Below are 57,671 nucleotides of genomic sequence, written 5' to 3'. Positions count from 1 at the left end.
GCGATCCTTCGCCTGATTAAGATGGTCATTGATGCTTCTCATAAAGAAGGTAAGTGGACTGGTATGTGTGGAGAAATGGCTGGGGATGAAATTGCGATTCCAATCCTGCTTGGACTTGGACTAGATGAATTCTCTATGAGCGCAACCTCTATTCTTCCGGCACGTACTCAAATTAAGCAGCTTTCAGATGATAAAATGAAAACCTTAGCTGAGCACGTATTAACACTTTCAACGAATGAAGAAGTAATCGAAGCTGTAAAAAAAGAAATAAACTTGTAACATAAATGTTAATAAAAGCGGGATTAAATGAATGAACATGGGGGAAGTATATTAGTAGTACAAGCATACTTTTTCATTCTGATTTCCCTTTTTTGAACCGGATTCCCCCCATAATCCGGTTCTTTTTTATGTTAAAAACGGGTTATGCCAAGTCATTAAGACAGCGCAGTCTCCTGATTCCTCATCTTCTAAGTAATTCTTCATCAAACGTTCCGGCACTCTTCCTGCCTTTAATAAAAAGGTGACCACCGGATCGGAGAGCTCACCATAAAGTATTTTTTCATAATACTGCTCCACAGTGAGTTTATCCTGCAGATTTTTATATCCGGGCATTCTGCTTCCCCCGGCAAGTTTTGTTATCCCAAGATAAATAACAGTTTCATACATAGCTCTCATCAATTCTTTACCAAGTCCCAAACCTCTGAATTCAGGATCCACACAAATATCAACAATATATAGAACATCTCCATCGGGAACATGATTAGTTATATACCCGTCTGAGGTGATCTGTTCCCACGTATGTTTTTCATTCGCATATGTCGTCCTTAAAGCAGTTATTGAACCGGCAGTTTTCCCATCAACCTGGATACACAGCGCACCTTCCGGAAAACGTGTAATATGTGAAGTCAGCTGTTCTTCATTCCAAAGAAGATCATCAGGAAATGGTGGAGGAAATGCTTTACGCTGAAGTGCAATTAAATCATTAAAATCCTCTTTGTTATAATTGCGTATTGAAACTTCATATCTTTTATCATTTTTGAAAACAAATAATTTCTTTTTCATATAAACCTCCTTTTTGACAATCTTATCAACAGATTCTAACATTTGCAATTTTCGAAAAGTAAGTCACAATCATATTAAAGGAGTGATTAAGTTGAATATCGGCTTTATTGGCACTGGCGTAATGGGCGCTTCTATCGTGACTCGCCTGAAAAAAAAACACACACTACATATTTACACACGTACTAAGCAGAAAGCTGAGGAATTAATCCAAAATGGAGCAATATGGGAAGGCTCCCCTTCGGCATTAGCAGCTCAATGCGATATTATTTTCACAATGGTTGGTTATCCTGAGGATGTTAATGAAGTATATTCAGGTGAAGAGGGCATTTTTAAAACTGCTGCAGAAGGAACGATTTGTGTAGATTTAACAACTTCAAAACCTGAACTGGCAAAACAATTATTTGATATAGGTAAATCCAAAGGTATTCATATGATTGATGCACCGGTATCAGGTGGGGACCTGGGAGCGAAAAATGGGATCTTGTCTATTATGGCAGGTGGTGAAGAAAGTATTTTTAATGAAATCTTACCAGTATTAAAGGAGTTTGGTTCGAATATTGTTTACCATGGCAAAGCGGGTAGTGGACAGCATACGAAAATGAGCAACCAGATTGTCATTGGATCAACGATGACAGGCGTCTGCGAAGCATTGACATATGCAATAAAAGCCGGTCTTAATCCTGAAAAGGTACTTGCAAGTATTTCTCAGGGAGCTGCAGGTAGCTGGAGTCTTAGTCATTTGGCGCCACGGGTATTAAATGAAGACTATGAACCTGGCTTTTATATTCATCATTTTATTAAAGATCTTAAAATCGCACTTGATGAGTCAAAAAAAATGGGGTTGTCACTTCCGGGACTTGAGCTTGCCTTAAAGTCATATGAACAGGCAAGCGATATCGGATTATCCGATAAAGGAACGCAGGCGTTGTTTAAAGTATATGAAGATCAGATTTGAAATGAAAAGTCCGGAATTTAGTTCCGGACTTTTCATTTATTTTGTTTAAAACATTTGTCATGTGTTAAAAAATTACACTATTGGCTGGTAAGGTCCTTCTTTGCTTATGTTAAGTATTGTTCCATTCGTTTGAAAGCTTCAGTCAATTGCTGTTCTGAGCATGCATAGGAAACCCGGATATAGCCTTCACCTTCAGGTCCGAATGCTGTGCCGGGCACAACACCAACTTTGGCCTGTTCAGCGAGCTCAATAGCAAATTGTTCTGAGCTTGCAGCTCCTGAGGGGATACCTGCAAAGAAATAAAAAGCTCCATCCGGTTTTACTACATCAAATCCAAGTTCTAATAATTTTTTTTCAGTAAAAGCTCTTCTTCTTCTATACTCTTTTTTCATTGGTTCCGCATCATTTATACCGGCTGTATACGCTGCGAGAGCAGCATATTGAGAGATAGAGGATGCGCAGGACACGGTATATTGGTGAACTTTTAAACATTGTTCGGCAATATGTGATGGAGCCATTAAAACACCTATGCGCCATCCGGTCATTGAATGCGATTTTGAGAGTCCATTTATCGTGATTGTTCGTTCCCTTGCAAGAGTACCCATTGATGTATGTTTCTCATCATAAGTAAGCTCACTGTATATTTCGTCAGCAATAATGATTAGGTTATATTTTTCGGAGAGCTCTGCAATATCCTTTAATTCTGCTTCAGTCAGGCTGACACCAGTAGGATTAGAAGGATAAGGAAGTATAAGACATACTGTCTGATCTGTTATATGGGGTTCAATCATTTCGGCTGTCAGTTTGAATTCATTCTCAGTGGTGTCTACAAAAACCGGTATTGCCCCGCACTGTTTGATAACAGGTGTATAACCGGGGTAGACTGGAGCAGGTAAAATCACTTCCTGTCCAATAGAAAGAACAGTTCTAAGAGCAGTATCGATAGCCTGTGAAGCACCGCTTGTAACGATGATTTCACTATCAGCCTGATAATAAAGGTTATATTTCTGTTCCATATACTGTGAAATTGCAATTCTTAGATCTGGAATACCTGCATTATGTGTATAGTTTGTGTGATTTTGGTCTATTGCCTTTTTGGCGGCTGCTTTAATATGAGTAGGAGTAGGGAAATCAGGCTGTCCAATCGTAAGCGAGATCATTCCGTCAATATGCTGAATTTTATTAAAAAATTTTCTGATTCCGGAGATTTCAATATCTTTTACCGCAGCGTTAAACATCATCTTCACGTCCTTTTAAATTACATTTATAACTGCTATTGTACAATAAAATTTACTGTTGATGAAATTTGTGAAGTCAATAAAGGTTAAATGTGATCGATTAAGGTTAAATAACCATTATGAAAGCAGCAGGAGGTGACATAGATGATCCGAGTAATGGGGATGACAATTGGTGGGACTCTAAACCAATATGAAACAATTAAGGATGCAAGAAAAGCAAAGCTCCATTGGATGTGGGTGGACTTTTCAAAACCTACTGAGCGTGAAGGGAAAGAATTAAGTAGGACATTTTCATTTCATCCGCTGGCAATTGAAGATTGTGTTGAAAAAGGCTATCAGCGCCCCAAATTTGATAGCTATCAACAGTATATATTTCTCGTTTTACATCATCTGACGAAAGATACATATGAAGCTGAAGAAATTGATGTTTTTGTAAATGAGAAATTGATTGTTACGTGGCACTATGATCAGTTAAGTTTGATAGATGACATCTGGGACAGACAATTATCTGGAAATGCGTTATCAGGAGAGCAGAGTCCTGTTGGTCTGCTTCATTCAATATTAGATGTTACAGTAGATGATTACTTCCCATCTGTTTATGGAATTGAGGATGTCCTGAACAGAATTGAAGAAAAAACAGATGAAAATTCTTCACGTGACCTGATGGATGGTCTCTTCGATGTCAGGCATGACATGCAGAAACTCAGGAGATCGCTGGTGCCGACAAGAGATTTACTATACAGGCTGCTAAATGGCACAAATGTTGCTTTGACAAAAGATCAGCAGCTCTATTTCTCGGATGTTTATGACCATGTCATTAAGTTGACGGAAATGCTGGAATCCTACCGTGAATTTTCTTCAGATATTCGTGATAATTATATTTCAGTCAGCTCAGATAAAATGAATAATATTATGATGACATTAACTGTCATCACTACTATATTCATGCCGCTGTCTTTTTTAGCAGGTTTATACGGAATGAACTTTGTATACATACCTGAACTTGAATTCCAGTATGGTTATTTTGTTCTTCTTGGTGTAATGCTGTTTATTGCAACCGTCATGTTTATGATTTTCCGTAAAATCGGCTGGCTGCAATTTTCAAAGTCTAAAAAGAAGAAAAGAAAACGAATATTTAAACGTTAATTTATACTGTAATAACTTACAGGTCATTCTTATAGAGTGACCTGTATTTTTTTATCAAAGAATTCCGGAAACTGCTTAATGCTGTTAAAAACTATGGTTGGACTTTGAGAATTTGAAGAACATTTACATCAAATTAAAATCGTAATAAAGGGTTTTTATCGGCGTTTATGGAAATGTGTAGGAAAGAAGAGGGGGGATGGAAATGAACAGGTCTGAACAAACACCTAGAAGCGGTATGAAGCTGTTTTTCACTTTGCCGATCTTATCGTGGGCACTCTATGATTTTGCTAATACGATTTTTTCATCTAATATCAATACAGTATTTTTTCCTTTTTATCTGGACGCTCAAATTGGCGGCAGTGCGGAAATGGAGCAGGTTGCCAGTACATTTATATCTTATGCAAATGCATTTGCAAGTTTTCTTTTGGTTATATTTTCACCTCTGTACGGTGTTTGGATAGATCGTACCGGCCAAAAAAAGAAATATATCGTTTGGCTCGCACTTTTTTCAATTATAGGCACATTTCTGATGGGAATTTTTGCACAAACTGAAATGGCTGGAGAATGGTTTAACCTGCCGATTAATTTGTTTTTTGTTATTCTTGCATTTGTAGCAGCGAAATTCTTTTTTAACAGCAGTCTTGTTTTCTATGACACAATGCTTGGTGATCTTGGGACGAAAGAAGAAATACCGCTCATTTCAGGGTTTGGTGTGGCAGTTGGTTATTTGGGAACGATCGTCGGTTTGACCGTATACCTATTTGTTCAGGAGGGAAATCCTGAGCAGGCATTTATTCCAACAGCTGTTATGTATCTGCTTTTTTCTTTGCCATTATTCTTCTTCTTAAAAGATACACCTGCAAAAAAAGTAAAAAAGGAACATTTCCTGACAGGCTATAAAGAAATTTATGCGACCTTTAAAGAGATGAAGTCATATAAAAATACATTTACATTCATGCTTTCTTACTTCTTTTTAAATGATGCAATTGCGACTACCATTGCGATCATGGCGATCTATGCAACGGCTGTTGTAGGTTTTTCAAGCGGTCAATTTATTATCTTATATTTAGGCTCAACTGTATTTGCAGTTATAGGTTCATTTATATTCGGGTATATTACGAAAAAAACAGGTGCGAAAATTGGTGTTTTGCTGGTATCCATCATTTTAATTATCGCATTAACGGTTGCAGCACTGGCAACAGCACAATGGATGTTCTGGATCGCTGGCGCATTAATCGGCATAGCACTTGGATCAATGTGGGTAACATCAAGAACATTAATTATTGATTTAACACCACATGAAAAAAGAGGCCAGTTTTTTGGTTTGTTTGCGTTTTCGGGGAAAGTATCTTCGATCATAGGACCTGCTGTTTACGGTACGATCACATTGAACTTGAGAGAGTACGGGGAACTTGCCAGTCGAATTGCACTCTCATCGCTGATTGTGATGGCAGTGATCGGAATGCTGTTGCTAATTAAAGTCAAACAGCCTGATACGAGTTATAAAGCTTGACTGAGGGAGACGACATTTTTATAATGGGAATTGTGTTTTTTTAAAATCATTTCAAAAAAGATTAGTTCGATCTTTTATAACTTAGGTTCAGAAAGACGTCAGGAGGAATTCAAATGAAACTGAGAGCACCTATGCCGGAGCTTGATGGTGCGGTTAAATGGTTAAACGGTGAAGTTAGCAGAGAAGATTTGGTTGGAGAGAAACCAACACTCATTCATTTCTGGTCAGTAAGCTGCCACTTATGTAAAGAAGCGATGCCTGATATTAACGAGCTGCGGGATGAATATAAAGGCCAGTTAAATGTTATGGCTGTTCATATGCCTCGTTCAGAGGATGATCTTGATATGCAGGTCATCGAACAGGTTGCGAAGGACCATGATATTACACAGCCAGTTTTCGTGGATAGTGAACACAAATTGACTGAAGCATTTGAAAATCAGTACGTACCTGCGTATTATGTTTTTGATCACGAAGGACAACTTCGCCACTTTCAGGCTGGCGGCAGCGGGATGAAAATGCTGCGTAAGCGTCTGAATAGAGTACTTGGAACAGAAGAAAAATAATTACACACTCAATAACAACTTCCTTTGCCCGATATATAGGGTGAAGGAAGTTTTTTTGTTTGATCAAGATAATGTCTAAACAAAAGATGTGTGCAAATATGATTCGATTTGCTAAGGCTGCTTTAGCCGGCAAATGATGAATGAATGTTGAATTCGAATATTAAGGAGAGAAAGATATGGCAGATCAGAATGGAATTTTGCTGGAAAGTGGAACAAACGAGCTTGAAATTGTTGAGTTCGAAGTAAATGGCAGTAAATATGGAATTAATGTAATAAAGGTAAAAGAGATTATACAGCCTGCAGCTGTTATCCCGATTCCGCATGCTCATCAGTACATAAAAGGAATTATTCAGCTGAGAGGTGAAGTGCTGCCGGTAATCGATATGAGACAGGTCTTAGGCAGTCAACCGGTTGAAAAGAACGCTCAGGAAAAATATATCGTTTCAGAATTCAATCAGCAGAAAGTTGTTTTTCATGTTGACAATGTTTCTATGATTCATAGAGTTTCATGGGATCAGATCGAAAAACCTTCTGATATGTATCAAAGCACTGATACGAAAGTAATTGGTGTCATTAAAAGAAATGATGAAATGCTGCTGCTGTTGGATTTTGAAAGTATCATTCTTGAGATTAATCCTGAATCGGGTATCAATGTCGGCATGGTTAAAAAATTGGGCGAAAGAGAACGTTCAGTGAAAAAGCTGGTAGTAGCTGAGGATTCTCCTCTTCTAAGGCAATTACTTGCAGATACACTAAAAGAAGCGGGCTATGACCATGCGGAATTTTTTGAGAATGGACAGGATGCTCTACAATATTTAGAGTCATTAACTGCTGGCGGTAAGTTGATTGAAGAACATGTACAGCTTGTTATTACAGATATTGAAATGCCTCAGATGGATGGACATCATTTAACAAGAAGAATTAAAGAGCACGAAAGCCTTAAAAAGCTGCCGGTAGTCATTTTTTCATCACTGATTACAAATGACCTGAAACACAAAGGAAACAAAGTAGGTGCTGACGATCAGATCAGTAAACCTGAGATTAATCAACTGATAAACGCCATAGATCGATTAATTCTTTGATCAATCCCCAATCAAGCTTGCGGTTGATCTTCTTTTCACCTGTACCTGTCGTCATATAAGTCTTTAACATAGCCTTCATAAAAGATTAAGATGATGTACATTGATAATAAATGTATGTCGTTGAGATAATAGAAAACCGGAGCAGTTGTATAATTTAACTGCTCCGGTTTTCTGTACATGTGGTTGAGGGAAGTAATAAGTATTGGCTATTCACCGAGACGCTTGAAGACTGGCCGCTGATAAGTTTTTTGTGCAGAACTGGTTTCTGCTTTTAATCCTGTATAAGTCTGCAGAATTGATTTTGCTTCTCTGAGATTCATTCTGGTTTTTGGATTTCGTACATTGTCTGAAAGCTTACCAAGATGCGGAAGTTCTTTGAAGTCATTCTTTTGCGGAGGGATGTGAAACATATAGTTTGCGCATTCTACCAGTAAATCTGAACGTTGCTGGCTTAATCCGGGATTTCTGGAATATTGGAGACCTACTTTTTTGGCTTTTCCTTCTTTTAGCATCTGATCAATTGCAGCTTTTTTTATCTGATACAGGAATTTGGAATCCGGAGCGGTTTTTGCATGTTTATTCACAGTGAATATCGCCTGTGCAATTTTCTCTGATGAAAGTTCTGAGGGATCACTCATTATGTCACTCACCTTTTTTTGGGATTTGGACAAGTATACCGTAAGTTCTTTGAAATTTAAAGCTGGAGCGTGATGTAGGTTGAAAAATAAAACTGCTGTGATCGATATAGGATCAAATACGATCAGATTAGTAATTTATGAATACGACCCTGAAAAAGGGATGAAAGAAATTGAGAACATTAAAACTGTTGCCCGTTTAAAGATGTATCTGGATCAAAATAATATGCTTACTGAGGAAGGCGCACAAATTCTTGAAGAAGCGCTTTTGGCTTTTAATGAGATTATCGCATTTCATGAAATTAAAGATATTAGAGCAGCTGCCACTGCTGCAGTCCGACAGGCTGAGAACAGCATAGAGATTGTAAAGGAAATGAAGGTGAAGACAGGGGTCAGTATTAAAATACTGTCTGAAGAAGAAGAGGCGTATTTCGGTTACCTGGCAGTTGTTCATTCAACACCGGTGATGTCAGCGGTTACGATTGATATTGGAGGAGGAAGTACTGAATTAACTTATTATGAACATAAGCAGCTCCTGCACTCTCACAGTTTTCCTTTCGGAGCTGTATCATTGAAAAATGACTTCATGGAAGGGGATCAACTCACTAAAAATGAGAGAAAAAAACTGATCAATTTTATAAGGGAATCGTTTTTGTCACTTGGTTGGCTTCCAAATAAAAAGGTACCGATTGTTGGCATCGGGGGAAGTGCAAGAAATATTGCACAGATTCATCAGCAATCAAAAAATTATCCAATTGCAGGTGTACATCAATACTGGATGTCAGAAGAAGATATTCAGGAAGTGAACAATCAGCTTGTGCACATGACAAAGGAAGAACTTGAAAAGCTTGATGGTCTTTCCAGCGACCGAATTGATATTATTGCGCCGACTTCTCAGGTATTTAACGAACTGTATGAAATTGTGAATGCAGATGGATTTATGTTCAGCAGGAAAGGCCTGAGAGACGGCATTGTTTTCAAAGAATTAATGAAAAAATACGCTGCACCACTGGATAAGGAAAAAGTCTTTCTCGAAAGCATGAAAGAACTCGCATTTGATTATGCAATTGAAAAATCAGAAGCTGAACAGATGATTGCACTGTCCACCGAAATTTATTCCCATCTGGGGGCGCTGGGAGAAATTGAAGAGACGGAGAGAGCCTTACAGCTACTTAAAAGAGGAGCCTTTTTATATTATCTTGGTGAATACATTGATTCAGATTCGAGCAGTCAACATACGTTTTATATCATTGCAAACCGTTCAATTGATGGTGTGCTTCACAAAGACCGTATTGCGCTCGCGCTCGCCGCATCTTTTAAAAGTAAATCAATGTTTTATCAATTCCTGGAGCCTTTTAACGATTGGTTCAGTAATGAAGAGATACAGGAAATCAGGATGATTGGTGCATTAATCAAACTTGCATACAGCTTAAACGGCTCGAAAAGAAACCTGATCAGTCAAATTGAAATGAGAAAAAAAGATAATGAACTGCATATGAGCCTTTACGCTGAAGGGCGTACATTGGCTGAAGAATACCAGGCTGGCAAACAGAAAAAACACCTGGAAAAAGCGCTGAAAAAATCTATTGTACTTAATTTCATACCTATAAAACAGAAAGTATAGGAGAGATATGAATGAGACAATCACATAAAAAATTTAGTAACCCCGAATATTTTAACAATCGGGAACTGAGTTGGCTCGGATTCAACCAGAGAGTGCTAGAGGAGTCTTTTGATTTTGCGAATCCGCTACTGGAACGTCTCAGATTCCTTTCAATCTTCAGTTCAAATCTTGATGAATTTTTTATGGTTCGTGTAGCAGGATTGAAGGATCAGGTGAAAGCTCATTTTACTAAACCTGAGAATAAAGCCGGCATGACTCCAAAACAACAGCTCAGTGCGATTTCTGAGCACACACATCGCCTGGTGAAGCAGCAATACCAGACCCTGTCTTCTCTAGAGAAAGAACTGAAGGAAGAAGATATTACTTTTAAGCAAATGGAAGATTTATCTTCCAGGCAGTTTACTTTTATTGATCAGTTTTTTAAAGAGCAGGTGTTTCCGGTACTGACTCCTCTTGCAGTAGATGCATATCGTCCATTTCCTATTCTGTTGAATAAAAGTTTAAATATGATTGTGGAACTTTCGAATCAGCAGAAGGAAAAAAAGATAGCCATTGTGCAAGTGCCGTCTGTATTACCACGCTATATCAGACTACCGTCTGTAACGGGTTATCAGTTTGTTTTACTTGAAGATGTCATTAATCATTTTCTTCAAAAACTTTTTGTTGGGTATACGGTCACTTCAGACTTACTTTTCAGAATTACTAGAAATGCAGATTTAACGATTCATGAAGAAGGTGCCCGTGACCTCCTGCTGGAAATTGAAAAAGAATTGAAAAAGAGGAAGTGGGGAGCGGCTGTCAGACTGGAAATAGGACATTCAGATTCGCAAAATAAGCTGTTACCTATATTAACAGAAGAATTAGAAATAGAAGAGAATGATATCTATTCAATTCACGGCCCGCTTGATCTCACTTTTTTGTTTGGATTTATAAAAACATGCTCTAAAGATAAAGATCATTTAATATTTGAGTCCTTTATTCCTCAACCGCCGGGGGATTTACAGCCTGGAGAAAATCTTTTTGATAAAGCATTAAAGCAGGATTTGTTTTTTCATCATCCTTACGAATCTTTTAACCCGATTGTAGATTTTGTAGATGAGGCGGCAGAAGATCCCGATGTTTTAGCGATCAAGCAGACATTATATCGTGTCAGCGGTGGATCTCCTATAATCAGTGCCCTTAAGAAAGCTGCTGAAAATGGTAAACAGGTAACCGTACTGGTGGAGTTAAAAGCCAGATTTGACGAAGAAAATAATGTTCAGTGGGCAAAAGAACTGGAAATGGCAGGATGTCATGTGATATATGGTATGACCTTTTTAAAAACTCACAGTAAAATTACGCTGGTGGTACGCAAAAAAGATCAAAAAATTGAACGATTTGTACATCTTGGCACAGGAAATTACAACGACCAGACTGCAAAAGTTTATACAGATATGGGCATGATCACAACGAAAAGAAAATTTGGTACGGATGCGACTAACTTCTTTAATTATTTGAGTGGATACACAGAAAAGCCTTCTTATCATCATTTAATTGTCGCGCCGTTTTCAATTCGCGATGCATTTATTGATTTGATTGATAAGGAGATTTCGCATCATAAAAAACATAAAAATGGGCATATTATCGCTAAAATGAATTCTCTTACGGATAAACCTTTGATTATGAAGCTTTATGAAGCGTCCGCTGCAGGTGTGAAAATCGACTTGATTATTCGAGGGATATGCTGTCTTCGTCCCGGGATTGAAGGGGTTAGCGAGAATATCCATGTAAGAAGTATTGTTGGCAGGTTTCTTGAGCACAGCAGGATTTATTATTTTTATCAGAATGGTGAAGAAAAGTGCATGCTTTCTTCAGCTGATATGATGACCAGAAATATGGATAAACGTATTGAACTTCTTTTTCCCATAACAGAAATTTTTCATAAGAAAAGAATTAAAAAGTTTCTGGACCTGCAGCTTGCAGATAATATGAAGTCTAGAGTTCAGGATCAATATGGAGTTTATTCATATGCTCAAAAAGATGGAAAACCCGAAGTACATGCTCAAAACCAATGTCTGATGGAGGCATATAGAATTACTGAGGGAGAAGAGTGATAAGTATAAATAACCATATGTGCATGATTCGAAAGTTTCATAAAGTGATTGACATAAAAATCAAAGTTTGGAATGATTAAATCAGCTCGATCGACTATTGGAAGGATGGACCTATGGATACCCCACGATTACGATCAATTGAAGATGGACATGTCTTTTCTAATGAAATACTTGATGTGTTGACTGTCATCATTACCAAACACATTACAGATGCAGTATTTATTATGGAGGAAGTGGCAGATGAATTCACATACAGATACACGAATCAGGCTGCACTTCATTTAATCAGAAAAAGTACAGAGGAAGTGCTAGGTAAAACGTTGCCGGAAGTTATGGGCAAAGATGGTTTCAGGCTGGTTGACAGGTACAGGAATACCAAAGCTGATTACGAACATCTGCGTTACCGTGATTCAGTCAATACTGATCATGGGATTAAGCATTTTGAAACAAACCTGACACCGATTTCTGATCAGCTTACTAATTCTCACTACGTTGTTGCAGTAGTCCGCGATGTAACTGATCAGGAAAATGAGAAAATTAAACTTGAACATCTTCAGCAGCAATACCAGTCAATTATTCATCATAACCTTGATGCGGTTTTGACGTTATCTGACCAGGGGATTATTAGGTCTGTAAATCAGGCAGCAACGAAAACTTTTTCTGTCTCAGAAGAAAAAATGATCGGTCAGAAGATCACAGACCTGTTTTCCGGAGGATCTTCATTTAACATGACAGTTGGTATAGAAAAAGCCTTGAAAGAAGGACCGCATGAATTTCACTTTGTTCCCGCAACGACTGCAGAAGGTGCTGCCATTGTGGTTCATACGAAATTTGTTCCGATTATTGCGAATGGCCGTTCACAGGGTGTATATCTAATCGTAAGAGATGCAACAAGTGAGAAAGAAACAAAAGAGAAAATAAACTTTCTGTATCTTCATGACAGTCTGACAGGTCTTTATAATCGACAGGCATTGAATGATCACATTGATGAATTATCTGAACTGACGAAAGACACACATGCTGTTTTATGTCTTGATCTTGATAATTTTAAAAAGCTCAACAAGACTCTCGGTTTCAATGCAGGTGATGAGCTCCTTAAGAAAGTTGCAGGTCGGTTAAGATCTCTCGTACAGGAAGATGATACCCTTTACAGATTAAATGCAGACGAATTTGTATTTTTGCTGAAACATACTTCTCATAGTGCATTAAAGGGCTTTGCTGAGGAAATTCTCACTATTTTTCAACAGCCTTTTGAAATTAATCATCAGGAATACTTCGTTTCAGCAAGTATAGGCATCAGTGTTTTTCCAGCAGATGGGATTCACAGTGACGTATTAATCAATCATGCAGCTCAGGCGTTACATACGGTGAAAAAAGCAGGTATTACTGGATACGGTTTTTATCATAATCAAATGAATCAGGCATTCCCTGATAAAATGATTATGGAAACACATCTGCGCAGAGCGATTGAGCTTGATGAATTAAGTCTGCACTATCAGCCTCAGGTTGACCTGAATAATGGGACGATTACAAGTATTGAGGCACTGCTTAGGTGGAACAATAGAAAATTTGGGTCTGTTCCACCTTCTGAATTTATATCAATTGCTGAAGAAAATGGTCTCATCCATCCAATCGGTGCCTGGGTAATTGATCAGGCATGCCTTCAGCTTCAGAGGTGGGCATTGCAGGGAATCGGCAATATAAGAGTCGCTGTTAATATCTCCCCAAAGCAATTTTCACAGCCAGACTTCGATCGAGTCGTGTCAAGTGCACTTGAAAAATATGGAGTCGACGCAAGTCTATTAGAAATTGAGATTACTGAAAGTGCAATGAGCAATATGAACACTACGCTCAATATGTTAAAAAAGTTAAAGAAAATAGGAGTGAAAATCTCTGTCGATGATTTTGGAACCGGATACTCATCATTAAACTACCTGAGGCTTTTTCCAATCGATATTCTGAAGATTGATCAGTCGTTTGTAAGAGAAATTCAGTCGGAGTGTAAAGACGCAGCCATTACAAAAACAATCATACATCTCGCTCACAGTCTTGGTCTTGAAGTAGTGGCGGAAGGTGTGGAAGAACTGGCTCAGGTTTCTTTTTTAAGAAAAGAACACTGTCAAAAAGGCCAGGGATATTTTTTCAGCAAGCCGCTTCCTTCCCGCGAAATGGAAAAGAAACTGCTTAATATTGGGTGAAAACCAGATTGACATTCTCCTTATAGTAGTATACTGTAAAGCTGTTGTGCAGAATTTAAGTATTTTACTAAAGGAGCTTTTTTAATTGAAAAAAGGACTGACACTGAATATTCTTCGTATTCCAGTTAATACAGGTGTGATTACGGCTTATATAGAAGGTTTCAATGAAAACCATACTAAAGGAACAGTATATGCAGAACTAAATGGTGAGCATGTAGCTGCCACAGGATTCAATAAGAAAAAAACCATAGTACGTGCAATTGCGAAACTTCACCAAAAAAGCTCAATTCATCAGGATAACCATCAATAAGCTGATCTGGCCTTCAGGCTGGATCGGTTTTTATTTTTGCTGGATATCAGAATATTTCTTTAGGAAAAAATTGAATGTTGAAAACATTTAGTAGTATAATGAATGAATAATCATTCATTACATTGGAGGGATTCAGATGGGAAAAGTGTATATTGTGACAGGCGGTTCAAATGGTATGGGGAAATATATGGCGAAGAGGCTGGCTGATGATGGGAACTCAGTTTTAATAACAGGGCGAGATGAAGCGAAATTGAAAGCAGCTGTTGAAGAAATCGGCACTTCAGGGAATGTATCTGTTTTTCAAATGGACGTACGTGAGCCTGAAATGGCCGTAAAAATGGTTGAAGCCGCCGTTAAGCAGTTTGGTACTGTAGATGGACTGATTAATAATGCCGCAGGAAACTTTATTTGTCCTGTGGAAAAGATGTCTGCGAATGCATGGCGATCAGTGATTGATATCGTTCTGAATGGTACATTTAACTGTACGAAAGCTGTTGGTGACTATTGGATCGAACATAAGGTTAAAGGGGTTATCATCAATATGGTCGCTACATATGCCTGGAATGCTGGTGCTGGCGTTGCGCATTCAGCAGCTGCTAAAGCGGGTGTACTATCGTTAACCAGAACAATCGCAGTTGAATGGGGACATAAGTACGGAATCAGAGCGAACGCAATTGCGCCGGGACCGATTGAAAGAACAGGTGGGGCAGATAAGCTCTGGGAATCTGAAGAAGCTGCAAAACGAACGCTTCAGAGTGTTCCGATGAAAAGACTCGGTAAGCCTGAAGAAATTGCGGGACTTGCTGCATACATGCTGTCCGATGAGGCAACTTATATGAATGGTGAATGTGTGACAATGGACGGTGGCCAGTGGCTGAATGCTTTTCCGTTCTAAAAAGCTTTGTTGAAGTTTATAGTTTTTAATGCACAGCTGCTGAAGCGGAGATTAACTGCCAACTTTAGCAGAGCTTTCTAAACGAATGTTCAGATCTTCGGTTTAATCTGAATCTCTATTGATCGTACAGCATTTAACACCTTCAGCGCATAATCACTGCTGTTTATGACCATCTTATATTAAAAGAGAACTAAAAGGTGGCGTTTGTATGACAGTAGTGATCACGCTGATAGCGGTTGTAATGATATGCGGGATTGGACTTGCAGTTACCTTACAGGCAGGGCATAAAAAAGATGAAAAGGATGAGGTATCAGAGACAGTAAAGAACCATCCGGTGCTTTTTAACCCAGTTATCATTATTTATAGTCTGGCAGGTATAGCCGGAGTAAGTATTGTTTTATTTTATATGCTTTAAACAGTCTGGAATGAATCGTTTATTCAAATTGAAAAAACCGGCGCAGGCCGGTTTAATCACATGAAATATTCAGCTTTTCAGCCAGTGCTTCCAGGTTAAAGCCTCTGACTATTTCACGATCGTCTATCAATACCGTTGGGGTTGAATATGACTCCAGCGTTTTTATCATGTATTGCTGAGATGTCAGGTCTTCTTTAATATTTACTTCACTGAACTGTATGTGGTTAGCTTTAAAAAAACGTTTAACAACTTCACATGGGGGGCACTGAGGCTGTGTGTACAAAATAACTTTTTGCACGCTGCTCACTTCCTTTTAGCGATTTTAAATCTGCTAACAGTTTCGCTTAAATAAAGAGCTGTGTCAAAGGATTTGCAAGCAGCTGCCTGTGAACTTCAAATTGCATTGTTCAGAGTTGATATTGTGTGTTATAGTATTCTTTGTTTTGTTACGGCCGAATCAGGGAAATGTGATGAAGGAGATTTCATTAAATCGATTCAATACTATCTGCCTTTCCCGATCGAATGTTATAATGAAATGATTAACAAACAAGAAGGGAGAATACCGCATGTCTCAACTTATGGGTATTATTCAAAGACTTAAAACTTTGCAGGAGCAGGATCAGTCAGGTGATGTTCCTTCCCGCTTTTTCGAATTGAACGGTATAAGAGTATGCCAGGTGAAATATTTTGGCACAAACGACACGTTCGAGCTTGAAGTGTACGATAAAGATCAAAAACCGCAAAAATATCCTTTTGACAACATTGATATGACTGCAATTGAGATCTATGAACTGCTTCAGGAAGAAAATAATAATCAGGCTTAATAAAAAAACCGGTGTAACCGGTTTTTTTTTGCGTTTTTTTTAAGCCTTTTGTTAAAGTACAATGTTGTTTTAGCACAGCTGTGATTGAAGCGTAAGGCGGCGACTTCAGCATGAAAAGACGGTTAGGTGAGACCCCGCAGTGCGAAGCACGAAAAGGCTCACTGCCGTCCGTGCGTGTCCGCCTGAAGCGGAAATCAACAGCCAATTTTAACATAGCTTTTTCTAAAGTGGAGGAGTATTCTTCTATTATGTTATGATTAATATAGAGAGATTTTGTAAAAGGGGTTTGACTAATGTTAACAACAGAACATAAAGAATTTCTGGAAACACCTATCAGTCAATATATTATACCTTCTGAAAAAATTGCCCACGTTCAGGAAATGAATACTGCCGAACACGCGCTACTCGTATTAACAAAAAGCGGTTATTCCTCCATTCCCGTTCTGGACGCAACTTACCATCTGAAAGGCTTAATCAGTGTGCAGATGATCACTGATTCAATGCTCGGACTTGAAGAAATAGAATTTAGCAGGTTAAACGAAAAAAAAGTGAAAGATGTCATGCGGTCAGATCTGCCTTCATTGAAAAAGGAAGATCAATTTCAGTATGCGCTTAATCTGCTTGTAGATCACCCATTCGTGTGTGTGATGAGTCCGCAAGGGTATTTTGAAGGACTCTTAACAAGAAGAGTGATGTTAAAACAATTACAAAGGCATATTCACAAACAAATTCAGCGTTCTTAACGTCAAGGGAGCTTCTATATGGATTATGCAGATCATGAGCGCCGAGAAATAAAATATCGTCCTTTTATTCTGGCAGCCGTGATGCTGGCTATGTTTGTCGGAGCGATTGAAGCGACGATTGTTTCGACCGCCATGCCGGCCATAACAGCTGACCTGGGCGGTTTCCAGCTGTATAGCTGGGTTTTTTCATCGTATTTATTGATGAGTACAGTAACTGTTTTATTATATGGGAAACTGTCCGATTTGTTCGGCAGAAAACCTGTACTGACTTTTGGTATGTCACTTTTCTTAATAGGATCGATCCTGTGCGGATTTGCTGAATCAATGGAATGGCTGATCGCTTTCCGTTTTATTCAAGGGCTTGGTGCAGGGGCTGTTATGCCAATTGCATCAACGATTGTTGGAGATATTTATTCAAAAGAAGAACGTGCGAAGATCCAGGGTTATCTGTCCAGCGTATGGGGAATTTCTGCCGTTATGGGTCCAGCCATTGGAGGTCTTCTTGTAGAGACAATTGGCTGGCAATATGTTTTTTGGATTAACGTACCTCTTGGTGTCCTTTCATTAACCGTCCTTTGGATTTTCCTGAAAGAAAATGTAGAGAAGAATACTTCACCTATTGATTACAAAGGGGCGGCTCTTCTTTCTGCTTCATTGACAGTTCTGTTATATCTGCTGGTGGAAGGCGGAATCTCAATACCCTGGTTATCTGGGGCTGCATTGGGTATGTTCACAGTGTCAGTTCTACTGTTAATTCTGTTCGTCAGGCATGAATTAAGATCGCCTGATCCAATGATGCCATTTTCGATCTGGAAGAATCGTGCCATATTTATTGCAAACATCGTTTCACTCACGACAGGCGTTCTGTTGATAGGCATCTCAAGTTACCTGCCGGCCTTTGTCACGGGTGTGATGGAGGAAAGTGCAAGTGTGGCCGGTTTCACGTTAACCGCCATGTCAATAGGATGGCCAATTGCTGCAACCGTCGCAGGCAGTCTTCTGATCAGAATCGGCTATTATCGAACCAGCCTGATTGGCGGGATATCCTTAATCATAGGGACACTGCTTTTTGTATTGATGGAACCGGAATACGGTCCGTTATGGCCTGCAATTTCCTCATTTTTTGTTGGTATTGGCATGGGTCTGACAACGACATCCTTTATTGTTTCAATTCAAAGCTCCGTGCCCTGGAAATTACGCGGAGCAGCTACCGCAGCAAATATGTTTATGAGAAATTTGGGAAGTACAGTAGGCGTGGCACTGCTTGGTGGTGTTCTGAATTCCTCCATCAGGTCTTCATTTGAAAATAATGAAAATCAGGAGGTAAAGTCTTTAGGCGTGGATGCTGTTAACCGTCTGCTCGAGGCTGAACAGAGGAGCCAATTAGAGCCTGGTGTACTTGAGCAGCTGCAAATAGCGATGACGAACGGTTTAAATATTGTCTATTATATTGTATTTGCATTTGCTTTAATCAGCTTGTTTTTCATTCTGTTTCTACCTAGAAAAGAATAGGGTGTATGATACATGAACCATTCAGATTACCGTATGCTTGATGTTTTAGCAGAAGAGATGAATATGAGAAAGGCAGCTGAAAGACTGTTTGTATCCCAGCCTGCACTATCCCAGCGGCTTCAGTCGATCGAAAAAGACTGGGAACAATCCTTTTTTATCCGTTCCAGAAAAGGACTGACCTTAACACCCGCCGGGGAAATGATTGTCTCTATGGCAAGAGAGATTATCAAAAAAGAAGAAGCGGTAAAAGAACAAATTCTCGCAATGGATTCAAAAATTTACGGCACACTGAAAATTGCCTGCGCATCAATCGTAGGTCAGAATTGGCTGCCTAAAGTGCTCAAGGATTTTGTTGATACTAATGCCCATGCGAGAATTTCTCTCATGACAGGCTGGAGCAGTGAAATTTTACAGGCAGTATATAATGGGGAAGTACACGTTGGCATCATAAGAGGAACGCCTGATTGGAAAGGCCCCAAAATGCACCTGTTCCAGGATCAGCTGTTTCTGGTTGATAAGGAAATCAGGCGAGTGGAAGATCTGCATTTAACAGACAGACCCTTCATCCAGTTTAAAAGCGATTCTACTTATTATCAGGAAATACAGGAGTGGTGGAGCAGGCAATTTCACATTTCACCGAGACAAAATATTCTCGTGGATCAGATAGAAACGTGCAAGCAGATGGCCCTTAACGGAATAGGTTATGCAATTCTGCCTTCTATTACGTTAACCGGCAATGAACATGTATACTGTACGCCGCTACATACTGAAGAACAGACGTTAAAGAGGGATACCTGGCTGATCGGCTATCAATCAGCATTTGAACTCCCACAGGTTCAGGCTTTTATAGAATCAGTCAAAAAGCACCTGGATGATTGAATCGTATGATTGAAACGAATGGAAGACTCATCCAATTAATAAAATGAAATTTTCTAACATTGATCACTTGTCTTGTGGTACGGTGATCTGATAAAGTAAAAGTCAGTTAAATGTTTAAAAGATTGAGAGGGGAATATAAATGAATACAATGGATGCAAATGAAATTATTTCTTATATACAAAATGCGAAGAAATCTACGCCTGTAAAGGTATATGTGAAAGGTGCAGACCTTCACAAAATTAATTTCGGGGACAATTCTCAAACATTTCTTTCTGAAGGTTCAGGTGTTGTTTTTGGAGAGTGGGCTGATATTCAACCATCTCTTGAAAAACATACGGACCAGATCTGGGATTATGTCGTAGAAAATGACCGTAGAAACTCAGCAATCCCGATGCTTGATCTTAAAAATATCAAAGCGCGTATTGAGCCGGGTGCCATTATTCGTGACCAGGTTGAAATAGGCGACAATGCAGTGATCATGATGGGTGCTTCAATTAACATTGGATCTGTAGTTGGTGCTGGAACAATGATTGATATGAACGTAGTTTTAGGCGGACGCGCGACTGTCGGTAAAAACTGTCATATTGGTGCAGGAGCTGTCCTGGCAGGTGTAATTGAGCCGCCTTCAGCTAAACCGGTTATCATAGAAGATGATGTTGTTGTTGGTGCCAACGCAGTTGTTCTTGAAGGAGTAACCGTTGGTAAAGGAGCAGTAGTAGCTGCCGGAGCAATTGTAGTGGAAGACGTAGAGCCGTATACGGTAGTAGCTGGAACACCTGCGAAACTTCTTAAGAAAATCGATGAGAAGACTAAATCCAAAACTGAAATTAAGCAGGAACTACGCCAGCTATAAAAGCTGCTGAAAAAAACGCAGATTTGATTCTGCGTTTTTTTTTCTTGATCTAAAATCATTTGTCAGGAGGAAATTCGTTCGCATGGAGACATTTGTAAACATTCGCAGGGATCTTCATAAAATTCCTGAAGTCGGTTATAAAGAATTTAAAACTCAGGAATACTTATTGAACTATATTGAAAAGCTTCCCCAGGAAAGCCTGTCAGTTAAAAAGTGGGAAACCGGGATTTTTGTTTTAGTAAAAGGTCAAGGGGTTGCCCCAAAAACGCTAGGCTACCGGACAGATATCGATGGACTGCCAATTAAAGAGCAGACAGAATTGCCATTTTCTTCAGAGCATCCCGGTTTCATGCATGCATGCGGTCATGATTTTCATATGAGTATTGCGCTCGGTGTTTTAACATCGATGGCTGCAAAACCATTAGAAGATAACGTATTATTTATATTCCAGCCTGCTGAAGAAGGGCCGGGCGGTGCTGAGCGTATGCTTCAATCAGAAGAGATGAAGCAGTGGATGCCTGATGAAATGATGGGGCTTCATATTGCACCGGAATATACAGCTGGCGAAATTGCTGTAAAAAAAGGACTGCTTTTTGCCAATACTTCTGAGTTGAAGATTGTATTAACAGGCAAAGGTGGACATGCAGCTTATCCTCATAAAACGAAGGATATGATCGTGGCAGGTGCACATTTGATTACACAACTGCAATCTGTTGTGTCACGATCTATAGATCCGTTAAATAGTGCTGTGGTGACGGTCGGCAAACTTGAATCGGGAACGGTTGGCAATATTATTGCGGAAACTGCACAGCTGGATGGCACGATGAGAAGTCTTGATCCCGAGGTCATGGAAACCTTAAAAACGAGAGTGAAAGCAATTTGCGATGGTATTGCACTTTCCTTTGATTGTAAAGTCCATGTTGAGTTTAATCAGCCTTATTATATGGTTTACAATGATCATGAACTGACAGAACAATTTATGAGATTCGCCGCTCACTACGATGGAATTCAGTGTATTGAATGTGAGAAGGCGATGACCGGAGAGGACTTTGGCTATTTCCTTAAAGAAATTCCAGGTTTTATGTTCTGGCTTGGGGTCGGTTCCGACTATGGCCTTCATCATGCAAAACTGAACCCCGATGAAAATGCTATTGGGCCTGCTATTCAATTCATTATTGATTATTTAAGAAGCAAATAAGTGGTACAAGTAGCGCTGCTGAATAGTAAACAAAAAAGGCGGCTCACTGGCCGCCTTTTCTTATGCTTCTTTCTGCACATATACCTGATGCGGAAATGGGATTTCAATTCCGTTGCGATCAAGTGCTTCTTTCATCTCTTTTCTTAATTCTCTTTCAACACTCCATTGTTCCATATTCTGAGTCTTCCCGATTACACGAATCACTACATCAGATGAACCTAATTCCTGAACACCTACTACATTTGGTCCTTCAACAATGTTGCTATTAGATTCAGCAACTTTATCACACACTTCCTGCAGCACTGTGATCGCTTTATCAATATCATCATCATAGGAAATACCAATATCAATCATGGCACGCATATTACCGCGTGAGTGATTACTCATGCTCGTGATTTCACGGTTAGGTACGTAATGAAGGGTACCATCAAATCCTCTGATTTTAGTCTGTCTTAAACCAACTTCTTCACAGATTCCTGAAAAACTGCCCGTTGTAATATAGTCACCAATATCAATTTGTTTTTCTAAAAGAATAAAGAATCCTGTCACAACATCACTGACAAGTCCCTGTGCTCCGAAACCAATAGCAAGGCCAATAATACCGGCACCCGCAATCAATGCTGTAACATCAATATTTACTACTTGAAGAATAGTTACGATTAAAATAAAGATCAGTACATATCCCAACACATTTTTGGTTAGACTCTCTAAAGTACGGGCTCTTCCGACTGAAATATTTTCTTTGTGCTCATACTTTGCAAACACCCGTGAGAGTATTCTGTTTCCGATCGCTTTAGCAATCATGAATATGATTATTACCCCTATGATCTTCAAGGCGGCTATTCCGATGGAAATAAATAAAGCCCCCCATTCATACTCTGCAAGTCTTGCGCTTAGCGCATTAAAGTTTAATAAAGCTTCCAAAGACTGTCATCCTTTCTGTCAGTACAAATTCATATATCGTCCTACTATACCCTTATAACAAATCTGAAAACGGGATTCAAGGAATCGTCACGTTTCTTTCGGATAACATCAATACTTTTTTATTAAAATTGACTATTCAAAAGCCGTATATTATCATGTAAATCGTGAGTAAATTGAGAAGCAGGAATCCTGTTCTCATTTAGAATTTTTTTGGAGGGATTTTTAATGGCAGAACGCATGGTAGGCAAGCAGGCGCCAAGATTTGAAATGGACGCTGTACTTGCGAATAAAGAATTCGGGAAAGTTAATCTGGAACAAAATATGAAAGAAGATAAATGGACAGTGTTATTCTTTTATCCAATGGACTTTACTTTCGTATGTCCAACAGAAATCACTGCAATGTCTGACCGTTACGATGAATTTGAAGATCTTGACGCAGAAGTAATTGGCGTTTCTACCGATACAATCCACACTCATCTTGCATGGATCAATACGGAGCGCAAGGACAATGGCCTTGGAGATTTGAACTTTCCACTTGCAGCTGACACAAACCATCAGGTATCACGTGAGTATGGCGTGCTGATTGAAGATGAAGGTGTGGCACTTCGCGGACTTTACATTATCAGCCCTGAAGGCGAATTGATGTACCAGACTGTCTTCCATAACAACATTGGCCGTGACGTTGATGAGACACTTCGTGTGCTTCAGGCACTGCAAACTGGTGGACTTTGCCCAGCTAACTGGAAGCCGGGTCAAAAAACACTTTAAGACTAATAAACGAAAAAAGATCAGCCCCCGGGCTGATCTTTTTTTATGACTTCATAGATAAACTCATAAGTAAATAGTAAGAAATGAGAAAAAATTCAAATAAGGGTGGAAATATATTTCGAAACCCGATATATTTAATAGGTGTCTATTATATAGAAGTAAATTGAAAAGGAGGGATAAACGGTGGATGTATTTAAAAAATTGAAAGAATTTTACTGGCCTCATAAGCGACATTTTATACTTTCAATCATATTCTTATTTGTTATGACGTTAATTACAATTGTTTATCCAATTATATTGCAGATCACAATTGATGATGTAGTGGGTGAAGGGAGATATGGTCTGATTCCATATCTGGCATTTGGATTTATAGGTATCATGGTGATAAAAGGGATTGCGACATTTATCTCTCAATATAACGGGGATTTATTTGGGATCATAGCTGTATACGATTTACGTGAGCGGCTTTATGAGAAACTTCAAAGTCTTCCGTTCCAATACTATGATAATGCAAAAACCGGTGACATTATGTCACGTCTTACTGCTGATGTAGAAGGATTCCGATTCTTTTTGTCCTTCGGCTTTGCCGAGCTCATCAGATTAGTATTACTGTTGGTAGTTACTACTGGAGTCATGCTTTATTATTCAGTACCGTTGACGATTGTGACGATGTTATCGATTCCATTTCTTGCAATAGCTGTATACAAATTTGATAAAAAAGTACACCCTGCGTTCAGAGGTGTCAGAAAATCATTTGGAAAACTAAACACCAATGTACAGGAAAATATAAGTGGAATCAACACAGTTAAATCTCTTTCCAGAGAAGAGCATCAGATTGATAAATTCAACAGCTCAAACAAGGATTATAAAGATAAGTACTTGTTTACATCAGATGTTTGGGCAAAGTATTTTCCTCTTATGGAGTTCTTAGGAAACGTTAGTGTTGTGATGCTTCTGGGTTATGGAGGATATCTGGTCGTGAATGACAGCCTGACAGCAGGTGAGCTCACAGCATTTTACAGTCTTGTTGGTTTTATCATCTGGCCAATTATGAATCTTGGGTTTACAATTAACCAATTTTCACAATCTAAAGCTTCCGGTGAGCGTTTGCTTGAGATTCTTGAAGCTGAGGAGACAATCAAAGAGAAGCCGGATGCTGTAGAAATGACCCGCTCATTGGGTGAAGTTGAATTCAAGAATGTATCATTACGCTATACAGAAGATGATGAGAAAGCAATTAATCAAATTTCTTTTAAAGCAGAGAACGGAAAAACGATTGGTCTTATAGGTGCTACGGGATCAGGCAAAACGAGTGTCACACAATTGATGACCAGGTTTTATGAGCCTTCAGAAGGTTCTGTCCTGATTGATGGGAAAGAAGTAAGCGACTATACGCTGCGCTCACTACGTAAAAACGTAGGATTTGTACTTCAGGAGTCATTTTTGTTTTCGTCTACAATTAAAGCAAATATTGCATTTGGGCGTCCGGAAGCAACGATGGACGAAATTGTTGAATCTGCGAAGAAAGCAGAAGCGCACGACTTTATCATGGAAATGCCGGACGGATACGATACGATGCTAGGTGAGAGGGGCTTGGGTCTTTCGGGCGGTCAAAAGCAGAGAATTGCCATCGCACGTGCCATTTGTCTTGATCCAAGTATATTGATTCTTGATGACGCGACGAGTGCAGTAGATATGCAAACTGAATTTAAGATACAAAAAGCATTAAAAGAAGTAATGGCGGGACGTACAACATTTATTATAGCCCACCGGATTTCTTCATTAAAACATGCTGATGAAATTTTTGTGTTTGAAAATGGAGAAATTACCCATCGTGGTTCTCACGAAGAATTAATTGAGACAGAAGGACAATATAAGAGAATTTATGACATTCAATATAAAGATCAAAAAGCGCTGTCTGCGTCAGGAACGAGGTGAGGGGATGAGCAATGAAGCCCAGAAAAAAATACAGAACAGATTTAAGTATTCGACTGATCAGGTGATTGAAAAGCCCTTCAACTGGATGCAGTTGTGGAGACTTTTCAGATACTTAAAGCCTTACTCGAAAAAATTGCTTCCTTTGTCAATCATCATGGTGTTGATCACAACAGGCATCAGATTAGTGATTCCGATTTTAATCGGGATGTATGTTATTGATGAAGCAATTGCCGGCAGAGATGGAAATCTCCTCATGCAGCTTGTCGGAATCATTGCAGGCTTGTACATTGTTAATTATGTTGCGAATGTGTTCAGGATTAAATGGATGAATATTTTAGGTCAAAGTGTCATCTATGATTTGCGTAAACACCTGTTTACTCACGTTCAATGGCTCAGTAACCGCTTTTTTGATAAGCGGTCTGCAGGGTCTATTCTCGTAAGAATTATGAATGATATTAATTCATTGCAAGAGTTGTTTACAAACGGAGTTATAAATTTATTAATGGACATTCTTATGCTGATCGGTATATTTATCGTATTATTCACGATCAGTCCGGAGCTGGCACTCGCAGTCATGATTGTTCTGCCTATTATGTTCTTTATTTCAACGAAACTTCGCAAAAAGATCAGAAGATCATGGCAAACTGTTCGCTTGAAGCAATCCAAACTGAATTCTCATCTGAATGAAAGTTTGCAGGGAATGAGAATAACTCAATCCTTCACTCAGGAAAAAGAAAACGCACAGTATTTCGAAGGAGTAAATAACGAAACTTTTGAAAGCTGGCGTGATGCAACTAAGAAAAATGCCACCTTCAGACCGCTTGTTGAAATGACAAACGCTGTTGGTTCAGCCATTTTAATATGGTATGGTGCAAACCTAATCCAAAGTGGCAATCTGGAAATTGGAGAGTTCGTTACGTTCGCATTTTTAATCGGCATGTTCTGGGAACCGATTTCGAGGCTCGGAATGGTCTATAATCAATTGCTAATGGGTATGGCTTCCTCTGAAAGAATATTTGAATTCCTGGATGAGCAGCCTAACGTAGCTGAAAAGAATGATGCAGTAGAACTCGATGAAATCAAAGGTGATGTGGAGTTTAACAAAGTTGACTTTGCATATTCAAATGACCGAAAGGCGCTTGATGGCATTAACCTTGATATAAAAGCAGGTGAGACGATTGCGCTTGTAGGACATACAGGTTCAGGCAAAACGACAATCGCAAATATGATTACGCGATTCTATGATCCGACAGCAGGATCAATTAAAATGGACGGACATGATCTCCGTGATGTTTCTTTAAGAAGTCTTCGTTCTCAAATTTCTATCGTACTCCAGGACACATTTATCTTTTCAGGTACAATTAAGGATAATATCCGATTCGGTTTTCCGCATGCCAAAGATGAGCAACTGATCGATGCAGCAAAAGCTGTCGGGGCACACGGCTTTATTGAAAAGCTTCCTAAAGGATATGACACTGAGGTAGAAGAGAGAGGAAACATACTTTCTGTTGGAGAACGTCAGCTGATTTCTTTCGCGCGGGCATTGCTGGCAGATCCGAGAATCATCATATTAGATGAAGCTACTGCCTCTATTGATACAGAAACAGAAGTAGTGATTCAAAAGGCATTAGGCACACTTTTGGAAGGAAGAACGGCAATCATCATTGCACACCGTTTATCCACGATTCGTGATGCAGACAGAATTTATGTACTCGATCACGGCAGATTGATGGAAAGCGGCAATCATGATGAGTTAATGAAACATAAAGGCATTTATCAAGGGCTTGTTCACTCGCAGTTTACAATGCAAAAGAGTACAGGTTAATGAGCAGCTGATCAGGGGATAAAACCTGATCAGCTTTTTTATTTCAGCTCTGTTGAAGTTGGGTGTTGATTTCCGCTTCAGGGGACGCCGCGGCCGGGCGCTGAGCCATCAGGCTTCGCCATGATTGTCTCACCTGTCCTTTCCTGCCACAGGAGTCGCCCTCTTCCGCTCCAATCATCAGCTGTGCAAAACAACATTGAACTATAACAAAGCCTTTATTTTAGATGTTGTAAACATGATCAGCATTCCTAAATTGAAAAAAGCTTGAAAGGGGGATATAATGAATTCAGTAACTTTGTGAAGGATGTCACAAATTGTTCAAGTTCGACACATCACATATAGCGTTATTATTGTAAAATGTTTGATGAACAGTGATATAGTAAATTTACAAGTATGAAGTAATCTAGGAGGGAAATCATGTTGGAATTAGATGGCGTTACGCTCAGTCGGCTGTTAACAGCTTCGACTCTTATATTCCATGTTATATTTGCGACAATCGGTGTTGGGATTCCAGTGATGATTGCAATTGCAGAGTTCCTGGGAATTAAAAGAAAAGATCCCCATTATTTATTGCTCGCCAGACGATGGGCGAGAGGATTCACCATCACTGTCGCAGTCGGTGTTGTAACTGGTACTGCAATTGGTCTCCAGCTTTCACTGCTGTGGCCAAGCTTTATGCAGGTAGCAGGACAGGTAATTGCACTGCCGCTATTTATGGAGACATTTGCATTTTTCTTCGAAGCGATATTTTTAGGCATATACTTATACACTTGGGACCGGTTTAAAAACCGCTGGACTCACTGGCTGTTAAATATACCAATTGTGATTGGTGCTACACTGTCAGCGTTTTTTATTACAACAGTAAATGCATTTATGAATACGCCACAGGGATTTGATATTATAGATGGGGAAACAGTTAATATCAGCCCGCTTGCGGCGATGTTTAACCCTGCTACGCCAACGAAAGTATTTCACGTCGTTACATCAAGTTATATGACGTCAGCTTTAATACTTGCTGCTATTACAGCTTTTATCATTTTGATGAAAAAAGGTACGGATTATCATAAAAAAGCACTTAGACTGACAATGACAGCCGGGTTGATTTTTGCTGCCGGTACTGCACTTGCAGGTGACCTATCAGCTAAATTTCTCGCAAAAGAACAGCCTGAAAAACTGGCTGCTGCTGAATGGCACTTTGAGACGGAGTCCAACGCGGATTTGATTCTCTTTGGGACAATTAACGAAGATAACGAGATCAGTAACGAAATCCGTATCCCGGGAATGCTCAGTTTCTTAGCCGGTAACTCATTTGATACAGAAGTTGTGGGACTGAATGAATTTCCTGAAGAAGAAAGGCCGCCTTTATGGGTCCACTACATGTTTGATATGATGGTTGGTATAGGCATGTATTCTTTATTTATAGCAGGACTGTTTGTGATGTTCACACTTATCAAACGATTTAATGAATGGAATAAACTTCTGTTGATGGGTATTGTAGCTAGTGGACCATTAGCCATGCTTGCGATTGAATTCGGCTGGATTTATGCAGAGGTTGGCCGTCAGCCTTGGATTTTGAGAGGTATAATGACTGTTGATGAAGCAGCCACAACATCCAGTTCAGTCGGAATCGCGTTTGGTCTCTTCCTTGGATTATATGCAGTACTCGGTTTCTTCTGTGTAAGAGTACTCTTAAAAATGTTTAAAGACAAACCACCTAAAGCAGAACTTGAAAAGCGCTTCCCTGGAGGCAGACTGGATGGTTTATAAGACAAGCAATGCGATCAGGGGCCAATATCGTTTGCCCCTGACTGCTTTAGCTGCAAATCTTATACTTTACTTTGAAATAAGCCGGGGGAAGGAGTTATCACGATGAGTTTAGAAGTTGCTGGAATCACCGTATTATGGCTGTTTTTATATGGCTATTTAATTGTTGCCTCAATTGACTTTGGAGCAGGTTTTTTTGCATATTACGCAAGAATCTCAAAAAAAGAGCATATTATGAGTAAACTGATCAGCAGATATTTATCACCCGTATGGGAAGTAACGAACGTATTTTTCGTTTTCTTCTTTGTAGGGTTAGTTGGTTTTTTCCCTGATACTGCTTATTATTACGGAACGGCCTTGTTACTGCCGGGGTCAGTAGCAATTATTCTGATTGCGATCAGAGGCTCGTTTTATGCCTTTGGTAATTATGGTTCAAAAAACAGCACACTATACTTATTTTTATACGGTGCCACCGGACTTTTAATTCCTGCTTCACTATCAACGGCATTAACGATCTCAGAGGGTGGATATTTGAGAGAAGATGAAAATGGCGTTACGTTTTTAGCGGGTGAATTGTTTACAAGTCCATATTCATGGAGTGTTGTATTTCTAGCAATTGTATCTGTATTGTATATCAGCGCGAGCTTTTTAACTTATTATGCAGATCGTGCAGAAGATTATGATTCAAGGGCGATTATGAGAAAGTTTGCCCTTTTTTGGGGCGCGCCTACCATTATCGCAAGTTTGATGGTTTTTGCCGGACTGCGTTCACACAATGGTGATCACTTTGAAAGAGCGCTTGATTTATGGTGGATGTTTGGCTTGTCACTTGTATTCTTCCTGATCGCAGGCTACATGATTTTCAAGAAAAAGAATTATGGAACAGCATTTCTCATGGTTATGCTACAATTTTTCTTTGCATTTTTCGGTTATGGTGCTTCTCACTTGCCGTATATTTTATACCCTTATATTACACTTGAAGGCAGCGTAGTGAATGAAACAATGGGAATGGCACTGATTATTGTGTTTATTCTGGGGCTATGTTTGTTAATTCCATCACTGTACTTGTTAATGCGACTCTTTTTATTCGATGCTGATTATGTAAAAGGGAAAAAATAAGCTCATTTTCTGAAATTTCCTGTGCTAAAATGATATTAAGGTCAGGATCGTGGGGGAAGAACAGTGAAAAAAGAATTTGTAGTTATTGGATTGGGACGTTTTGGCGGCAGTATCGTTCGTGAATTGGTTGAACAGGGAATGGAAGTAATGGCAATAGATAAATTTGAAGATAAAGTTGATGAATATTCAACCATTGCAACTCATGCAGTAGTGGCTGACTCAACAGATGAAGCTGCGCTGCGCAGTCTGGGTATCAGAAATTTTGACCATGTAATCGTTGCGATTGGTGATGATATTCAGGCAAGTATACTGACTACACTGATGTTAAAAGAAATTGGTGTAAAGAGAATCACTGTAAAAGCTCAAAATGATTATCATGAAAAAGTATTGGAACGAATCGGTGCTGATAAAGTCGTTCACCCCGAAAGAGATATGGGGAAACGTATTGCTCATAATATTGTTTCAAATAATGTGCTGGATTATCTTGAGTTATCAGATGAACATTCAATTGTGGAAATTGTGGCCAACAATTTGTTAATTGGCAATTCAATTATTGAGCTGGATATTCGCGCAAAATACGGAATTAATATAGTAGCAATTAAAAGAGGGGATGATATAATCGTTTCCCCTCAGGCAAATGATGTCATTCGTAAAGATGATATTTTAATCGTAATCGGAGCAGATAATGATATTAACCGGTTTGAAAAGCGGGTTATGCAATAGTAGGGATGGGTTTGGTCAATTGTGGCCAAACCTTTTTATATTGACTTGCAAAGTGTGTTTATGGTGTTCTTAGGCAGGCGCTGAGGTTTCAGATTGTCACGGTAAATGTACATAAAAAAGCTCCGGAATCTCCGGAGCTTTTTTGATCACACTTCCATTATAATCGGAAGAATCATTGGTCGTCTTTTAGTTTTTTCATATAAAAATGGTTCCAGCGTATCTGTAATTTCATTCTTAATTTCTGACCACTGGCTGGTGTTATTTGATAATACCTGGTTTAAATGTTTATAAATCAGACGCTGTGCCTGATTGATCAATTCTCCAGATTCTCTCATATACACAAACCCACGGGAAATTAAATCGGGACCGGATGCAATTTTGTGCTCTTTAAGATTCAGGCTCACAACTACAACCACAAGACCTTCTTCAGATAATAAACGTCTGTCTCTGAGTACGATATTTCCGATATCCCCAATACCACTTCCATCAATATATACATTGCCCGATGGAATCTTACCGGCTATTGAAGCTTCATCACTGCTTAGCGCAAGCACTTCACCATTTTCCATCAGGAAGCAATTTTCTTCTGGAACATCGCAATCAATTGCAAGACTGGCATGCATCTTCTGCATTCTGTACTCACCATGAATTGGCATAAAGAACTTTGGTTTGATTAAACGGAGCATCAGCTTTTGTTCTTCCTGAGAACCGTGTCCTGACGTATGGATATTGTTGAGAGATCCATGTATGACGTTCGCTCCTGCACGGTACAACAGATTAATCGTACGGTTTACACTGATCGTATTACCTGGAATTGGCGATGAAGAAAATACGACTGTATCTCCAGGAATGATCTGGATCTGCCTGTGTGTACCATTGGCAATCCTAGATAGGGCAGCCATTGGTTCACCCTGGCTTCCTGTACATAAAATCACTACTTTGTCTGCAGGCATCCTGTTAAGTGTATATGCATCAATAAAAGTATCTTTTGGAGCGTTAATATAGCCCAGTTCATGACCAATATTAATCGCGTTATCCATACTGCGTCCGAAAACTGCCACTTTACGACCGTATTTTACAGCTGATTCTACAACCTGTTGAAGACGGTAGATATTAGATGCAAAGGTAGCAAAAATGATTCGGCCGTTTACTGTCTGGAAGATGTCATCAATGCTTTCACCAACTTTACGCTCAGATAATGTAAAGTTTGGTACTTCACTATTTGTACTGTCAGACAATAAAGCCAGTACACCTTCTTTTCCTATTTCAGCCATTTTTGTTAAGTTTGCCGGTTCACCGACTGGTGTAAAATCAAATTTAAAATCTCCTGTATGAACAATATTGCCAGGAGGAGTCTTCACAACAACCCCAAAAGAATCCGGGATACTGTGAGTTGTACGGAAAAAGCTCACTGAGGTTTTTCGGAATTTAATCACATCGTCTTCATCAATCGGATGTAGAGTTGTTGATCTCAGTAAACCGTGTTCTTCGAGCTTATTTTTTAAAAGTCCGAGTGCCAGCTTACCACCGTATACAGGGACATTAACTTTGCGAAGCAGGTAAGGAATACCTCCCAGGTGATCTTCATGACCGTGGGTAACAAAAACACCTTTAATTTTATCCAGATTTTTTTCCAGATATGTATAATCCGGTATCACATAGTCAATTCCAAGCAGTTCATCTTCCGGGAATTTAATACCTGCGTCAATAATGATAATTTCATCCTGAAACTGTACACCATAAGTGTTTTTTCCGATTTCACCCAGACCACCGAGGGCAAACACAGCAGTCTGGTCGTTTTTAACGAATTTCATTTATTACAGCTGTTCCAGTTTATAGTTTTGATGGTTTTGTTCGTACTCTAAATATTTGCCCTCTAGCTGTTGTACAAATTCAATATTAAAGCCGTGTCCGCTAAGTTTTTTACGAATTTCTTCTTCCGTCTCAGCCTCAATATACATTGCCTTTGTTTTTTCACGTACCGGTACCTCTGTTGCTACTTCCTGGTAATAAACCTTAAAAATCATGTGTATCTCTCCTTCATCTAATTACTAAAAAAGCGCAGTCTTTGCGCTTTAATTATTTTGTATAACAGGTATAAATACTGTTTCAACCATAAATGGTGTTATAAATAATAATGACCATTTATAATAAAAATTATAATCGCAGGTATGAACACAAAGAACAGCCCTCCTGATTATGAAGGGCTTACAGGGGCTCAGGCGATTGTCTTTTTACGCAGCATGTCTCTCCACTGTCGTGCAAGCTTTTTCTTAAGCTTCTTCAACATGGCGGATCACTCCTTATCATTATCATAACGCGGAATGAACGATCTGTAAAGATAAGGTTCTTGACATAAACCACAAAAAAAGTTATTTAATTATCTTTCTAATGGCTCAGCATCATCAGGCTCTTTAAACGGATCTTCCTGATTAATATGATCGTAGAACATGATTCCGTTCAAGTGGTCAATTTCATGCTGCGCTGCAACAGCAGCGAGTCCTTTTAAACGGTATTTTACTTCATTGCCATCTATATCTATTCCGCGAATGGTGACTCTTGCATAACGCACAACATAACCGGGAATATTTTCATCAACGGACAGGCAGCCTTCCCCGGAGGTAAGATAAGTTTTATCAACTGAGTGGCTGATAATTTTAGGATTGGCAATACTAAAGCTGTATTCCCTGTCATTACTATCAACCAATTGGAGTGCAAAAATTTGCTTAGAAATATTAATCTGGGGTGCGGCAAGACCAATACCGGGCCGCAGCTGATGTTTTTCTGCAATATCAGGATCCTGACTGTTTTGAATGTATTCCAGCAACGAGTTCATTGTATTTTTATCATTTTCTGATAGCGGCAATTTAACCGCTTCAGCTTTTTGTCTAAGTACAGGATGTCCATCCCGTACAATTTCATTCATAGTAATCATCTTTCTTTCCTCCCGGACAAATCATTATAGAGTTAATCATATCAGATTCTCATGGTGAAAAAAATTGCTGCGTATAAATCACGCAAATAAACGATAAAAACCGACAATTGTTTTTCATAATTGAACATTTACTTCGTGTTCGTAACTAAAAAAGATTGAAGTTTGTAGTAATCACAGATATGATATTAAGTGTTATTATTCAAGGAGGTTACTTTAATTGAAAACATACATAGCAACCGCTTTCTGTTTTTCGGCTATTTTTTTATCAGGGTGTGTATTTGGAACACCTGCTGAAGAAGAAATCAGCGAAAAGCTTGAAGCTGCTGTAGCAGCAGAAGAAGGCTACGTGAGTGCACAAAACGATTTACGCGATTTAGAAACTGAAGAACAGCAATTATACGATGAGATTATGTCGCTTAGTATGGAAGAATTTGAGCAGATCAATTCTTTAGCGGACGAAGCACTGAACAATTTGGATCAGCGAGAGGAAAAGCTTGCTGAAGAAAGAACAGCTATCGAAAGCTCTGAAGAAGAATTCAGCGGCGTGGAGGAACTTGCTTCCGATCTGGACTCAGAAGATCTCACGCAGCATGTGGAATCAATGGTTGAAACCATGAATAACAGATACTCGTCTCATGAAGAACTTAGCTCTGCTTATTCAAACGGACTTGAGTTAAATAGGGAGCTGTATAATTCTTTGAAGAATGAAGAGCTTCAGTTAGAGGAACTTGAAGGGCAAATTACCTCAGTCAATGATCAAAATGCTGTCATTATTGAGGCGAATTCAACTTTTAATGATTTAACGAACGAATATAATGAACTTAAAGCTGAATTTTATGAGCTTGCAGAGATTGAAAGCGAGGAGTAGACATTTGTCTGCTCTTTTTTTATTTAAGCTCTGTTAAGGTTGGCAGTTGCTTTCCGCGACTGTGCTTCGACTGTTCCACCTGTCTTTTCCTGCCGCAGGAGTCACCGCCCTACACTCCAATCAACAGCTGTGTATAAACAACTCTGGACTTTAACATAGCTTTTATTTAAATAACATTCATTGTCAGAAGAAGTAAAAGTGGGAAACCAGTTAATCAGACATATAACAGATATCATTTAAATGAATTAATATAGTACAGAAAGGTTTTAAATTAATACAGTTGTATTTAGTTATGTAAAAGATTTTCAAATAAAAACACCTTAGAACTTTATGATTGACGATATTTCAGCAGTCATGTAAAATTTATTTCGTAAACTGTATTAACCATTTCTCTAATAAAATTAATACAGATAAAAAGAATTTAGCACTTTAGGTTTTTTACCACTTGATTTGTGGAAAAATATAAAGTAATTGTGTTCTTTGGAAGAACGCACATTTTGACAAAACCGAAAGGATAGGTGGATTACATGGCTTCTAAAAAGAAGACACCATTCGATGCTGTTAAAGTATTAGAGCAGATCGAAGAAAAATTTGAAATGTTCCAGATTCTTAATGAAGAAGGAAAGGTAGTAAATGAAGATGCAATGCCGGATCTTAGCGATGAGCAGCTTCAGGAATTAATGAGCCGTATGGTTTATACGCGTATTCTTGATCAGCGTTCAATCTCTCTGAATCGTCAGGGGCGTCTTGGTTTCTATGCGCCAACTGCCGGGCAGGAAGCTTCACAAATTGCTTCTCATTACGCACTTGAAAAAGAGGACTGGGTTGTACCGGGTTACCGTGATGTGCCTCAGATTATCTGGCATGGCCTTCCGCTTGCACAGGCATTCCTATTCTCAAGAGGACACTTCAAAGGGAATAAATCTCCTGAAGGTGTAAATGTACTTCCTCCTCAAATCATTATCGGTGCACAATATGTACAGACAGCCGGTATCGCACTAGGACTTAAAAAGCGCGGTAAAGAAGCTGTAGCAATCACATACACAGGTGATGGCGGATCATCTCAGGGCGATTTCTATGAAGGAATTAATTTTGCAGGTTCATATAACGCACCGGCAATCTTTGTAGTGCAGAATAATCAGTTCGCTATTTCTACTCCACGTGATAAGCAAACAAAGGGTAAAACAATTGCTCAAAAAGCAGTTTCAGCAGGTATTCCCGGAATTCTCGTAGACGGTATGGATCCTCTGGCGGTCTATGCAGCTACGAAAGATGCCCGTGACCGCGCAGTAGCTGGTGAAGGTCCATCATTAATTGAAACGCTCTGCTATCGTTACGGACCTCATACGATGGCTGGTGACGATCCAACCCGTTACCGTACTGATGACATGGATACTGAGTGGGAAAAGAAAGATCCACTAGTTCGTTTCCGTAAATTCCTTGAAGAGAAAGACCTTTGGAATGAAGAAAAAGAAAATGAAGTAATTGAAAAAGCGAAAGAGGAAATCAAAGCAGCGATTAAAGAAGCTGATGATACGCCTAAGCAAAAGGTTACTGATCTGATGGAAATTATGTATGAAGAAATGCCTTACAACCTAAATGAACAATATGAAATTTATAAAGAGAAGGAGTCGAAGTAAGCCATGGCACAAATGACGATGATTCAGGCAATTACAGATGCACTCCGGACAGAACTTAAAAATGACGAAAATGTTCTTGTGTTCGGTGAAGACGTTGGTAATAACGGAGGCGTATTCCGTGCAACTGAAGGTCTGCAAAAAGAATTTGGTGAAGAACGCGTGTTTGATACGCCACTAGCAGAATCAGGTATTGGCGGTCTTGCAATTGGTCTTGCACTTGAAGGCTACCGTCCAGTGCCGGAAATTCAGTTCTTCGGCTTCGTATTTGAAGTAATGGACTCAGTAAATGGTCAGATGGCACGTATGAGATACCGCAGTGGTGGGAAATATAGTTCACCAATCACGATTCGTTCTCCATTTGGCGGCGGCGTTCATACACCTGAACTTCACGCTGACTCTCTTGAAGGCCTGATGGCGCAGCAGCCTGGCCTGAAGGTTGTAATTCCTTCAACGCCGACTGATGCAAAAGGTCTTCTGATCTCAGCAATCCGTGATAACGATCCGGTTATTTTCCTTGAGCACATGAAACTTTACCGTTCATTCCGTGAAGATGTACCTGAAGAAGAGTACACAATCGAAATCGGGAAAGCTGATGTAAAACGTGAAGGGTCAGACCTGACGATTGTTACTTATGGTGCGATGGTTCATGAATCATTGAAAGCCGCTGATCAGCTTGAAAAAGATGGTCACTCTGTTGAAGTTATTGATCTACGTACAATTCAGCCAATTGATATTGAAACAATTATCAAATCTGTTGAAAAAACAAACCGTGCAATTGTTGTACAGGAAGCACAAAAACAGGCAGGAATTGCAGCAAGTGTCGTAGCTGAAATTAACGACCGTGCAATTCTCAGCCTGGAAGCTCCGGTACTGCGTGTTGCAGCAGCAGATACTGTTTTCCCATTTTCACAAGCGGAATCAGTATGGCTTCCAAATGCTAAAGATGTTGTAGCAACAGCTAAAAAAGTTCTTGAATTTTAATGAGTAAAAACGGAGATTTTTCTCCGTTTTCCCTTTTTATAAAACTAAAGTAATAATAGAAAATTCCTAACCAGGAGGGTGAAAACATTGTCATTTGAATTTAAATTACCTGATATCGGTGAAGGTATTCACGAAGGTGAAATTGTAAAGTGGTTTATTAGTGTAGGAGATAAAGTAGAAGAAGATGATGTACTTTGTGAAGTACAGAACGACAAAGCAGTCGTAGAAATTCCATCTCCGGTAGCCGGTACTGTAGAAGAAATCCTAGTTGATGAAGGTACGGTAGCTGTTGTAGGTGATACATTAATTAAACTTGATGCGCCTGGATATGAAAACCTTCAGTTCAAAGGTTCTGACAGCAGCGATGAGAAAAAAGAAGAACCAAAAGAAGAGCCAAAAGAAGAAAAGAAAGAAGATTCTTCATCTGAAGATAAAGGTTCTGAAGAATCAGCAGAAGCTAAGCCTCAGGAAGATGTTGATCCTGACCGCCGGGTTATTGCTATGCCTTCAGTACGTAAATATGCTCGCGATAACGACGTTGATATCCGTTATGTATCAGGCTCAGGTAAAAATGGCCGCGTATCCAAAGAAGATATCGATGCATATCTGAAAGGTGATACAGCTGAATCTAAGTCTGAAACATCAGAACAGCCTGCTGAGCAAAAAGAAGAAAAGTCAGCGCCAACTCCTGCTCCAGAAGGTGAATTCCCTGAAACGCGTGAGAAGATGAGCGGTATGAGAAAAGCAATTGCAAAAGCAATGGTGAACTCTAAGCACACAGCTCCTCACGTTACATTGATGGATGAAGTAGATGTGGAGAAACTTGTTGCACACCGTAAAAAGTTCAAAGAAATTGCGCTTGAAAAAGATGTGAAACTGACATTCCTTCCTTATGTCGTTAAAGCACTTGTATCTGCTCTGCGTGAGTATCCTGTTCTAAATACAATGCTTGATGATGAAACTCAGGAAATTGTTCAGAAGCATTACTATAATATCGGTATAGCTGCTGATACAGAAAAAGGTCTTGTAGTGCCAGTAGTTAAACATGCTGACCGTAAATCTGTATTCAGTATTTCTGATGAAATTAATCAATTAGCAGGTAAAGCGCGTGACGGCAAACTTTCAGGTGATGAGATGAAAGGTGCTTCTTGCACAATTACAAATATTGGTTCAGCTGGTGGACAGTGGTTCACACCGGTTATTAACCATCCTGAAGTTGCAATCTTAGGAATTGGCCGTATTGCTGAAAAGCCTGTTGTGAAAAATGGTGAAATTGTAGCGGCTCCTGTGTTAGCATTATCATTGAGCTTCGATCACCGTATGATTGATGGAGCAACAGCGCAAAATGCTTTGAACCACATCAAACGTTTATTGAACGATCCAGAACTTTTATTAATGGAGGCGTAAAACAATGGTAGTTGGAGATTTCCCAATCGAAACAGATACTCTCGTCATTGGATCAGGTCCAGGAGGATATGTTGCGGCAATCCGTGCAGCACAGCTTGGACAAAAAGTAACAATCGTTGAAAAAGAAAACCTTGGCGGAGTTTGCCTGAACGTAGGTTGTATCCCGTCTAAAGCAATGATTTCAATTGGCCATCGTTATGAGCATGCAAAAGGCTCAGAAGATATGGGCGTTATTGCTGAAAATGTAAAAATTAATTTTGAAAAAGCTCAGGAATGGAAAGCTGGCGTAGTCAATAAATTGACTGGCGGAGTTGAGGGGCTTCTTAAAGGAAATAAAGTTGAAATCGTACGCGGCGAAGCATACTTTGTTGACAGTGAAACAGTAAAAGTTATGGACGATAAAAATTCTCAAACGTACAAGTTTAAGAATGCAATTGTTGCTACTGGTTCACGCCCAATTGAGATTCCATCTTTTAAATTTTCAAAGCGTGTTCTTGACTCAACAGGCGCACTTGCACTTAAAGAAATCCCTAAAAAGCTTATTGTAATCGGTGGTGGGTACATCGGTACTGAGCTTGGAACTGCTTATGCAAACATGGGATCTGAAGTAACAATTCTTGAAGGTGCTGATGACATTCTTGGTGGATTCGAGAAGCAGATGACATCAGTCGTTAAAAAAGGCCTTAAGAAAAAAGGCGTTGAAGTTATTACGAAAGCGATGGCTAAAGGCGTAGAAGAATCAGAAGACGGCGTGAAAGTTTCATATGAAGCAAAAGGCGAAGAAGTTTCAATTGATGCTGACTATGTATTAGTGACTGTAGGCCGTCGTCCAAACACAGATGAACTTGGTCTTGATCAGGTTGGAATTGATATGACTGATAAAGGGATTATCAAAACTGACAAGCAGTGCCGTACAAGCGTAGACAATATCTATGCGATTGGTGATATCGTTGACGGACCACCACTGGCACACAAGGCTTCTTACGAAGGCAAGATCGCTGCTGAAGTAATCAGCGGTGAAAAATCTGAAGTAGATTATCTTGCAATCCCGGCAGTTTGCTTTACAGATCCTGAACTTGCTACAGTTGGTTACAATGAAGCTGAAGCTAAAGAAGAAGGTATTGAAGTAGTTGCTGCAAAATTCCCATTCGGAGCGAATGGCCGTGCACTTGCACTTAATCAGACTGAAGGTTTCGTAAAGCTTGTAACTCGTAAAGAAGATGGGCTGATCATCGGAGCACAAATCGCTGGAGATGGCGCTTCCGATATGATCGCTGAGCTTGGTCTTGCAATTGAAGCAGGAATGACTGCTGAAGATGTAGCAATGACAATTCACGCTCACCCTACATTAGGTGAAATTTCAATGGAAGCTGCTGAAGTAGCTATGGGAACACCTATTCATATCGTAAAATAATATAACTGGAGCTGTGCACTTATGCACAGCTCTTTTTTTAAAATTGTCAAACTTACATGATATTAAGAAAAGTTAATTGTGATACACTGATCACATACATATTTTGAAAGGTGAGGTTAATCGTTGAAAATTTATGCACCAGTAGCCATGTCGGCAGTGTTATTACTTGCTGCCTGCGGTTCAGATGAGGCGGAACAGCCAGCGGAGCAGGAACAGGCGGTTTCATCTGACGAGAGCACAGAAGAAACAACAGATGAGACAGTAGAAGAGGGCTCAGAGGAAGAAATTGAAGAAGAGAAAGAAATTGTAGAAGAAACTGCTGCGGAACCATTTGAGCCATTATATGAAATCAATGAAGCAAACTGGTCTGTCACACCAATCAGTGATGCGCCAGAAAACGTCGTACTACTGACAATAGATGATGCACCTGATCAGCATGCAGTTGAAATGGCACAGAAGCTTCACGATGCAAATGCACAGGCTATCTTCTTTGTAAACGGTCACTTTCTTGATACTCCTGAAGAAGAAGAAATGCTAAAAGAGATTCATGAACTTGGATTTCCAATCGGAAACCATACTTACTCACATCCAAACTTAAGAGATATTCCAGAAGAAGAGCAGCGTGAAGAAATCGTTTCTTTGAGTGATCGTGTTGAAGAAATCATTGGGGAACGGCCGAAGTTTTTCAGAGCGCCATTCGGAGCCAATACTGACTTTACAGAAGCTCTTGCTAAAGAAGAGGGTATGGTACTGATGAACTGGACTTATGGCTATGACTGGGAAGCAAATTACCAGGATGCTGCAGCCCTTGCTGATATCATGGTGAATACCGAATATTTATCAAATGGAGCAAATCTTCTTATGCATGATCGCTCTTGGACAAATGAGGCATTAACAGATATTGTTGAAGGTCTCAGAGCAAAAGACTATACAATCGTTGATCCAAAAACAATTAAAGGATACGAAGAAAATTAATTCTGGAGTAAGGCATAGTTGCCTTACTCTTTATTTATATATTCCATAAATTTTCAGAACATATAAATATTAAAAACCGGACAATTTGATATTGTATTTATTATCCTGAAGCGTTAAAATATAAAACGGAAGCGCTTACAAGCATTTGGGGATGGGAGTAAGCTGAACGGATGAGCAATCAATATATACTCGTCATGAATTTGAGGGAAAGAAAAAGCTGATGCAGGGTGCATCAGCTTTTTTTATGCTGCAGAAATCAACAGCAAACTTTGAGAGAGTCATATTTAAAGCGAAAATGATAACTAGATCAACTTATGCAGTTTTAATTCATTTTAATTCTGTATCACTCATTCTGATTTCCAAATCGCTCATTTCTTTGGAAAGTATTTCGCTTACATGTTTTTTGTGAGCTTCAAGATCACACCATCTGAAATCATTGTGCTTGAAATCTCCTAATGGTATAACCTGATAATCTGTATAATCCTCTGTAAAAGAAGTAAAAGTAGGAACAGCATAAACAGATTCAATTTGCACATGATCTTCTTCTCTTTTCAGATCAAATCCTATCATTGAACCTGTCAGCCGTTCACAGTCAAGGTGCGGAACTCGGTCATCAAAAGGACCGGACACAAAATTCCCAAGTGAATACGCAACTAGCGCACGTTTATTGTCTGGTCCGTCAATCCATTCAATTGGCTGCAGTACGTGAGGGTGGTGTCCCAGAATAATATCCGCACCATTTTGAACCAGGCTGTGAGCAAGCTCTTCCTGTGCTTGAACTGGTTGCTGATATTCCTCTCCCCAATGAATACCAACAGCGACAAGATCAGCCATTTCATTGGCACGGGCTACATCGCTCAGAAGCTGATCTTCATTGTCTGTAAAAACATTCACGGAATAAGGGAATTCTACTGGAAGATTTGAACTGTAGGTGCTCGAAATAAGAGCAATAGATATCCCATTTTTTTCAATTGTAGGGATAGTATGACGATCTTTCAAAGATTGATGTGCTCCACTTAACAGAACGTCCGGATAATGATTTCGCCAAAAATGAAGATTTCGTTCAAGACCGGTAAATGCCATATCAAGGGTATGGTTGTTGGCTAGCTGTAGCATATTAAAGCCGGTCTCATAGTAATGATGACCAAGCTCATACGGGTTATTGAATACAAAGTCTCCGTCACCAAGACCGAATTCGGCACCCGTAATCGGCGTTTCCTGATTGGCATATGCAAAGTCACCTTTTTTAATTAAATGTTCCACATTTGAGAGGAGAGGATCGAAATCGTAAGCTCCGTTTTTTTGCTGAGCATCGTATAAAATAGGCCGTTCCACTAATAAATCCCCAACTGCGGTAAAATGAGCTGAGTTAATTAATTCAGTTTCTTCTTCTGCACTGTTTTGGCTGCTGGAATCACGGGGGGCAAAATAGACTGTTTCAGTTGTGCATGCGCTGATTAAAAATAGACTAATCGCAACTAGTAATAGACGATTCAAAAAACATTTCTCCCTGTAAAGTAATGCTAATTATTTTCCTCTTATTCTATCATCTTTTAATGCTAAATAAATGATTAAATAGAAAAAATTACAACTTTTCATTTTTCTCAATCATATTCCAAAAAAATGAATTGGACATACTTGTTATAAAGAATTGGCATATTAAATTAACTATTCCATTACAGGGATATTTAAAGCTACAAGATTAATCCGTTATGTTCGGGGATTTGATCAGTCAGGACTAGGATGCTGACCTCAAGGTTGCCAGTTAAAACCAAAAAATGGTTCTCACACTCAATTAAAGAGCAGAAGAACCAATGTGAGCAATGAGGTGCCTTGATGAAAGAAATAAAATCTAGGTTTTATAAAAAAATATGCATCATTTAAAATTTCAACTTAATAGAAAAAAGCTAATGACTAGGCATTAGCTTTTTACATCCTTTATTTTATCGCCCGGTGCTCTTTAATCACACGGAGCTTTGTTAGTGTTTCATCCTGCGGACCCTGAACCGGCAGTCCGGCTTCTATATTCTCATGGATATACTTCAAATTATCTTCAGTAATAATTTCACCCGGTATAAAAATAGGGATACCTGGTGGATAAACCATGATGAACTCAGCGCATACTCTTCCTGCAGTATCATCCAGAGGCAATAGTTCAGTTTCAGCATAAAACGCTTCCCGTGGACTAACAGCCAATACTGGAATGTCAGGCAAAAAGACTTCAGGTACAGGATCATTGCTATCGTGTCTGAATTCCCTTGCCAGTGCATTCATTGCGTCCACCAGTATATCAGCCTCGTACTGAGTGTCGCCCGGTGTTACGATACACAAAATGTTATAGAGATCAGAAAGTTCAACTTCTAAGTTATAGTGTTCTCTTAACCACACTTCAGCCTGGTAACCTGTAATACCTAATTCTTTAATAGATATAATAATTTTAGTCGGATCATAGTCGTAGGTCGCAGGAGTACCGAGAATCTCATTTCCAATACATGTGATTTGATCAATGGCGCTTAAGCGCTTCCTGATGCTTTCAGCTAAATCAATGGATTGTGAAATTAATTCTTTTCCTTCAGTTGCAAGTCTTCTTCGGGCAGTATCCAATGATGCGAGAAGAGGGTATGATGTCGAGGTTGTCGTCAGCATACTCAGAATCGTTTGGACACGCTTTGGTGATACAAGCCCTTCTTTCACATTTAGTACTGAACTTTGTGTCATAGAACCGCCTAATTTATGCACGCTGGTAGCAGCCATGTCAGCGCCGGCCTGCATTGCAGAAGCTGGAAGTCTGTCGTGAAAATGAATATGAACTCCGTGAGCTTCATCCACTAATACAGGTACTTGTTGAGCGTGAGCAATCTTTACGATTTCTTTCAAATCTGCAGCAATACCAAAATATGTTGGGTTGATAACCAGTACACCTTTAGCATCAGGGTGCTGTTCAAGCGCATGCGCAACAGAAATCGGTGTAATGCCGTGAGAAATACCAAGTTCTTTATCTACTTCCGGATGAATAAAGATTGGAATTGCTCCACAAAAAACAATCGCAGTCATGACAGATTTATGAACATTTCTGGGTACAATTATTTTTTCACCGGGACTGCAAACGCTCATAACCATTGTCATGATAGCGCCGCTTGTTCCTTGTACAGAAAAGAATGTATGGTCAGCACCAAACGCTTTTGCTGCAAGATCCTGGGCATCTTTTATGAGTGATTTTGGCTGATGCAGGTCATCAAGCGGCGCGATATTAATCAGATCGATGGACAGTATATTATCACCGGCGAACGCTCTGAATTCAGGGTCCATTCCGGCTCCTTTTTTATGACCCGGAATATGGAACTGAACCGGGTTTCGTTCTGCGTGCTTCTTTAATCCTGTGAATAATGGTGTATGATTTTGAGTTAAAACATGATCTTTTCTCTCTACATTGAGTAGGGATGAAGGTGTATTGGACAATTGAAAATTCACCTCATTAACGGTATTGTTATCTAAAGAAGGATAACAGAAAAATTATAGCATTTCACCACATAAAAAGAAATAAATCAGGGTGGAACAGAAAGGAAGTTGTCAGATGGAATATCAGTACCCGCTCTCAATGGACTGGTCAACTGAGGAAATTATTGACGTGGTAAAATTTTATGAATCGGTTGAAAAAGCCTATGAAAAATCAATCGAAAGAGATGAATTCATGAATCTTTACAAACGTTTCAAGGAAATTGTTCCTTCAAAGGCTGAAGAAAAGACAATCGATAAGGAATTTCTTGAAATGAGCGGATATTCAATATATAGAACACAGAAAAAAGCCAGAGAAAGTGCTCAAGGCGAAAAAATTTCAATGAATAGATAAAAAAAGGAAGTGCATGACTTTGCAATTGCACTTCCATCAACTTATTGGTTCAGACTGCCTGCTGCACACGAGTACCTATCTTATATAGTGGCAGAAGTTCTGTCCAGGTTTGCAGAATCAGTTCGACTAATTCTTCTTTGCTTAATTCGACTGCATCAGAAGCTGCTATCCGACGGCCCGCCAGAAACTCAGCTTTTTTAACATTTTCAAATCTTTCAAGTACGTGTAAAATATCCCCTTCGTTCATTTCTCTTATCTTTTTTGCTTCTTTTTTTGTATGATCAGAACTGATCGATCCATCTTCAGGCAATACCTTCATGATTGCATCAAAACTTTCGATCATTGTTTTAGCAATACTCTCTTTTCTAGGCAGTTCATAAATAAATGCTGTCCAGATAAATAAATGATCACCCCACAAACCAAACTGAAAATGAGGCATTTTCTTGTATCCTCTTTTGCTCGGTGCGGCTGCCATCCAGGTATCATCAGGCGGATTAACTGAACGTCTTAAATGTCTGGCAATGTGCAAATGCATGTCTTCGCCAGTTTGCTCAGAAAGCACTGGAACCGTCTGATCGCCTAACTCTTGAAATTTAGGCTGAATGTGCGAGCGGATACCTTCCATTCGTTCATCTAACCCTTCAATATTAAATACTTCAAAATCTTCTTTGCTGAAAAAACCAGACATGAACAAACCCTCCATTGTGTTTTAAAAAGTTTTATCAGTTTGAGCCATGCTAAAAATGGCTATAATACATATAACAGGCCGCCTGAAACTGAATTTATTCTAGCACACATCTTCTTTGTGAATAAACTGATTCGAATTGAATAAACTGCTTTAATAACAATATTTTGAGAGGAGTGGAAGGGTATGAAGCAAGTGATCCAGGTAACCAGAAAAAGAGACTATATCCAGGAGAGACTCGCTGTACTTAGATTGGAACTTGATTATGAATTGGCGGTATTATTTGAGGCGATAGAACTTGAAAACAAAGTGGATATTGAAAGTACGAAAGAAAAGCTTACTCTCATTCGTCATGAAATAAATGAACTGGATGGATTTGCAAAATGAAACTCTTAGATCATAATCACATTAAGCAAGGCTAAGACGAACGCTTATAAGTTAAGCGTTCGTCTTAGCCTTGCTTATGTAATGTCTTTTCTTGATATATGAACTAAAATTTTATACAGTTTAAATATGGTTGTTTCTTATAGGAGGTAGTTCCATGGAAGAAAATTGGCTTGAGATCGATGAGTTCGCCAAAAGTTCAATTAAGGAAGCAGGGCAGGAAATCATTGATTCATTTGATGAAGTTTTAAAAATACAAACAAAAAGTAATGTAAATGATTTAGTAACAAATATGGATAAACAAATTGAAAAACTATTTGTCGAAAAAATAAAGGATCTTTTTCCCCACCATAGAGTAATGGGGGAAGAGGGATTCGGAGATCAGGTTACAGATATGGAAGGGACAGTATGGATTATTGATCCGATTGACGGAACAATGAATTTTGTACACCAGCAAAGAAACTTTGCCATCTCAATCGGTGTGTACCATGAAGGAAAAGGGATGCTCGGTTACATTTACGACGTAGTCTCTGATGATCTTTACCACGCAAAGAAAGATGAAGGTGCCTATCTGAACGGTGAGAAGCTTTCTCCTCTTAAAGATGTTCCACTTGAAGAGGCTATTCTGTCGTTAAATGCAACTTGGCTTGTGCCCAATAAAAAAGTTAATCATGAAGTTTTTGTACCTCTAGTACATAGGGTGCGCGGAACACGATCATACGGATCTGCAGCAATAGAGCTTGCTTATATTGCGGCGGGCCGGCTTGATGGATATATCACAATGAGACTGGCACCGTGGGATTTTGCGGGTGGAAAAGTGCTGATTGAAGAAGTAGGTGGCGTCGTTACGGATTTAAATGGCAGTGAGCTTTCGATGGTCAACCATTCACCTGTTTTTGCAGGGAATCCTTCAGTGCACCGTGAAGTGCAAAAAAAATATTTAAGTAAATTATAATGGTTAAACTTAAAACGTGCAGGAAATTCTGCACGTTTTAAGTTTAATTTTCTGCTTGTTCACGAAATCGTTTTTTAGTCTTGAAGCCCATTCCAAATACTGCAATAACACCGATTATTGAAACGATTGCGCCTAATGCACTGCGTTCTGCAATCGCGATTCCAATCCCTGACATTGCAATCACAGCAGCAAATGCAAACAGTATAAAAACCGTATTGTTTTTCATCGTCAGCCTCCTCTATACGAACATTTTACATAATTCGTTTTTATATTTCCACCTATTGTGATACAATAGTACAGTTAGAAAAAGATTAGTACGTATAAACAGGAGTGAAATAATGACGAATTTAAGGCGAGATTTACGAAACATTGCAATTATTGCCCACGTTGACCATGGTAAAACAACTTTAGTAGACCAGCTATTGAAACAATCTGGTATCTATCGATCAAATGAGCATGTGGAAGAACGTGCGATGGACTCGAATGATATTGAAAAAGAGCGTGGTATTACAATCCTTGCGAAAAATACAGCGATTCAATATAAAGATACACGTATTAACATTCTTGATACGCCAGGACACGCTGACTTTGGCGGAGAAGTAGAACGAATCATGAAAATGGTTGATGGCGTTTTGCTTATTGTTGATGCTTATGAAGGGTGTATGCCTCAAACACGTTTTGTTTTGAAAAAAGCGCTTGAGCAGAACCTGACACCAATTGTAGTCGTTAATAAGATTGACCGTGAAGCTGCCCGTCCTGCAGAAGTGATTGATGAGGTTCTTAACCTGTTCATTGAGCTTGATGCAAATGAAGATCAGCTTGAGTTCCCGGTTGTCTACGCATCTGCGATAAATGGTACAGCAAGTCTTGATCCTGAACAGCAGGATGAAACGATGGAGTGTCTGTACGACTCAATCGTAGAAAACATCCCTGCACCTATAGACAACAGTACTGATCCGCTTCAGTTCCAAATCGCCCTTCTTGATTATAATGATTACGTTGGACGTATTGGGATTGGACGTGTATTCAGAGGGACAATCGAAGTCGGCCAGCAGGTTTCGTTAATGAAACTTGATGGAACTGTGAAAAACTTCCGTGTTACTAAAATATTTGGTTTCTTTGGGCTGAAGCGTGAAGAAATTAAATCAGCTAAAGCGGGAGATCTGATTGCCGTATCAGGAATGGAAGATATTAACGTAGGAGAAACAGTTTGTCCTATTGAACATCAGGATGCACTTCCGATTCTGCGTATTGATGAGCCTACACTTCAAATGACATTTTCAGTAAACAACAGTCCATTTGCCGGTCGTGAAGGTAAATTTGTAACTGCGCGTAAAATCGAAGAGCGTCTTGAAGCACAACTCGAGACAGATGTAAGTCTTCGAGTAGATCAGACTGATTCTCCGGACGCGTGGATTGTATCAGGACGTGGCGAACTTCACCTGTCTATACTGATTGAAAACATGAGACGTGAAGGATACGAGCTTCAGGTTTCTAAACCTCAGGTTATCGTACGTGAAATTGACGGCGTACGTTGTGAACCGGTTGAACGTGTTCAAATTGATGTTCCTGAAGATAACACTGGTTCTATCATTGAATCCATGGGAGCCAGAAAAGGCGAAATGCTGGATATGGTAAATAACGGAAACGGACAAGTCCGTCTTGTGTTTATGATTCCTGCACGTGGATTAATTGGATATACAACAGAGTTCATGACAATCACTCGAGGTTTCGGAATTATTAACCATACGTTTGACACTTATCAGCCGATGCAGCAGGGTCGTGTAGGTGGCCGTCGTGCCGGTGTACTTGTTTCTATGGATAAAGGACAGGCATCCCAGTATGCAATCCTTGGAGTAGAAGACCGCGGTACAATCTTTATCGAGCCTGGAACAGAAGTTTACGAAGGAATGGTTGTTGGAGAGCATACACGCGAAAATGACCTGACTGTAAACGTTACGAAAATTAAAGCAGCTAATAATATCCGTTCAGCTAATAAAGAACAGACAACAACGCTTAAAAAAGCAAGACTGATGACACTTGAAGAATCATTAGAGTATCTGAATGATGATGAGCTTTGTGAGATTACACCTGAATCAATCAGAATCCGTAAAAAAATTCTTGATAAGAGTGAGCGTGAGCGTTCGCAGAAAAAACAGAAGTACGCTGAAACAGGTAATTAATTAAGAGGAGCTGACTGCCTTCATGGTGAATGTAGAAGACCGCTTATCGTTTTTTCCTGCGTTGTACAGAGTTGAAGCAAACCCTGATACAGGGATGTGGATGCTATACCTCACAATTGTGATACTGTCGATTGTTGTGTTTAAGCTTGGCTTCGCAAAAAAACTTCCGCTGTTTAAATCAGCTTTAATTTATCTCTTCCTGATTCTCGGGTGTACAGTACTGACATTCCTGGCTGTTTTTCTGCCAGTTACAGAAGGGCTGATTATCGCAGCGCTCATTCTGATCATCTATAAGGTCAGATTGAGAAGAGAACAGGCTAAGGGGACCATATAATAACCGAAGGACATCTGCATAGCAGGTGTTCTTTTTTTTGAATGGATTTGACACATGAATGTATAAGTTTAGGGGAGTTGTTCAACGCGGAAAAACATTAAAATCTCTGATGTATCAACGGAAATTAGCATAAAGGTAATAAAACATAATGAATAACGATGAATATTAAACCGGAATAGTGAATACAATGATAATCAATAATAATTCCGCTAATATTGTAAAATAAAATGTATGAACAGTTGTCAAGACACCTATATATAAGCATTTACAGATAAAAATCTTACATGGGTGTGTAAAAAATAAAAAAATTTTATCCTGCAAAAAAATGCATGGTATCAACAATGTAAACGCATACATTTTATTTAAAAATTCTAATTAGTCTAAAAATTTGAATTTAGGCTGTTGACGGACTTGTATATCCGCGTTATGATTGTCAACAATTCAAGCCTACGGGCAACGATCAAGCAATGGAAGGAGTGAATAAGGTGAGTGAACAATTAATTTTTTTAGATGGAGAATTCGTTTCAAAGGATAATGCGAAGATCTCCGTTTATGATCATGGTTTTCTATACGGAGATGGGGTTTTCGAAGGTATTCGCTCTTACAACGGCAACGTGTTTCGTCTCGAAGAACACCTGGTCAGGTTATATGATTCTGCAAAATCAATTTTGCTGGAGATCCCTTATACGAAAGAGGAGATGCAGCAGATTATTATTGAAACGCTGCAGAAGAACAATTTGAAAGATGGTTACATCCGATTAGTTGTTTCACGGGGAGTTGGCAATCTTGGACTGGATCCATTTACTTGTAAAAGGCCGAGTGTCATTGTCATCGCCGAATCCTTAGCACTTTTTCCGAAGAAGCTTTATGAAACTGGCATTGAGATCGTTACAGTGGCCAGCAGAAGAAATCGCTCAGACGTACTGAGCCCCAAAGTTAAATCACTTAACTATTTAAACAATATACTGGTGAAAATTGAAGCAGGGCTCGCAGGTGTACCTGAAGCGCTCATGTTGAATGATCAAGGTTATGTTGCTGAAGGTTCGGCTGACAACATTTTTATTATCAGAGGCAACAGGATTCTAACACCACCCGGTTATGTTGGTGCGCTCGAAGGAATTACAAGAAATGCAATTATCGAATTAGCTAAAGATAAAGGTTATGAAATGGAAGAAGCAGTGTTTACAAGGCACGATGTATATGTGGCTGACGAAGTCTTCTTAACAGGTACTGCAGCAGAAGTGATCGCAGTTGTTAAGGTAGATGGACGGGTAGTTGGAAAAGGTGTTCCAGGAGAAATTACAAATGATTTATTAGATTCGTTTAGAGAATTAGTCATAAAAGATGGTGTGAAAGTATATAATTCAGCATTAAACGCTGGTTAATTTTATCTATTCGCTTTTGTGAGTTAAAGCAATTATACGTTAAATCATTGATGAGGTTAAAGTATGCAGCAAGGGGCTTTTACAGAGAGTCGGGATAGGTGGAACCCGATATAGCCCGCTGTGTACGACATCCCCTCGGAGTGGGACACTGAAAATTTTCAGTAGGTGTTCACGGACATTCAGTTGTTCGTTATCAAAGAACAGAGTTTCTGTTCATGAGGCAGCTTATGCTGCGAAGTAGGGTGGTACCATGAAAAGTTTTTCATCCCTATACAAAGGATCACGTATCTTTTTGTATGGGTTTGAAAGACTTTTTTATTTGTTAATAAAAGGAATTGAAGGAGGCATGTTTCAATGAGTGTGCAAGTAAATGCAAAGCAGGCAGAGGCACTTGGCGGTGATGTAGAAAAGCAGGCGGTTCAGGGAGCAGATATTTTTATTCAATCCCTTCAAAACGAAGGTGTAGAAATGATTTTTGGTTATCCCGGAGGAGCAGTGCTGCCAATCTATGATGCACTATACAAAAACCCGATTCCTCATATTCTTGCCAGACATGAGCAGGGAGCAATCCATGCAGCTGAAGGATATGCAAGAGTGTCAGGTAAAGCGGGCGTGGTCATAGCAACATCCGGTCCCGGAGCTACAAACCTTGTGACAGGGATTGCTGACGCTATGATGGATTCACTGCCGCTCGTTGTATTTACCGGACAGGTCGCCAGTGCAGTGATCGGAACTGATGCATTCCAGGAAGCGGATATCGTCGGGATTACTCAGCCGATCACAAAGCATAATTATCAGGTTAAAGATGTTAATGATCTTCCGAGAATCATTCATGAAGCATTTCATATTGCTTCGACAGGCAGACCGGGTCCAGTATTAGTGGATATTCCGAAAAACGTTTCAAATGAAATATTTACAAAGGCAGATGTAAAACAGAATGAAGTGAATCTGCCGGGTTACCAGCCTACTACTACACCGAATTTTCTGCAGATTCAGAAAGTGGCTCAGGCAATTCAAAAAGCAGAAAAGCCACTCGTGCTTGCAGGGGCAGGGATACTACATGCGAAAGCTTCTAAAGAGTTTACCTCTTTTATAGAACAAACTGGTCTACCGGTTACGAATACTTTGCTGGGGCTTGGTACGATTCATGGAGAGCATTCTCAATTTCTTGGAATGGCGGGCATGCATGGAACTTATGCAGCCAACATGGCAATCTGTGAATGTGATTTACTTATCAACATTGGTGCAAGATTTGATGACCGCTTAACTGGAAATCTTGAACACTTTGCACCAAACGCTCAGATCATTCATATTGATATCGATCCGGCAGAAATAGGCAAAAACGTTCCTACTGATATTCCGATTGTTGCAGATGCAAAAGAAGCGATTCAGGCACTGCTAAAACTTGGAGTAGTTACAGAAGGAATCGGGGATTGGACAGCACATTTGAATGGAATGAAACAGGAATTCCCACTTCATTATAAAAATGAAGAAGAAGGAATTTTACCACAGGAAGCGATTGAGATGATCCACAAGCATACTGGAGGAGATGCGATTGTCACAACAGACGTCGGTCAGCACCAGATGTGGACAGCACAGTATTACAAGTTTAACCACCCTGATCACTGGGTGACTTCAGGCGGACTGGGCACGATGGGCTTTGGTTTTCCAGCCGCGATCGGTGCACAGCTTGCCAAGCCGAATGAAACAGTAGTAGCAATCACCGGTGATGGAGGATTTCAAATGACGCTTCAGGAACTTTCGCTGCTTCAGGAAAGTCAGATCCCTGTAAAAGTTGTTATTTTAAATAACCAGTGTCTTGGAATGGTTCGTCAGTGGCAGGAGACTTTTTATCAGGAAAGATATTCACAGTCGTTAATGCCGTCTCAGCCAGACTTTGTAAAGCTTGCTCAGGCATACGACCTGGAAGGGTATAAAGTTAGCAGCCTGGATGAAGCAGATGAGGTATTTAAAAAAGCATTACAATCCAATAAACCGGTGCTGATCGACTGCCGGGTAAAACAGATCGAAAATGTGTACCCGATGGTTGCGCCAGGAAAAGGGTTGCATGAAATGTTAGGGGTGAAATGATGAAGCGCATAATTACAACAACCGTGATCAATCAAAGCGGTGTGCTGAATCGGGTAACAGGGTTATTAATGAAAAGACAGTTCAACATTGAAAGTATTACAGTAGGACACACCGAACAGCCCGGAATTTCAAAAATGACGTTCGTCGTACACGTCGAAGATCAAAGAAAGCTTGAACAGCTGTTAAAGCAGCTGCAAAAACAAATCGATGTATTAAAAGTAAATGATATTTCAGACAAAGCGATTGTTACAAGAGAACTCGCACTGATCAAAATTCTTTCACCGCCGGCTGTGCGAAGTGAAATCACGAGCATCATAGAGCCTTTCAGAGCAACTGTCATTGATATGAGTAAAAATGTCATCACTGTCCAGGTGACCGGTGACCCGGAAAAGGTGGAAGCATTCATTGATCTGGTCAAACCATATGGCATAAAGGAAATGACAAGAACAGGTGCAACATCCTTTGTCAGAGAAAATCAAAAAACACCATCTCAGCAATTATCAATTTTATAAGAAAACATTTTAAAGATCATATCTAAGGACATTTAATCTCAGTTGAATCCTGGAGTGGAGGATATAGACTCCCGGCCCAGGAGGCTCACCGCCAGATGGCAGAAAGCGAAGTCCTCCACGGAGAGGATCAACGTTAAATAAACAAACTAAAATCTCAAACAAACACTGGAGGAATTTATCATGGTAAAAGTTTATTACAATCAGGACATCAACAGCTCACTAGAAGGAAAGAAAGTAGCAGTAATCGGATACGGATCTCAAGGTCACGCTCACGCACAAAACCTGAAAGACACAGGACATAACGTAGTGGTAGGTGTTAGAAAAGGTAAGTCATGGGACCAGGCGGAGCAGGATGGACTTGAAGTGAAAACAGTAAGAGATGCAGCGGAAGAAGCGGATATCGTAATGGTCCTGCTTCCTGATGAAAGACAGACACAAGTATATGAAGAAGAAATTAAGCCGGGATTACGCGCTGGCAAATCACTCGTTTTCGCACACGGTTTTAACGTTCATTTCAATCAGATTGTTCCTCCGGCTGATGTAGATGTATTTCTTGTAGCACCGAAAGGACCTGGACACCTTGTTCGCAGAACTTTTGAATCTGGAGCTGGTGTCCCTGCATTATACGCAGTGTATCAGGATCAATCAGGACATGCTGAAGAAACTGCCCTTGCATACGCAAAAGGAATTGGCAGTGCGCGTGCCGGTGTATTGAAAACTACATTTAAAGAAGAAACTGAAACAGATCTTTTCGGTGAACAGGCAGTTCTTTGCGGAGGACTTACTTCATTAGTTAAAGCCGGTTTTGAAACCCTGGTAGAAGCAGGTTATCAGCCTGAACTAGCATACTTCGAATGTTTACATGAGCTGAAATTGATTGTGGATCTAATGTATGAAGATGGAATGAGCGGGATGAGATACTCTATCTCTGACACAGCTCAGTGGGGTGACTTTGTTTCAGGTCCACGAGTAGTTGATGAAGATACTAAGAAACGGATGAAAGATATCCTGACTGATATCCAGAACGGTAAGTTTGCTAAAGGCTGGCTGCTTGAGAATCAGTTGAATCGTCCGGAGTTCACTGCAATTGCAAATCGTGAAAACGAACATCAGATCGAAAAGGTGGGTAGAGAGCTGCGCAGCATGATGCCATTTGTTAAAGCAGGAAAAGAAAAACAGAAGGAAGTGGTTGCGAGTGCGAAAAATTGATGTTTTTGATACAACGCTGAGAGACGGTGAACAGTCAGCAGGGATCAATTTGAATACAGCTGAAAAGCTTGAAATCGCCAAGCAGCTTGAACGGTTTAACGCTGATGTGATTGAAGCAGGATTTCCTGCTTCATCACAAGGTGATTTCGAAGCAGTAAAGAAAATCGCACAGACTGTTAAAGGCTCAATCATTACTGGACTCGCCAGATCAGTGAAAAGTGATATTGACACATCCTGGGAAGCACTCAAGTATGGTGAACAGCCGCATATTCACATTTTTCTGGCCACATCACCAATTCACATGACCCATAAATTGAAGAAAACACCTGATCAGGTAGTGGAAATTGCAGTTGAATCAGTAAAACATGCCAAGAAAAAATTTCCACTTGTACAGTGGTCAGCTGAAGATGCTTTCAGATCAGACCCTGAATTCCTGATAAGAGTTGTAAAAGAAGTCATTAAAGCAGGTGCTACAACGATCAACCTGCCTGATACTGTGGGGTATGCTACACCCTCAGAGTATGGAGCAATGTTCAGACACCTGAAGGAAAATGTACCAGGCATTGATCGCGTTAAGCTTTCAGCGCACTGCCATAACGATCTTGGCATGGCGGTAGCCAATACGATCGCTGCGATTGAAAATGGTGCAGATCAGGTTGAAGGAACGATTAACGGACTTGGTGAACGCGCAGGCAATGCTGCTCTTGAAGAGCTGGCGGTAGCACTTCACATCAGGAAAGACAAGTTCACTTTTGGAACCGATGTGAAACTGGATGAGATTAAGCGTACGAGTCAGCTTGTCAGTCAGTTAACAGGCATGGCGATTCAGGCAAACAAAGCAGTAGTCGGTAAGAATGCATTTGCTCATGAATCGGGTATTCACCAGGATGGCATGCTGAAAGAGCGCACAACTTATGAAATTATTACGCCGGAATTAATTGGTGAAAATTCCACTCAGCTTGTGCTTGGTAAACATTCTGGACGCCACGCATTTAAAAACAGAGCAATTGAACTCGGGTTTGAATTAAGTGATGAAAAGATAAATGAGGCATTTAAAAATTTCAAAGTGCTTGCTGATAAAAAGAAGGAAATTTCAGAAGATGACCTGTATGTATTGCTGACAGATCAGCAGATTCAGGAAGAAGATGTACCGGTATACGAACTGAAATCCGTTCAGGTTCAATATGGTAATGGCAGTATTCCTACTGCTTCAGTTTCAGTCATTTCGCCGGATGGTGACTTGCTGCAGGAAGCATCTACTGGGTCAGGCAGTGTTGAAGCCATTTGTAATACGCTGGAACGTCTTGTGAAAGGAACAGTCCATCTGCTCGATTATCGGGTAACCTCAATTGGTAAAGGTCGTGATGCACTGGGCGAAGCTGTTGTAAACATGACTTATAATGGAAAATCAGTTACCGGACGCGATGTTGCACAGGATGTGCTCGAAGCCTCAGCAAAAGCTTATCTGAATGCAATAAACCGCCAGCTGGTTAATGAAAGCAAAAAATCATACGCAAAAACTGTATAGCAAAGGGGAGGAACCATCATGAAAAAAACAGTAGCAGTTCTGCATGGAGACGGAGTAGGACAGGAAGTAACAGAGGCAGCAGTAAAAGTTCTCCAGTCAGTTGGACGGAGATTTGACCATACATTTGAGGTTAAAAAAGGACTAATTGGTGGAATTGCTATTGATCAGACAGGAAATCCTCTGCCTAAAGAAACCATTGAAGTTTGTGAGAAAAGTGATGCAGTTTTACTCGGTGCAGTAGGAGGTCCAAAGTGGGATCAAAACCCTTCAGCACTTCGCCCCGAAAAAGGCTTACTTGAAATTAGAAAACACTTTGGTCTATTCGCTAATCTGAGACCTGTTAAAGCAGTCAAGGGAATGAGTGAAGCTTCACCACTGAAAGATCACTTGTCAAAAGGTGTTGACATGATGATCGTCAGGGAATTGACTGGAGGCCTTTACTTTGGCGAACCAAAGAGAAAAACGCACAATGGTGCTGTTGACTCTCTTACGTATTCCCGTGAAGAAATTGAGCGGATCGTTGAACAGGGATTTGAACTGGCACGTCTTAGAAAAGGGAAGGTTACTTCAGTTGATAAAGCGAATGTGCTGGAAACGAGCAAGCTTTGGAGAGAAGTTGTAGAAGAAAAGAAAGCGCAATACCCGGATGTGGAAGTAGAACATCTATTGGTTGATGCTGCAGCAATGAAACTGATCACTCAGCCAGCTTCTTTCGATGTCATCGTAACAGAAAATCTATTTGGTGATATTTTAAGTGATGAAGCGTCTGTTCTGACCGGCTCGCTGGGCATGCTGCCTTCAGCAAGTATTCGTTCAGACGGGTTTGGCTTATACGAACCGGTCCACGGATCAGCACCTGATATTGCCGGTATGAATATTGCCAACCCTTCAGCAGCAATTTTATCCGTAGCAATGATGTTAAAGTATTCATTTGGAATGGAGACAGAAGCATTTGCTGTTGAAACAGCTGTATACAGTGTGTTTGATGATGGTTATTGCACGACAGATGTTCAAAAGTCAGGGCATCGCGTACTGACAACTTCTGCCTTTGTGGAAAAGGTCATTGAAGAACTTGAAAGAGAACTGGTATCAGATCATATCTTGTCTGCTTATGTATAAGTGAGGAGGGAAACAGTCTTATGGCGAAGACGATTATTGAAAAAGTTTGGAACGATCATATCGTGCATGAAGAGCAAAAAAAGCCGGATCTTCTCTATATTGACCTGCACCTGATTCATGAAGTAACTTCACCGCAGGCTTTTGAAGGTTTGAGATTGAAGAATAGAAAAGTAAGGCGCCCGGATTTAAGCTTCGCCACAATGGACCATAATGTCCCAACGAAAAATCGTGAAGTGATCAAAGATCCGGTGTCACAACAGCAAATGAATACACTTGCAGATAACTGTAAAGAGTTTGGCATTCCTCTCGCTCATATGCATCATCCTGATCAGGGGATTGTTCACGTAATTGGTCCGGAACTGGGTCTGACTCAGCCTGGCAAAACAATTGTGTGTGGAGACAGTCATACTTCAACTC

The 57,671-nt window shown here is 39.8% G+C and carries 54 protein-coding genes and 1 other annotated feature (2 of these 55 cut by a window edge); of the genes, 42 read left to right on the top strand and 12 right to left on the bottom strand.

The annotated features are described in order from the left end of the window. Nucleotides 1-279, top strand: the end of a protein-coding gene (gene ptsP / locus E2626_RS12705) for a phosphoenolpyruvate--protein phosphotransferase (RefSeq protein WP_134382146.1). The gene continues 1,440 nt to the left of window position 1, outside the view; 279 of the gene's 1,719 nt are visible here — the last part of the coding sequence; its start codon lies beyond the left edge, outside the window; it ends in the stop codon at nt 277-279. Between the two features lie 126 nt (nt 280-405). Here ptsP and E2626_RS12700 read toward each other — a convergent pair whose 3' ends face one another. After that, nucleotides 406-1,062, bottom strand: a complete 657-nt coding sequence (locus tag E2626_RS12700) for a GNAT family N-acetyltransferase (protein WP_134382145.1) — start codon at nt 1,060-1,062, stop codon at nt 406-408. Nucleotides 1,063-1,144: 82 nt separating this feature from the next. Here E2626_RS12700 and E2626_RS12695 point away from each other — a divergent pair, with 82 nt between their 5' ends. Continuing rightward, complete coding sequence (locus E2626_RS12695) at nt 1,145-2,017, top strand: NAD(P)-dependent oxidoreductase (RefSeq protein ID WP_208528149.1); 873 nt, start codon at nt 1,145-1,147, stop codon at nt 2,015-2,017. Between the two features lie 104 nt (nt 2,018-2,121). Here the strand turns inward: E2626_RS12695 and E2626_RS12690 are convergent, their stop codons facing one another. Beyond that, on the bottom strand, nt 2,122-3,255 hold the full coding sequence (locus E2626_RS12690; protein WP_341785743.1) for an aminotransferase class I/II-fold pyridoxal phosphate-dependent enzyme: 1,134 nt from the start codon (nt 3,253-3,255) through the stop codon (nt 2,122-2,124). 144 nt (nt 3,256-3,399) lie between these two features. Between E2626_RS12690 and corA the strand changes: the two genes are divergently transcribed. The 4 genes from corA to E2626_RS12670 all read left to right on the top strand — a co-directional run bounded on the left by corA (nt 3,400) and on the right by E2626_RS12670 (nt 7,559). After that, on the top strand, nt 3,400-4,401 hold the full coding sequence (gene corA, locus E2626_RS12685) for a magnesium/cobalt transporter CorA (RefSeq protein WP_134382142.1): 1,002 nt from the start codon (nt 3,400-3,402) through the stop codon (nt 4,399-4,401). Nucleotides 4,402-4,597: 196 nt separating this feature from the next. Next, complete coding sequence (locus E2626_RS12680; protein WP_134382141.1) at nt 4,598-5,914, top strand: MFS transporter; 1,317 nt, start codon at nt 4,598-4,600, stop codon at nt 5,912-5,914. A 113-nt stretch (nt 5,915-6,027) separates the two neighbouring features. After that, on the top strand, nt 6,028-6,477 hold the full coding sequence (locus E2626_RS12675; RefSeq protein WP_134382140.1) for a TlpA family protein disulfide reductase: 450 nt from the start codon (nt 6,028-6,030) through the stop codon (nt 6,475-6,477). A gap of 176 nt (nt 6,478-6,653) precedes the next feature. Further along, nucleotides 6,654-7,559 carry a chemotaxis protein gene (locus E2626_RS12670; protein ID WP_134382139.1) on the top strand — a complete coding sequence of 302 codons (906 nt, stop codon included), beginning with the start codon at nt 6,654-6,656 and terminating at the stop codon, nt 7,557-7,559. 206 nt (nt 7,560-7,765) lie between these two features. On the opposite strand, the gene E2626_RS12665 is transcribed toward E2626_RS12670, so the two are convergent. After that, nucleotides 7,766-8,197, bottom strand: coding sequence for a YkyB family protein (locus E2626_RS12665; protein ID WP_134382138.1), 432 nt, complete (start codon nt 8,195-8,197; stop codon nt 7,766-7,768). A gap of 79 nt (nt 8,198-8,276) precedes the next feature. Between E2626_RS12665 and E2626_RS12660 the strand changes: the two genes are divergently transcribed. From E2626_RS12660 to E2626_RS12635, 6 genes are all read left to right on the top strand, one after another. After that, a complete protein-coding gene (locus E2626_RS12660) occupies nt 8,277-9,818 on the top strand; it encodes a Ppx/GppA family phosphatase (RefSeq protein ID WP_134382137.1) in 1,542 nt (513 codons plus the stop codon). Between the two features lie 11 nt (nt 9,819-9,829). Beyond that, nucleotides 9,830-11,911, top strand: a complete 2,082-nt coding sequence (locus E2626_RS12655; protein WP_134382136.1) for an RNA degradosome polyphosphate kinase — start codon at nt 9,830-9,832, stop codon at nt 11,909-11,911. Nucleotides 11,912-12,024: 113 nt separating this feature from the next. After that, on the top strand, nt 12,025-14,109 hold the full coding sequence (locus E2626_RS12650) for a sensor domain-containing protein (RefSeq protein ID WP_134382135.1): 2,085 nt from the start codon (nt 12,025-12,027) through the stop codon (nt 14,107-14,109). 85 nt (nt 14,110-14,194) lie between these two features. Next, nucleotides 14,195-14,419 carry a hypothetical protein gene (locus E2626_RS12645; RefSeq protein WP_134382134.1) on the top strand — a complete coding sequence of 75 codons (225 nt, stop codon included), beginning with the start codon at nt 14,195-14,197 and terminating at the stop codon, nt 14,417-14,419. A 136-nt stretch (nt 14,420-14,555) separates the two neighbouring features. Then, nucleotides 14,556-15,314: a 2,4-dienoyl-CoA reductase gene (gene fadH / locus E2626_RS12640; protein ID WP_134382133.1), complete on the top strand. Its 759-nt coding sequence runs from the start codon at nt 14,556-14,558 to the stop codon at nt 15,312-15,314. Between the two features lie 208 nt (nt 15,315-15,522). Beyond that, the gene (locus E2626_RS12635) at nt 15,523-15,729 is read left to right on the top strand and encodes a hypothetical protein (protein ID WP_134382132.1); all 207 of its coding nucleotides are present in this window, start codon (nt 15,523-15,525) and stop codon (nt 15,727-15,729) included. 52 nt (nt 15,730-15,781) lie between these two features. Here E2626_RS12635 and E2626_RS12630 read toward each other — a convergent pair whose 3' ends face one another. Beyond that, on the bottom strand, nt 15,782-16,027 hold the full coding sequence (locus tag E2626_RS12630) for a glutaredoxin domain-containing protein (protein ID WP_134382131.1): 246 nt from the start codon (nt 16,025-16,027) through the stop codon (nt 15,782-15,784). 268 nt (nt 16,028-16,295) lie between these two features. Here E2626_RS12630 and E2626_RS12625 point away from each other — a divergent pair, with 268 nt between their 5' ends. The 6 genes from E2626_RS12625 (at nt 16,296) to E2626_RS12600 (ending at nt 21,738) form a co-directional block, all read left to right on the top strand. After that, the gene (locus tag E2626_RS12625) at nt 16,296-16,553 is read left to right on the top strand and encodes a YkuJ family protein (RefSeq protein ID WP_134382130.1); all 258 of its coding nucleotides are present in this window, start codon (nt 16,296-16,298) and stop codon (nt 16,551-16,553) included. Nucleotides 16,554-16,846: 293 nt separating this feature from the next. Beyond that, nucleotides 16,847-17,296 carry a cyclic-di-AMP-binding protein CbpB gene (gene cbpB, locus E2626_RS12620; protein WP_134382129.1) on the top strand — a complete coding sequence of 150 codons (450 nt, stop codon included), beginning with the start codon at nt 16,847-16,849 and terminating at the stop codon, nt 17,294-17,296. A gap of 18 nt (nt 17,297-17,314) precedes the next feature. After that, entirely contained in the window at nt 17,315-18,808 is a 1,494-nt protein-coding gene (locus tag E2626_RS12615) for an MDR family MFS transporter (RefSeq protein WP_134382128.1), read from the top strand. 12 nt (nt 18,809-18,820) lie between these two features. Then, entirely contained in the window at nt 18,821-19,687 is an 867-nt protein-coding gene (locus E2626_RS12610; protein WP_134382127.1) for a LysR family transcriptional regulator, read from the top strand. A gap of 139 nt (nt 19,688-19,826) precedes the next feature. Continuing rightward, nucleotides 19,827-20,540: a 2,3,4,5-tetrahydropyridine-2,6-dicarboxylate N-acetyltransferase gene (gene dapD, locus E2626_RS12605; protein WP_134382126.1), complete on the top strand. Its 714-nt coding sequence runs from the start codon at nt 19,827-19,829 to the stop codon at nt 20,538-20,540. 82 nt (nt 20,541-20,622) lie between these two features. Continuing rightward, nucleotides 20,623-21,738, top strand: a complete 1,116-nt coding sequence (locus tag E2626_RS12600; protein WP_134382125.1) for an N-acetyldiaminopimelate deacetylase — start codon at nt 20,623-20,625, stop codon at nt 21,736-21,738. 60 nt (nt 21,739-21,798) lie between these two features. Here E2626_RS12600 and E2626_RS12595 read toward each other — a convergent pair whose 3' ends face one another. Next, on the bottom strand, nt 21,799-22,662 hold the full coding sequence (locus tag E2626_RS12595) for a mechanosensitive ion channel family protein (protein WP_244094322.1): 864 nt from the start codon (nt 22,660-22,662) through the stop codon (nt 21,799-21,801). A 225-nt stretch (nt 22,663-22,887) separates the two neighbouring features. Between E2626_RS12595 and E2626_RS12590 the strand changes: the two genes are divergently transcribed. The 6 genes from E2626_RS12590 (at nt 22,888) to E2626_RS12565 (ending at nt 30,799) form a co-directional block, all read left to right on the top strand. Then, nucleotides 22,888-23,430 (top strand): peroxiredoxin, encoded by a 543-nt coding sequence (locus tag E2626_RS12590; RefSeq protein WP_134382124.1) that lies wholly within the window; start codon nt 22,888-22,890, stop codon nt 23,428-23,430. Between the two features lie 183 nt (nt 23,431-23,613). Beyond that, nucleotides 23,614-25,368: an ABC transporter ATP-binding protein gene (locus E2626_RS12585; protein WP_134382123.1), complete on the top strand. Its 1,755-nt coding sequence runs from the start codon at nt 23,614-23,616 to the stop codon at nt 25,366-25,368. A 4-nt stretch (nt 25,369-25,372) separates the two neighbouring features. Next, a complete protein-coding gene (locus E2626_RS12580; protein ID WP_134382122.1) occupies nt 25,373-27,193 on the top strand; it encodes an ABC transporter ATP-binding protein in 1,821 nt (606 codons plus the stop codon). A 417-nt stretch (nt 27,194-27,610) separates the two neighbouring features. Further along, nucleotides 27,611-28,960: a cytochrome ubiquinol oxidase subunit I gene (locus tag E2626_RS12575; RefSeq protein ID WP_134382121.1), complete on the top strand. Its 1,350-nt coding sequence runs from the start codon at nt 27,611-27,613 to the stop codon at nt 28,958-28,960. Nucleotides 28,961-29,062: 102 nt separating this feature from the next. After that, nucleotides 29,063-30,076, top strand: a complete 1,014-nt coding sequence (locus tag E2626_RS12570) for a cytochrome d ubiquinol oxidase subunit II (protein ID WP_134382120.1) — start codon at nt 29,063-29,065, stop codon at nt 30,074-30,076. A gap of 63 nt (nt 30,077-30,139) precedes the next feature. Continuing rightward, the gene (locus E2626_RS12565; protein ID WP_134382119.1) at nt 30,140-30,799 is read left to right on the top strand and encodes a potassium channel family protein; all 660 of its coding nucleotides are present in this window, start codon (nt 30,140-30,142) and stop codon (nt 30,797-30,799) included. A gap of 146 nt (nt 30,800-30,945) precedes the next feature. Here the strand turns inward: E2626_RS12565 and rnjA are convergent, their stop codons facing one another. The 3 genes from rnjA to def form a co-directional block, all read right to left on the bottom strand. Beyond that, a complete protein-coding gene (rnjA, locus tag E2626_RS12560; RefSeq protein WP_134382118.1) occupies nt 30,946-32,613 on the bottom strand; it encodes a ribonuclease J1 in 1,668 nt (555 codons plus the stop codon). 3 nt (nt 32,614-32,616) lie between these two features. After that, the gene (locus E2626_RS12555; RefSeq protein WP_134382117.1) at nt 32,617-32,826 is read right to left on the bottom strand and encodes a DNA-dependent RNA polymerase subunit epsilon; all 210 of its coding nucleotides are present in this window, start codon (nt 32,824-32,826) and stop codon (nt 32,617-32,619) included. A 353-nt stretch (nt 32,827-33,179) separates the two neighbouring features. Beyond that, nucleotides 33,180-33,734: a peptide deformylase gene (gene def, locus E2626_RS12550; protein WP_134382116.1), complete on the bottom strand. Its 555-nt coding sequence runs from the start codon at nt 33,732-33,734 to the stop codon at nt 33,180-33,182. A gap of 217 nt (nt 33,735-33,951) precedes the next feature. On the opposite strand from def, the gene E2626_RS12545 reads away from it, so the two are divergent. The 6 genes from E2626_RS12545 (at nt 33,952) to E2626_RS12520 (ending at nt 41,019) form a co-directional block, all read left to right on the top strand. Further along, nucleotides 33,952-34,602, top strand: coding sequence for a YkyA family protein (locus E2626_RS12545; RefSeq protein ID WP_134382115.1), 651 nt, complete (start codon nt 33,952-33,954; stop codon nt 34,600-34,602). 527 nt (nt 34,603-35,129) lie between these two features. Beyond that, the gene (pdhA, locus tag E2626_RS12540; protein ID WP_134382114.1) at nt 35,130-36,242 is read left to right on the top strand and encodes a pyruvate dehydrogenase (acetyl-transferring) E1 component subunit alpha; all 1,113 of its coding nucleotides are present in this window, start codon (nt 35,130-35,132) and stop codon (nt 36,240-36,242) included. A gap of 3 nt (nt 36,243-36,245) precedes the next feature. Further along, nucleotides 36,246-37,223: an alpha-ketoacid dehydrogenase subunit beta gene (locus E2626_RS12535; protein ID WP_134382113.1), complete on the top strand. Its 978-nt coding sequence runs from the start codon at nt 36,246-36,248 to the stop codon at nt 37,221-37,223. A gap of 87 nt (nt 37,224-37,310) precedes the next feature. Further along, a complete protein-coding gene (locus tag E2626_RS12530) occupies nt 37,311-38,630 on the top strand; it encodes a dihydrolipoamide acetyltransferase family protein (protein WP_134382112.1) in 1,320 nt (439 codons plus the stop codon). A gap of 4 nt (nt 38,631-38,634) precedes the next feature. Continuing rightward, the gene (gene lpdA / locus E2626_RS12525; protein ID WP_134382111.1) at nt 38,635-40,044 is read left to right on the top strand and encodes a dihydrolipoyl dehydrogenase; all 1,410 of its coding nucleotides are present in this window, start codon (nt 38,635-38,637) and stop codon (nt 40,042-40,044) included. Nucleotides 40,045-40,191: 147 nt separating this feature from the next. Continuing rightward, a complete protein-coding gene (locus tag E2626_RS12520; RefSeq protein ID WP_134382205.1) occupies nt 40,192-41,019 on the top strand; it encodes a polysaccharide deacetylase family protein in 828 nt (275 codons plus the stop codon). A gap of 327 nt (nt 41,020-41,346) precedes the next feature. Here E2626_RS12520 and E2626_RS12515 read toward each other — a convergent pair whose 3' ends face one another. Next, nucleotides 41,347-42,516, bottom strand: a complete 1,170-nt coding sequence (locus E2626_RS12515; RefSeq protein WP_134382110.1) for a CapA family protein — start codon at nt 42,514-42,516, stop codon at nt 41,347-41,349. Between the two features lie 441 nt (nt 42,517-42,957). Beyond that, nucleotides 42,958-44,478 (bottom strand): aminotransferase class I/II-fold pyridoxal phosphate-dependent enzyme, encoded by a 1,521-nt coding sequence (locus E2626_RS12510; RefSeq protein ID WP_134382204.1) that lies wholly within the window; start codon nt 44,476-44,478, stop codon nt 42,958-42,960. Nucleotides 44,479-44,593: 115 nt separating this feature from the next. Between E2626_RS12510 and E2626_RS12505 the strand changes: the two genes are divergently transcribed. Next, nucleotides 44,594-44,869 (top strand): UPF0223 family protein, encoded by a 276-nt coding sequence (locus E2626_RS12505; protein WP_134382109.1) that lies wholly within the window; start codon nt 44,594-44,596, stop codon nt 44,867-44,869. 49 nt (nt 44,870-44,918) lie between these two features. On the opposite strand, the gene E2626_RS12500 is transcribed toward E2626_RS12505, so the two are convergent. After that, nucleotides 44,919-45,557 carry a YktB family protein gene (locus E2626_RS12500; protein ID WP_134382108.1) on the bottom strand — a complete coding sequence of 213 codons (639 nt, stop codon included), beginning with the start codon at nt 45,555-45,557 and terminating at the stop codon, nt 44,919-44,921. A gap of 183 nt (nt 45,558-45,740) precedes the next feature. Here E2626_RS12500 and E2626_RS12495 point away from each other — a divergent pair, with 183 nt between their 5' ends. Continuing rightward, complete coding sequence (locus E2626_RS12495) at nt 45,741-45,941, top strand: hypothetical protein (RefSeq protein ID WP_134382107.1); 201 nt, start codon at nt 45,741-45,743, stop codon at nt 45,939-45,941. Nucleotides 45,942-46,095: 154 nt separating this feature from the next. Beyond that, nucleotides 46,096-46,893, top strand: coding sequence for an inositol monophosphatase family protein (locus E2626_RS12490; RefSeq protein WP_134382106.1), 798 nt, complete (start codon nt 46,096-46,098; stop codon nt 46,891-46,893). Between the two features lie 43 nt (nt 46,894-46,936). Here the strand turns inward: E2626_RS12490 and E2626_RS12485 are convergent, their stop codons facing one another. Next, nucleotides 46,937-47,119 carry a YlaF family protein gene (locus E2626_RS12485; protein ID WP_134382105.1) on the bottom strand — a complete coding sequence of 61 codons (183 nt, stop codon included), beginning with the start codon at nt 47,117-47,119 and terminating at the stop codon, nt 46,937-46,939. 112 nt (nt 47,120-47,231) lie between these two features. Here E2626_RS12485 and typA point away from each other — a divergent pair, with 112 nt between their 5' ends. The 9 genes from typA to leuC form a co-directional block, all read left to right on the top strand. Continuing rightward, nucleotides 47,232-49,076, top strand: coding sequence for a translational GTPase TypA (gene typA, locus E2626_RS12480; protein ID WP_134382104.1), 1,845 nt, complete (start codon nt 47,232-47,234; stop codon nt 49,074-49,076). Nucleotides 49,077-49,098: 22 nt separating this feature from the next. Beyond that, the gene (locus E2626_RS12475; RefSeq protein ID WP_208528148.1) at nt 49,099-49,410 is read left to right on the top strand and encodes a YlaH-like family protein; all 312 of its coding nucleotides are present in this window, start codon (nt 49,099-49,101) and stop codon (nt 49,408-49,410) included. Nucleotides 49,411-49,895: 485 nt separating this feature from the next. Continuing rightward, on the top strand, nt 49,896-50,795 hold the full coding sequence (ilvE, locus tag E2626_RS12470; protein ID WP_134382103.1) for a branched-chain-amino-acid transaminase: 900 nt from the start codon (nt 49,896-49,898) through the stop codon (nt 50,793-50,795). Between the two features lie 38 nt (nt 50,796-50,833). Continuing rightward, nucleotides 50,834-51,068, top strand: a binding site (T-box leader). Nucleotides 51,069-51,149: 81 nt separating this feature from the next. Then, the gene (gene ilvB / locus E2626_RS12465; protein ID WP_134382102.1) at nt 51,150-52,886 is read left to right on the top strand and encodes an acetolactate synthase large subunit; all 1,737 of its coding nucleotides are present in this window, start codon (nt 51,150-51,152) and stop codon (nt 52,884-52,886) included. Next, entirely contained in the window at nt 52,886-53,398 is a 513-nt protein-coding gene (gene ilvN / locus E2626_RS12460; RefSeq protein ID WP_134382101.1) for an acetolactate synthase small subunit, read from the top strand. The genes ilvB and ilvN overlap by 1 nt, the downstream gene beginning before the upstream one ends. Nucleotides 53,399-53,578: 180 nt before the next feature. After that, complete coding sequence (gene ilvC, locus E2626_RS12455; protein ID WP_134382100.1) at nt 53,579-54,607, top strand: ketol-acid reductoisomerase; 1,029 nt, start codon at nt 53,579-53,581, stop codon at nt 54,605-54,607. Next, on the top strand, nt 54,594-56,135 hold the full coding sequence (locus E2626_RS12450; RefSeq protein ID WP_134382099.1) for a 2-isopropylmalate synthase: 1,542 nt from the start codon (nt 54,594-54,596) through the stop codon (nt 56,133-56,135). Before ilvC ends, E2626_RS12450 begins: the two co-directional genes overlap by 14 nt. 18 nt (nt 56,136-56,153) lie before the next feature. Further along, nucleotides 56,154-57,254 (top strand): 3-isopropylmalate dehydrogenase, encoded by a 1,101-nt coding sequence (leuB, locus tag E2626_RS12445; protein WP_134382098.1) that lies wholly within the window; start codon nt 56,154-56,156, stop codon nt 57,252-57,254. A gap of 20 nt (nt 57,255-57,274) precedes the next feature. Beyond that, nucleotides 57,275-57,671, top strand: partial view of a 3-isopropylmalate dehydratase large subunit gene (leuC, locus tag E2626_RS12440; RefSeq protein WP_134382097.1) — the beginning only. The gene runs 1,007 nt beyond the window's last position; 397 of the gene's 1,404 nt are visible here — the first part of the coding sequence; it begins with the start codon at nt 57,275-57,277; the stop codon falls past the right edge of the window.

Origin of the sequence: Jeotgalibacillus salarius (genome assembly GCF_004405125.1) — a bacterium.
GTDB classification, from domain to species: domain Bacteria; phylum Bacillota; class Bacilli; order Bacillales; family Jeotgalibacillaceae; genus Jeotgalibacillus; species Jeotgalibacillus salarius.
The sequence above is the reverse complement of the archived record's forward strand: the minus strand, read 5'-3'. Positions and strand labels throughout refer to the sequence as shown.

Excerpts from the sequence above, each read along its gene's own strand:
- E2626_RS12615 (WP_134382128.1), top strand. The coding sequence starts at position 17,315 with ATGGATTATGCAGATCATGAGCGCCGAGAAATAAAATATCGTCCTTTT.
- E2626_RS12475 (WP_208528148.1), top strand. The coding sequence starts at position 49,099 with ATGGTGAATGTAGAAGACCGCTTATCGTTTTTTCCTGCGTTGTACAGA.
- E2626_RS12505 (WP_134382109.1), top strand. The coding sequence starts at position 44,594 with ATGGAATATCAGTACCCGCTCTCAATGGACTGGTCAACTGAGGAAATT.
- E2626_RS12495 (WP_134382107.1), top strand. The coding sequence starts at position 45,741 with ATGAAGCAAGTGATCCAGGTAACCAGAAAAAGAGACTATATCCAGGAG.
- E2626_RS12665 (WP_134382138.1), bottom strand. The coding sequence starts at position 8,197 with ATGAGTGATCCCTCAGAACTTTCATCAGAGAAAATTGCACAGGCGATA.
- E2626_RS12490 (WP_134382106.1), top strand. The coding sequence starts at position 46,096 with ATGGAAGAAAATTGGCTTGAGATCGATGAGTTCGCCAAAAGTTCAATT.
- E2626_RS12635 (WP_134382132.1), top strand. The coding sequence starts at position 15,523 with ATGACAGTAGTGATCACGCTGATAGCGGTTGTAATGATATGCGGGATT.
- ilvC (WP_134382100.1), top strand. The coding sequence starts at position 53,579 with ATGGTAAAAGTTTATTACAATCAGGACATCAACAGCTCACTAGAAGGA.
- corA (WP_134382142.1), top strand. The coding sequence starts at position 3,400 with ATGATCCGAGTAATGGGGATGACAATTGGTGGGACTCTAAACCAATAT.
- E2626_RS12535 (WP_134382113.1), top strand. The coding sequence starts at position 36,246 with ATGGCACAAATGACGATGATTCAGGCAATTACAGATGCACTCCGGACA.
- E2626_RS12680 (WP_134382141.1), top strand. The coding sequence starts at position 4,598 with ATGGAAATGAACAGGTCTGAACAAACACCTAGAAGCGGTATGAAGCTG.
- E2626_RS12580 (WP_134382122.1), top strand. The coding sequence starts at position 25,373 with ATGAGCAATGAAGCCCAGAAAAAAATACAGAACAGATTTAAGTATTCG.
- cbpB (WP_134382129.1), top strand. The coding sequence starts at position 16,847 with ATGTTAACAACAGAACATAAAGAATTTCTGGAAACACCTATCAGTCAA.
- E2626_RS12500 (WP_134382108.1), bottom strand. The coding sequence starts at position 45,557 with ATGTCTGGTTTTTTCAGCAAAGAAGATTTTGAAGTATTTAATATTGAA.
- E2626_RS12600 (WP_134382125.1), top strand. The coding sequence starts at position 20,623 with ATGGAGACATTTGTAAACATTCGCAGGGATCTTCATAAAATTCCTGAA.
- E2626_RS12670 (WP_134382139.1), top strand. The coding sequence starts at position 6,654 with ATGGCAGATCAGAATGGAATTTTGCTGGAAAGTGGAACAAACGAGCTT.
- E2626_RS12650 (WP_134382135.1), top strand. The coding sequence starts at position 12,025 with ATGGATACCCCACGATTACGATCAATTGAAGATGGACATGTCTTTTCT.
- fadH (WP_134382133.1), top strand. The coding sequence starts at position 14,556 with ATGGGAAAAGTGTATATTGTGACAGGCGGTTCAAATGGTATGGGGAAA.
- E2626_RS12610 (WP_134382127.1), top strand. The coding sequence starts at position 18,821 with ATGAACCATTCAGATTACCGTATGCTTGATGTTTTAGCAGAAGAGATG.
- pdhA (WP_134382114.1), top strand. The coding sequence starts at position 35,130 with ATGGCTTCTAAAAAGAAGACACCATTCGATGCTGTTAAAGTATTAGAG.
- def (WP_134382116.1), bottom strand. The coding sequence starts at position 33,734 with ATGATTACTATGAATGAAATTGTACGGGATGGACATCCTGTACTTAGA.
- typA (WP_134382104.1), top strand. The coding sequence starts at position 47,232 with ATGACGAATTTAAGGCGAGATTTACGAAACATTGCAATTATTGCCCAC.
- dapD (WP_134382126.1), top strand. The coding sequence starts at position 19,827 with ATGAATACAATGGATGCAAATGAAATTATTTCTTATATACAAAATGCG.
- E2626_RS12575 (WP_134382121.1), top strand. The coding sequence starts at position 27,611 with ATGTTGGAATTAGATGGCGTTACGCTCAGTCGGCTGTTAACAGCTTCG.
- E2626_RS12485 (WP_134382105.1), bottom strand. The coding sequence starts at position 47,119 with ATGAAAAACAATACGGTTTTTATACTGTTTGCATTTGCTGCTGTGATT.
- E2626_RS12625 (WP_134382130.1), top strand. The coding sequence starts at position 16,296 with ATGTCTCAACTTATGGGTATTATTCAAAGACTTAAAACTTTGCAGGAG.
- lpdA (WP_134382111.1), top strand. The coding sequence starts at position 38,635 with ATGGTAGTTGGAGATTTCCCAATCGAAACAGATACTCTCGTCATTGGA.
- ilvN (WP_134382101.1), top strand. The coding sequence starts at position 52,886 with ATGAAGCGCATAATTACAACAACCGTGATCAATCAAAGCGGTGTGCTG.
- E2626_RS12570 (WP_134382120.1), top strand. The coding sequence starts at position 29,063 with ATGAGTTTAGAAGTTGCTGGAATCACCGTATTATGGCTGTTTTTATAT.
- E2626_RS12690 (WP_341785743.1), bottom strand. The coding sequence starts at position 3,255 with ATGTTTAACGCTGCGGTAAAAGATATTGAAATCTCCGGAATCAGAAAA.
- E2626_RS12700 (WP_134382145.1), bottom strand. The coding sequence starts at position 1,062 with ATGAAAAAGAAATTATTTGTTTTCAAAAATGATAAAAGATATGAAGTT.
- rnjA (WP_134382118.1), bottom strand. The coding sequence starts at position 32,613 with ATGAAATTCGTTAAAAACGACCAGACTGCTGTGTTTGCCCTCGGTGGT.
- E2626_RS12590 (WP_134382124.1), top strand. The coding sequence starts at position 22,888 with ATGGCAGAACGCATGGTAGGCAAGCAGGCGCCAAGATTTGAAATGGAC.
- E2626_RS12655 (WP_134382136.1), top strand. The coding sequence starts at position 9,830 with ATGAGACAATCACATAAAAAATTTAGTAACCCCGAATATTTTAACAAT.
- E2626_RS12675 (WP_134382140.1), top strand. The coding sequence starts at position 6,028 with ATGAAACTGAGAGCACCTATGCCGGAGCTTGATGGTGCGGTTAAATGG.
- E2626_RS12520 (WP_134382205.1), top strand. The coding sequence starts at position 40,192 with ATGTCGGCAGTGTTATTACTTGCTGCCTGCGGTTCAGATGAGGCGGAA.
- ilvB (WP_134382102.1), top strand. The coding sequence starts at position 51,150 with ATGAGTGTGCAAGTAAATGCAAAGCAGGCAGAGGCACTTGGCGGTGAT.
- leuB (WP_134382098.1), top strand. The coding sequence starts at position 56,154 with ATGAAAAAAACAGTAGCAGTTCTGCATGGAGACGGAGTAGGACAGGAA.
- E2626_RS12555 (WP_134382117.1), bottom strand. The coding sequence starts at position 32,826 with ATGATTTTTAAGGTTTATTACCAGGAAGTAGCAACAGAGGTACCGGTA.